The organism is Rhodanobacter lindaniclasticus (assembly GCF_004799035.1).
GTDB lineage: Bacteria > Pseudomonadota > Gammaproteobacteria > Xanthomonadales > Rhodanobacteraceae > Rhodanobacter > Rhodanobacter lindaniclasticus.
The window spans coordinates 1-55,537 of record NZ_MWIO01000003.1 but is presented as its reverse complement, the minus strand read 5'-3'; the positions used below and the strand labels follow the sequence as shown (position 1 = coordinate 55,537).

Sequence of the window (55,537 nt, the reverse complement as noted above, 5' to 3'; positions counted from 1 at the left end):
TGGTCACCTCGGTCTCGAACCAGCGCAACACCTTGTCGCCGCCGGCTGCGGCGGCGCGTAGTTCATCGACCACGACGGGGTCGAGCTTGAAGTGCGCATACACGTCCTCGTAGCCGGGAGCCACGAAGTCGATCGTGCCGGCCTTGTCCCACACGAAGTAGTCGCTGCCGAGCTGGTGCATCGCCAGCAGCATCCAGAACGGGTCGACCATGGCGAACAGGTTGCCGCCGAACTGGCTCTTGACGTAGTTGCGGTTCCACGGCCGCAACCGCAGCACCACGGTCGCCTCGGTGTAGTCCTCGCTGAGCGACTGCACGCGGATGGCGTTGACCAGGAATGGCGGCCACAGGTTGAGCAGGCGGCGGAAAGTGGAGGCGCGCATGAGGGCGATGGAATGAGAAAAGAAACATCCTACCCGAACATACGTAACGGTATGGATCGCGCGCGCGCCGAATGAACACGTAGGAGCCCGCTCGCGGGCGATGCTCTTGCGCCGGGATTCGGGATTCGGGACTCGCAAAAGCTCAAAGGCATCGCCCGCGAGCGGGCTCCTACGAGGGATGGTCGGCCTCAGAACAGCATCGAGGCCATTCGTCGCCGGTAACGCCCGACCAGCTCGGCGTCGTCCAGCGTGGCGAAGGCGGCGAGCAGGCGCTTCTTCGCCTGGCCGTCGTTCCAGTCGCGCGCTTTCTGCAGGATGGCGAGGAACTGTTCGAGGCCGCCTTCGGCGTCACCTTCCTGCAGCAGGCGCAGGCCGAGCAGGTCGCGCGCCTCCCAATCTTGCGGGTCGGCGTCGATGCGCTGTTGCAATGCGTCTGCCGCCGGGGCGGCTGCGGCGGCGCGGGCCAGTTCCAGTTCGCTGCGCAGACGCTGGGCGCGCGCATCGGTGGCGAGGTTGGCGGGGAGGGCATCGAGTTCGGCACTGGCGGCATCCGCCTGGCCGCCGCGCATCAGCGCCAGCGCCAGGTCGAGCTTGAGTTCGGCCTTGGCCGGCTCGGCGGCGATCGCCTGCTGGATGCGGTTGATCGCCGCCTCGGGCGTTTCGGCGGGAGCGTCATCATCCGCCACGTCGTTCTCGTCGCCTTCCAGCGCCTGCACGTGGCGGCCGAGGAACTCGCGCAGCTGGCGTTCGGGCAGCGCGCCGGCGAAGCCGTCGACGACCTGGCCCTGGCTGACCAGCATCACCGTGGGGATGCTCTTGATGCCGAACATCCCCGCCAGTTCCTGCTGCGCATCGACATCGATCTTGCCGAGGCGGAACGCGCCGTTGAACTCGGCGGCCAGCTTTTCCAGGATCGGCCCCAGCGATTTGCACGGCTCGCACCACGCAGCCCAGAAGTCGACCAGGATCGGCGTGTCCATCGACGCCTGCAGCACCTCGGTCTCGAAGGTCTGCTGGTCGATGTCGAAGACGTGGCTGGGGCGGGTGGTATCGGTCACGGAAAGCTCCGGCGGTGGGTCCTGGATGTCCAGATCAGGGCGACGCCCAGCATATCAAGCACCGGATGCACGGCCCGCGTCCGCGCGCGCATTCACCAAAGATTTGCGAGAATCGCCCGATGGCCACCGCCGCACGAAACACCGATTGCCTGCATGCGCATTCGTCCGATGCGCTGCTGATCTGCGAGCACTGCGACACCGTCTACCGGCGGCGTCCGCTCGCCCGGGGCGAGGTGGCCCGCTGCGTGCGTTGCGGCGCGGAGCTGGATCGCCATCGCGCGCTGTCGGCCAATGCGCTGCTGGCGCTGATCCTCACTGCCATGATCGTGTTCGTGCAGGCCAACATCTGGCCGATCTTCACCCTGGGCCTGAACGGTCAGTTCAGCGCTACCACGCTGTGGGGCATGATCGTCACGATGTGGGAGCAGGGTGCCCAGGTGGTCGCGGTACTGGCGGCGGCCACGCTGTTCTTTTTTCCGATGACGAAGATGCTGGTGATGGGCTGGCTGCTGTGGTTTGCCCGCCTCGGCCGGCGTGCGCCCGGTTTCGCGCCGCTGATGGTGGCCCTGCACCGGGTCGGGCCGTGGACGATGAGCGAGGTGTTCGTGCTGGGCGCGCTGGTGGCGATCGTCAAGGCGCACACGTACTTCGAGGTGGTGGCCGACCCGGGTATCTACGCCTATGGCGCGCTGACGTTGCTGATCACCATTTTCGCCGGCGTGGACATGCGCCAGTTGTGGGAGCAGACACCGGAGCCGAAAGCATGAACGCGCTGCCCCGTGCGGTCGACCTGGACCTGATCGGCTGCCGCATGTGCGGCCTGGTCTGCCGCAACGTGCCCGGCAACGTGAAGCTCGACGGCGACGGCGTGGACGACGCGATGGCCTGCCCGCGTTGCGGTTCCACGCTGCGCCGGCGCAAGACCAACAGCTACGCGCGCACCTGGGCGCTGCTGATCGCCGGTTTCCTCCTGTACATTCCGGCGAACGTGCTGCCGATCATGCGCACGGCCAGCCTCAACGACATCGACGACAACACCATCATCAGCGGCGTGGTCGAGTTGTGGAACAACGGCTCGGCGGACCTGGCCGTCATCGTCTTCACCGCCAGCATCGTGGTGCCGATGCTGAAGTTCCTCTCGCTGGGCATGCTGCTGGTGAGCAGCCAGCGCGGCAGCGACTGGGCGCGGCCGCAACGGGCCAGGTTGTATCGGCTGGTCGAGTTCATCGGCTACTGGTCGATGCTGGACGTGTTCGTGGTGGCCTTGCTGACGGCGCTGGTGCGCTTCAGCGTGTTGAGCCGGGTCGAACCGTTGCCCGGCGTCATTTTCTTCGGGCTGACCGTGGTGCTGACCATGCTCGCCTCGATGAGTTTCGATCCGCGCTTGATATGGGATGGCAGGAGCAACGATGACTGAAGAGCAACGCGCCGAACCCGGCCCACCCGTGCCCGACGCGCTGCCGCGGCCGGTAGTGGAGAAGCGCCGGTTCAAGGAGTCGCTGATCTGGCTGGTGCCGGCGCTGGCGGCGCTGGTGGGGCTTTCGCTGGTGATCCACAGCTGGTTGCAGACCGGTCCGCAAGTCGTGATCAGCCTGCAGAGCGCCGAGGGCCTGGAAGCCGGCAAGACGCCGGTGAAATACAAGAACGTGGTGATTGGCCGGGTCAAGAAGATCCGGCTCAGCCCCGATCGCAGCCACGTGCTGGTGTCGGTGGCGCTGGAGAAGAGCGCCGAGGGCTTTGCCACCAAGGGCACGCGCTACTGGGTGGTGCGCCCGCGCATCGGGCTCGGCGGGGTATCCGGCATCGACACGCTGTTCTCCGGCGCGTTCATCGGTGCCGACGTGGGCGAATCGGATGACCGGCAGGAGAACTTCGAAGGGCTGGAGGCGCCACCCGCCGTGCGCCACGGCGAACTCGGCCGCAGCTTCCTGCTGCACAGCGATGACCTCGGCTCGCTGGACGTCGGCTCGCCGGTCTACTACCGGCGCATCCAGGTTGGCCGGGTGGCGTCGTATACGCTGGACAAGGATGGCGAGGGCGTGTCGCTGCACATTTTCATCGACGGCCCGAACGACCGCTTCGTCAGCCGCTCCAGCCGGTTCTGGAACGCCAGCGGGGTGGATCTCTCGCTCGGTGCCAACGGCCTGAAGCTCAATACCCAGTCGCTGGCTGCGGTGCTGGCCGGTGGCGTGGCCTTTCAGGACCCGCCCGGTCCGCACGACAGCACGCCGGCCCCGGAGGACACCAGCTTCAAGTTGTTCGGCGACCGCACCACGGCGATGGCGCCGCCCGACGGCGAGCCGCACTACATGCGCATGCGCTTCGAGCAGTCGGTGCGCGGGCTGGCGGTGGATGCGCCGGTGGAGTTCCTCGGCATCAACATCGGCAAGGTCGTCTCGGTGCGTCTGGATTACGACGAGAAGACGCAGAAATTCCCGGTGCTGGTGGGCGCGGTGGTCTACCCGGAGCGCCTTGGCGCCGCCTATGACAAGCTGGAGGCGATAACCAGGGCCAACGGCCACAGCCCGGACCTGGCCCGCATGATGGGCGGGCTGATCGCGCACGGCCTGCGCGCGCAGGCGCGCACCGGCAACCTGCTCACCGGGCAGTTGTACGTGGCGCTGGATTTCGTGCCGCACGCTGCCAAGGTCGATTTCGACCCGACCGTCAAGCCGCTCACCATCCCCACCGCGCCCGGCAGTTTCGACAAGTTGCAGGAGCAACTGGCGGAGATCGTCGACAAGCTCGACAAGGTGCCGTTCGACAGCATCGGCAAGCACGTCGACCAGGTGCTGGCCGGGCTCGACACCACCTTGAAGCAGGTCAACGGGAAGACCTTGCCGGCCTTCACCGAGACCTTGCAGGGCGTGCAGAAGACCATGGGCACCGCCGACGCGGCGCTGTCGGACGATTCGCCGCTGCAACGCAACCTCGGCGCCACGCTGGAACAGGTGCAGCGCATGTCGCGCTCGTTGCGCGTGCTGTCGGATTACCTCAGCGGACATCCCGAAGCGCTGCTGCGCGGGCGTCGCCCCGACAGTCGACCCGTCACGCCGCCCGCACCGGAACCAGCGCCGGCCCCGGCACAGGAGCACAAGCCATGATGCGTCACGCCCCCGCGTTGCTGGCGGTCACCGCCGCGGCCTTGCTCGCGGCCTGCGCCTCGGCGCCGCTGCACTACTACACCTTGCTGCCCGGATCGGCGGCACCGGTAGCCGAGTCGGCGACCGCGATCCCGTTCGAGGTGCTCACCGTCAACGTGCCGGCCCAGGTCGACCGGCCGCAGCTGGTGGTGCGTCAGGGCGGCCAGAGCGTGGCCCTGCTGGAGGGCGAGCGCTGGATCGCGCCGCTGGCCGACGAGGTGCGCGGCGCGCTGGCCGCCGACCTTGCCCGCGTCTTGCCGGGCCGCGACGTCGGCGGCATGGCCGCCAGCGGCAAGCCGCTGCTGCAGGTGAGCCTGGACGTGCGCCGCTTCGATTCGCAGCCGGGCGATCACGCGCTGATCGAGGGCGCCTGGCAGCTGCGCTGGCGCCACGACGGCAAGCTCGCCACGCAGGCGTGCACCAGCCGCATCAGCGAAACCGTGGGGCCGGGCTACGACGCCCTGGTACAGGGCCACCAGCAGGCGCTGGACCAACTGGCCGAACAGATGGCGGGAGTGGCGCGCGCGTTGGCGTCCGGCCAGTCCGCAAGCTGCCCCGGGGGTTGAGCCATGCCGCTGGCGGGTGAATGGCGAGGCGCGCGCGGCCTTGGCGGAAACCCCGCGCTGGGCTAGTCTGACCCGTTCACCGCCGCCGGTTCGATCCGGTGCGCACCCACCGCACCATGGCCTCCCGAAATCATGCAGGACAATCAAGCCCCGACCGCTGCCGACCCCGACGAAACCGCCTACCGCCCGCAAGCGGTGGAGGCCGCCGCGCAGCAGTACTGGAACGCGCAGCGCGCCTATGAAGTGAAGGAACAGCCCGGCCGGGCCAAGTTCTACTGCCTGTCGATGCTGCCGTACCCGTCCGGTGCGCTGCACATGGGCCACGTGCGCAACTACACCATTGGTGACGTGATCAGCCGCTTCCAGCGCATGCAGGGCAAGAACGTGCTGCAGCCGATGGGCTGGGATGCGTTCGGCCTGCCGGCGGAGAACGCCGCGATCAAGCACAAGACCGCGCCGGCCAAGTGGACCTACGCCAACATCGAGCACATGCGCGCGCAGATGCAGGCGATGGGCTACGCCTTCGACTGGTCGCGCGAGTTTGCCACCTGCCGGCCGGATTACTACGTGCACGAGCAGCGCATGTTCACCCGGCTGATGAAGAAGGGCCTGGCCTATCGCAGGAACGCGGTGGTGAACTGGGACCCGGTGGACCAGACCGTGCTGGCCAACGAGCAGGTCATCGACGGCCGCGGCTGGCGCACCGGCGCACTGGTGGAGAAGCGCGAGATCCCGCAGTGGTTCCTGAAGATCACCGATTACGCGCAGGAGCTGCTGGACGGCCTGGACGCGCTGCCGGGCTGGCCCGACGCGGTCAAGACCATGCAGCGCAACTGGCTGGGCCGCAGCGAGGGGCTGGAGATCCGCTTCGCGCTGGAGGGCAAGGGCGAGCCGCTGAGCGTGTTCACCACGCGTCCCGATACCTTGATGGGCGTGAGCTTCCTGTCGATCGCCGCCGAGCACCCGCTGGCCCAGCGCGCGGCGCAGGACAATCCGAAGCTGGCCGCCTTCATCGCCGAGCTGAAACACGGCGGTGTCTCCGAGGCCGAGCTGGAGACCCAGGACAAGCGCGGCATGGACACCGGACTGTGCGCGATCCACCCGATCAGCGGCGAGCGCGTGCCGATCTGGGTGGCCAACTTCGTGCTGATGGGTTACGGCACCGGCGCGGTGATGGCGGTGCCGGGGCACGACCAGCGCGACTGGGAATTCGCGCGGAAGTACAGCCTGCCGATCAGGATGGTGATCGTCGACGACTCGGTGCTCGATGCGCTCAAGCAGATCCGCCACGAGCTGGCGCTGGGCGTGGGCAGCGATGCGATGCTGGCTGCGCTGGAAGGTCGCGACATCACGGCGCAGGATGTCTCCGCGCCGCTGCGCGTGGTGCAGGAATTCGAGCGGCGCATCATGGAGGAGGCGGCCTGGACCGCGCGCGGCACGCTGGTCAACTCCGGCGAATACGACGGCATGGATTTCGCCCGCGCGTTCGACGCGCTGGCCACGCGTTTCGAACGCGATGGCAGCGGTGCGCGCCGGGTCAACTGGCGCCTGCGCGACTGGGGCGTGAGCCGGCAGCGCTATTGGGGCTGTCCGATCCCGGTGATCCGCTGCTCGGCCTGCGGCGACGTGCCGGTGCCGGAGGATCAACTGCCGGTGCTGTTGCCCGAGGACGTGGCGTTCTCCGGCGTGCAATCGCCGATCAAGGCCGACCCGGCCTGGCGCCAGACCACCTGCCCGAATTGCGGCGGCGCGGCCGAGCGCGAGACCGACACCTTCGACACCTTCATGGAGTCGAGCTGGTACTACGCGCGCTACACCTCGCCCGGCGCGGCCACCCAGGTCGACGACCGCGCCAACTACTGGCTGCCGGTGGACCAGTACATCGGCGGCATCGAGCACGCCATCCTGCACCTGCTGTACTTCCGCTTCTATCACAAGCTGCTGCGCGACGAAGGCCTGGTGGCGACGGATGAGCCGGCCACCAACCTGCTGTGCCAGGGCATGGTGATCGCCGAAACGTTCTACCGCGAGAACGCCGACGGCTCGCGCGAGTGGTTCAACCCGGCCGACGTGGAAGTGCAGCGCGACGACCACGGCCGCGTCACCGGCGCGCGACTCAAGACCGACGGGCAGCCGGTGCGGATCGGCGGCATCGAGAAGATGTCCAAGTCGAAGAACAACGGTGTCGATCCGCAGTCGATGGTGGCCAAGTACGGCGCCGACACGGTGCGCCTGTTCTCCATGTTCGCCGCGCCGCCGGAGCAGTCGCTGGAGTGGAACGAGGCCGGCGTCGAGGGCATGGCGCGTTTCCTCAAGCGCTTCTGGCGCGAGGTAACCGCCCACGCCGGCGGCCCCGATCATGCGGTGGTGGACCCGGCCGCGCTGGATGCCGCGCAGAAGGCCATGCGCCGCCAGCTGCACGAGACCATCCAGAAAGTCAGCGACGACATCGGCCGGCGCCATGCGTTCAACACCGCGATCGCCGCGCTGATGGAGCTGCTCAATGCACTGGGCAAGTTCAACGATGCCAGTGAGCAGGGCCGCGCCGTGCGCCACGAGGCGCTGGAGGCGATGGTGCTGCTGCTCAATCCGGTGGTGCCGCACATCAGCCACGCCTTGTGGCAGGTGCTCGGCCATCCGGTCACGGTGCTGGAGGATCAGCCGTGGCCGCAGGCCGATCCCGCCGCGCTGGTGCGCGACACGGCAACGCTGGCGGTGCAGGTCAACGGCAAGCTGCGCGGTACCATCGAGCTGGCGGTCAATGCCGGCAAGGACGAGGCCGAGGCATTGGCCCGGGCGCAGCCGCAGGTCAGGCAATTCCTCGAAGGCATGACGGTGCGCAAGGTCATCGTGGTGCCCGGCAAGATCGTCAACATCGTCGCAGGATGACAACCATGGGCTTCATCAACGCGCGTCGGATCCGCCTGCTGCCGCTGCTGCTCGCCGCGCTGGCGCTGACTGCCTGCGGCTTCCATCTGCGCCAGAGCGCGGCCCTGCCCGCGGCGATGCAGCGGGTGCACCTGGACGCGCACGGCAGCAGCAATTTCCAGCGCCAGCTGAGCCTTGCGCTGGAGCGCGCCGGCGTCACCGTCGAGGACGCCGGTGGTCCCGGCATCGCCGAATTCTCCGTGCCCACCGCCACTTTCAGCACCGACACGCTCACCTCCGGCGGCTACGCGAGGATCAGCGAATACGCGGTCCATTACACGGTGAAATTCCGCGTCACCGATGCATCCGGACAAATCCTGGTGTCGCCGCAGACGATCAACATGTCGCGGGAGTTCAGCTACGACGCCAGCAATACGATAGGCAGCGCCTCGCAGGTCGAGCAGATCCAGAAGAGCCTCGACGACGACATGGTGCAGGCGATCATGTTCCGCCTGCAGGCAGCCGGCCATGCTCCCGCCGCGGCGTCCAGCGTGCATTGATGCCACTCAATCCGAACCAGTGGTCGAAGGCGCTGGCGGCGGATCGACTCGACGCGGCCTATTTGCTGGCGGGTGAGGAATTGCTGGTGCTGGAAGCTGCCGACGCCTTGCGCGCGCAGGCACGACGGCTTGGCTACACCGAGCGCGAGGTACTCGAGGTCGGCCAGCATTTCGACTGGGACGACGTCGCCCGCGCCGGTGCCAGCATGTCGCTGTTCGCCAGTCGCCGCCTGATCGACCTGCGCTTGCCGACCGGACGCCCGGGAGTCGAGGGGGCCAAGGCAATCACGGCGTTCTGTGCCGACCCGCCGCCGGACGTCACCTTGCTGGTCACCGCGATGGAGTGGAGCAGCAAGCACGACGGTGCCTGGAGCAGGAAGTTCGATGCCGAGCACAGCATGGTGGTGTTCAACGCGCCGCGGCCACACGAGTGGAACGCCTGGGTCGGTGCCCGACTGGCTTCGCGCGGACTCGGTGCCAGCGCCGACGCGGTGGCGCTGCTGGCCGAGCGGGTCGAAGGCAACCTGCTGGCGGCGGCGCAGGAGATCGACAAGCTGGCGGTGCTGCACGGCGAAGGGCGCATCGACGCGGCCGAGATGGAGAGCCTGGTCGCCGACAGTGCCCGCTACGACGTATTCAAGCTCACCGACGCTGCCCTGGCCGGCGACGGCGCGCGCGCGCTGCGCGTGCTGGCCGGGCTGCGTTCCGAAGGCGACGAGCTGATCGCGCTGATGGGCTGGCTGGTCAACCAGTTGCAGCTGGCGCTGCGCCTGGCCAATGCGCAGAACTTCGCCGCGCAGGCCAAGGCCGAGCGCCTGTGGCAAGCGCGCGAGCAGATGTTCCGCCAGGCGCTGCGCCGTGCGCCGCGCGAACACTGGCTGCAATGCCTGGCGCGCGCGGCACGGATCGACCGCATGGCCAAGGGCCGCGAGCAGGGCGATCCGTGGCTGGAAGCCGAACGGCTGATCGCCGCCATCGCCGAGCCGCGGGCCGCGAAGGCGCTCGCGTGAAACCGCTGGCGATTTTTGGCGGCACCTTCGATCCGATCCACCTCGGTCACCTGTGCGTGGCATGGGAAGCCGCCGAACTGCTCGACGCCGACGTGCTGATGATGCCGGCAGGGCTGCCGCCGCATCGTCCGCCGCCGATCGCCAGCGCCGCGCAGCGGCTGGCGATGTTGCGGGTGGCGTTGCGCGGGCAGTCGCGGCTGATTCCGGATGCGCGCGAACTGGCACGCGATGGCGCGTCCTACACGGTCGACACGCTGGCCGGCTTGCGCGCCGAGCAGGGCGATCGTCCGCTGGTCCTGTTGCTCGGAGCCGACGCGTTCGCCGGCTTGCCGGACTGGCATGAATGGCGGCGGTTGTTCGAACTGGCGCACATCGGCGTGCTCAGCCGGCCGGGCGAACCGGCGCCGCTGCCGCAAGCGTTGGAGCAGGAGATCGCCGGCCGCCGTGTAGACGACGCGGCGGCATTGCAACTGGTGCCTGCCGGTCGCGTGATCGAGCTGGCGGTCACCCCGCTGGAGATCTCCTCCACGCGCATCCGCCAGTTGCTGGGTGCCGGCCGCGAGCCGCGCTACCTGCTACCGGCGGGGTTGTTCGACTCGACCGAATTGCTGTCGCCCTATCGCCGCTGAGGCGGTATCGGATGACGCGCGGCTCCGCTGTTCCTGGCGGCAGCCCAGTGCCGGCCCGAGGTCAAGGGACGCGGCGCTCAGGGCGCGTTTTTCAGCTGGCCCTGAACCTCGTTGATCGAGTCGCGGATGCGTTTGGAGAACACCGAGTCGTCGTGGTGGATCAGCAGCAGGTGTTCGGTGGCGCGGGTCATCGCCACGTAGAGCAGGCGCGCTTCGTCGGCTTCGGCCTGGCCTTCCTTGGGCAGGCCGCCGATGCCGGGGATGATCACGAAGGGAAACTCCAGGCCCTTGCTGGAGTGCATGGTCACCAGCTTGACGCTGTCCTCGACCACGAACAGGGTCTGCTTGCCGGCGTTGTCGGCAAGGCGGCTGGGGATGTCCAGGCGCTTGAGCACTTCCTGCAGCTTTTCGCCTTCCCACTGGTTGCGATAGATCACCGCCATCTCGGAGTACGGGCGGCCATGCGCATGCTCGTCACGCAGCCGCGCCACCAGCACGTCCATCTGCGCGCGGGCGGTGTCGGTGCGCACCAGCTCGGGCACGGCGCCGCGGCGGCCGGCGCTTTCCGGCGCGACCAGCGGCACGCCATCGTCGTCGTCGCTGCGCGATTCGAGCAGATCCTGCGCGAACGCGCGGGCGACGGAGAGGATTTCCAGCGTGTTGCGGTAGTTGAGCTTGAGGATGGTGGTGCGCCCCTGCGCCTGCACGCCGAGGCTCTTCCAGCTGATCTTGCGCCGGTGCGTGTTGCCGTAGATGTTCTGCGCGTCGTCGTACAGCACCAACAGCGAGTTGGTCGCCGGGTCGATCATCTGCACGATCAGCTTGTACCAGTCCGGCTCGAAGTCGTGGCCTTCGTCGACCAGCACGGCGCCGTACTGGAAGCGCGGGATCTGGCCGCGGTCGACGCCATCGATCACGCGCCCGACCATCTGCTCGAAGAAGTCCTTGCTGCCCTGGGGAGGCAGCTCCACGTGGTAGGCCACCAGCATCTTGCGGCACCACTTGTGGAAGTTGTAGACCTGCACCTTTTCGCCCAGGCCGCGTTCGCCGATCAGCTGTTCCAGCCGCGCGGCCAGCGTCTTGTTGTAGCAGAGCACCAGGATCGGCTTGCTCATCTCACGCGCCAGCTGCATGGCGCGGAAGCCGAGAATCATCGTCTTGCCGGAGCCGGCCACGCCGTGGATGATCCGGTGCTCGCCGCCGATCGAGCGCGCCAGCTGTTCCTGCTGCGCATCCATCACCTTGACCAGGTCGGGGATCTCCAGCGGCCGCACGGCGTCGGCCGTCGGCCCGAACAGGCCGAACTGGCCGCTGCCGGCTTCCACCCGCAATTCCGGGAACAGGTGCCAGCGCACGCGGTCGATCTGGGGCAGGGTCAGCGCCACCGGATACACCTGCGGGAACATCGCCCACAGCTGCTGCTGGAACACTTCGGCGTCGACCGTCTCGTACAACTCGTCGCGGCAGATCACCAGATGCTCGGGCAACACCTCGCCCAGTCCGCCCTCGTCGAACTGCTTGCGGGTGATGTTGGCCAGCACCACGCCCCAGCCCCACGGCATGATCAGCTTGCCGGCGTAGCGCGAGCCTTCCGGGTGGCGCAGCGCGGGGTCGCGCTCCAGCACCACGCCGATCTCCAGCGCGTACGCGCGCGCCTGCAGCAGCGGGTTGGCCTCCTTCACCAGGCCGCGCTCGGTGACCAGGGTGAACTGGGTGCTGTCGGCGTGGCGGATCGTGTCGGCCTTCCAGTCCTTCACCTCCAGCACCAGCAGGCCGCGGCGCGGATGGAACACCACGAAATCCGGGTGGCGCTGCTTCAGCCCGACCGGCACGTCGTACCACAGCAGGTAGTCGTCCTCGAGCTTCTGTTCCAGCCGTTCGGAAACGCGCTTCTCGCCACCGGTCATGCGCGGCAGGCAGCTGTTGCGGGTTGGGATGAGTGTTGCCACAGGCGCCCCTGGCTGACGTCACCGGGTGACGTTAGCCGATAGGGTGACGCTGTCAATGCTGATTGACGGCGTGGAGCTACCCCCAGCGCGACAACTGCTCGGGCGTCACGTCCACGCGCCGGCACGCGCGGCTGGCAATGCCGTCCTGCAGGGCGGCACGGAACACCGGCGCGATCGACCACAGCGCACGCGCGGCCAGTCGCGCCTGGCGCCGTTGCCGTGGCGTGTGGCCGAGCGCCGCCAGCGCCCAGTCCGGCAGCAGGGCATGGCCGGCACGCAGGAACAGGTCGCGTGACAGCCCCGCTGCCGGCACCGGCAGGCGCACCCGCCCGAGCAGGCCGAGCACGACGCGGGAGCGTTCGGTAAAGGCCAGTTCGGGCTGGATGCGGCGAAAGTAATCCCCGACCTCTCGTTCCGACGCCGGCACGCCGCGCGCGCCGAGCGCCTCGGCGATCCGCCGCACCTCGTCGTAGTAGCGGTCGGCCGCGCCGGGCGGCATCGCGATGTGGCTGTAGCGGCGGTAGCCCTGCAAAAAGCAGTACGCCTCGCTGACGTGCACCCAGGTCAGCAGGTCGGGATCGTCGGCGCTGTAGGGACGTCCGTCTTCGCCGTGTCCGCTGACGTGGCCGTGGATCATCCGCACGTGCGCGATCATGGCTTCGGCCTGCGCGCGCGGCGCGTAGGTGGTGCCGCCGACGAAGGCGGTGGTGCGGCGCAGCCGACCGACCAGGTCGCCCCGGAAATTGGAGTGGTCCCACACCCCGGCCAGCGCCAGCGGGTGCAGCGTCTGCAAGGTCAGCGCGGCAAGGCCGCCGGCCAGCATGCCGGGGAAATCCGAGTGCACGCGCCAGGTGGCGCTTTCCGGCCCGAACAGGCCCGGATCGCCATGCGGGTGGTCGTAGTCGGGGCCGTCGGAACCGGCACGCGGGAAGGCGCGCAGCACCCAGTGGCGGATCGGTTGGCGCAGCACATCGATGGGCGAGGGCATGCCTGCAGTCTATCGCCTGGACGCGGAGGTTTGATTTGGACGTCCATTGTGTTATCAATGGCGGCATGTCCTCCCTCACCGCCCGCCTGTATTTCTGGTTTTACGGCTACCCGAAGCCAACGGCGGCGGCGCGGACGCGATCGTTTTGAACTGATCGACACAACCACACCGAACCGCCATTCCAGGGCGGTTTTTTTATGGCCGCCACCGGGAAAACCTCCAGGAGAGCCGCCATGAATCCCACCGACGACCTGCGCATCCGCGCCATCACCCGCCTCAGCACGCCGGCGGAGGTGATGCGCGATTGCGCCGTCACCGACGCGGCAGCGGCCACCGTCGACGTCTCGCGGCAAGCACTGCACGCCATCCTCGCCGGCGGCGACGACCGCCTCGCGGTGGTGATCGGGCCGTGCTCGATCCACGATCCGCGCGCCGCGCTGGAGTATGCCGCGCGGCTGGCGCCGCTGCGCCGCGAACTGAGCGATGCGCTGGAGATCGTGATGCGCGTGTACTTCGAGAAGCCGCGCACCACGGTGGGCTGGAAGGGGCTGATCAACGATCCCGACCTCGACGGCAGCTTCCGGATCGACAAGGGGCTGCGCATCGCCCGCAACCTGCTGCGCGACATCAACGCGCTGGGCGTGCCGGCCGGCTGCGAGTTCCTCGACATGATCACGCCGCAATACATCGCCGACCTGGTGGCGTGGGGCGCGATCGGCGCGCGCACCACCGAGAGCCAGGTGCATCGCGAGCTGGCCTCGGGGCTGTCCTGCCCGGTCGGTTTCAAGAACGGCACCGACGGCAACGTGAAGATCGCGGTGGACGCGGTGCAGGCGGCGTCGCAACCGCATCATTTCATGGCAGTGACCAAGGACGGCCAGGCCGCGGTGGCCACCACCAGCGGCAACGGCGACTGCCACGTGATCCTGCGCGGCGGCAAGCTGCCTAACTACGATGCAGCCAGTGTCGAGGCCGCCTGCACGGCGATCGGCAAGGCCGGCATGCGCCCGCAGGTGATGGTCGATGCCAGCCACGCCAACAGCGGCAAGAACCCCGAGAACCAGCCGCGGGTGATCGAGGATATCGCCGAGCGCATCGCCGCCGGCGAACGGCGCGTCCTCGGCGTGATGGTGGAAAGCCATCTGCTCGGCGGCCGCCAGGAGCTGCAGCCCGGCCAGCCGCTGCGCTACGGCCAGAGCATCACCGATGGCTGCATCGACTGGAGCACCTCGGTCGCCGTGCTGCAGACGCTGGCCCGGGCGGTGCGCCAGCGTCGTGGTGCCGTTGCCGCCGTGCTCCCGGCGGAGGCTGCCGCCTGAATCAGGAGAGCAGGCGCGCGTCCAGTGTGATCTCGGCCTTCAGCACCTTGGAGACCGGGCAACCCTGCTTGGTCGCCTGCGCGATCCGGTCGAACGTGGCCGCGTCGGCGCCGGGCACCCTGGCCTCGCAGCTGAGGTGCACCGCCGTGATGGTGAAGCCGGCGCCATCCTTCTCCAGCGTCACCACGGCCTTGGTGTCGATGCTGGTGGCGGTGAGCCCGGCGTTGCCCAGTTCCAGCGACATTGCCATCGAATAGCAGCCGGCGTGCGCCGCGCCGATGAGTTCTTCCGGATTGGTGCCGGGGCCGTCCTCGAAACGCGACTTGAAGCCGTAAGGCGCTTCGCTCAGCACGCCGGTCTCGGTCGAGATCGTGCCCTGGCCGTCCTTGATGCCGCCGGACCAGTGGGCGGATGCGGATTTCTTCATCGGGATTCTCCTGCGCAACGGTGACGGACAAGCGGGCATCCTGCGCCACGCTCCATGCAGTCGGTGCGAACGAAACGACGATGCGGGTTCACATGCAGTTGCCCCACGCCGGCCTTATGCTCGCGGTTTGTCCGACTGCCAGGAACGCCCATGCCGTTTGCCATCCGGCACGATCGCCCCGCCCGCCGTTTCCACACCGAAGTGGATGGCGTGCCGTGCGTGCTCGAGTACAGTCTGGCCTCAGCCGTGATGACGATCACGCATACCGAGGTGCCTGCCGAGGTGGGCGGCCGCGGCATCGCCTCGGCACTGGTGCGGGCAGCCATGGACGCGGCGCGTGCGGAAGGCTGGAAGGTGGTGCCGGCGTGCTCCTACGCCGCCGCCTGGGTGCAGAAGCATCCGGAATACCTCGGCCTGCTTGGCTGAGCGATTGCAGTTTCTTCATCTCCCGGGCTGACCGGGCGCGATTCCCGCTGCGATCAGCTGCCGAAACGCTCGCGCAAGGCGGCGCGGTGGCGTCGGCTGCAGGGGATCGTGGTGCCATCGCGCAAGGTCAGGCGGGCGTCGCCGGTGTCCAGTGGCTCGATCTGGGCGAGGTAGTCGAGGTTGACGAAATAGCCGCGGTGCACGCGCACGAAACGCGCCGGGTCCAGCCGCTCCTCGATCGCCGCCATGGTGCTGCGCAGCGGGTAGTCGCGGCCGTGCACATGCAGGTTCACGTAATTGCCCGAGGCCTGCAGCCACTCGACTTCGCTGGCATTGAGCAGGAATTCCCGGCCCAGCTTGCGCACCAGGAAGCGCTCGGGCCGCTCGACCGGTTCGGCCGGCTGCCCTTCGTCGGGGGCGGCCAGCAGGCGCGCCTCGCCCTGCCAGCGGATCAGCCACAGGCGCGACAGGCACAGCAGCGCGATGATGACGAAATAGGTGCGGATGTCCTTCAGATACTCGTAGCCATAGTGCGCGCCGAACTGGTCGTGGGAACCGACCAGCGCATAACAGAGCCGGCGCAGCGCCACCATGCCGGTGACGTGGATGAAACTGAACGGAAGCGTGGCCAGCAGATGTCGCGGCAGGCTGTGCCGCCAAGTGTCGACGCGGAACGGCCAACGGCGCTCCAGCGCGATCACGAAGGGGATCAGCGCAAGGATTAGGAGGGCGCTGCTGAACTCCCACACCCAGGGCTTCCACGCGTCCACGTCGGGGTGGTCGGTCTGCGCAACCAGCGCATTGAATCCGGCGTTGAGGATGACCAGGGCCACCCAGAAGCCGACTTCGATGGGTCGCCGCCAGCGCTGGAAATCGTCGAAGCTGAGGCCGGGGCGTTCATTCATCCGGCGATTCTACGCAAAGCCCCGCGACCCGTCCCGCAACCCCGCCATTCGTCCCCGTGACGGGTCGATATGTCACCTGGCGGGCGACAGTGCGCCCCGCGGCGCCGCAAGATGGCCCCTCGACCCCATCCTCGGAACGCCCATGAATCGCCGTGATCTGCTCAAGGCCGCTGTCGCCGCATCGCTCCTGCCGCTGGCGCTGTCACCGGTCGGGCGGGCAATGGCCGGTACCCGCAACCGCCTTTCCCGACTGTTGCGCCGGGTGCGGCCGGGCGATCCGGCGTGGCCCGATGCCGGCGCATGGGAAACGCTGAGGCAGCAAGTCGGCGGCCGCCTGCTGAAACTGCAGTCGCCGTTCGCGCCGGGAGCGACTGCCGCCGCCCGGGCCGAGGCGCTGGCGCAGATCAAGAATCCGTTCTACCTCAGCGACAACCCTGCGCTGACCCAGACCAGCGGCTGGCTGGATGCCTGGGCCTCGCAGCCCAGCACCTATGGCGTGGCCGCCGAGAGCACGGCCGACGTGGTCGCTGCGGTCAACTTCGCCCGTCAGCATCATCTGCGGCTCGTCGTGAAAGGCGGCGGCCACAGCTACCAGGGCACCTCGAATGCGCCCGACTCCTTGCTGGTGTGGACGCGGCACATGCATGACATCACCCTGCACGATGCCTTCATCGGCCACGGTTGCGCGGGCAAGCAGGCCGCGCAGCCGGCGGTGAGCATCGGCGCAGGCGCGATGTGGATCGACGCCTACGACGCGGTGACCACCAGGGGCGGCCGCTACGTGCAGGGCGGCGGCTGCACCACGGTGGGCGTGGCCGGGCTGGTGCAGAGCGGCGGCTTCGGCAGCTTCTCCAAGCATTACGGCACCGCGGCGGCGGGTCTGCTCGAAGCCGAAGTCGTCACCGCCGACGGCCAGGTGCGCATCGCCAATGCCTGCACCAATCCGGACTTGTACTGGGGCCTCAAGGGCGGTGGCGGCGGCAGCCTCGGCGTGGTCACGCGCCTGACCCTGCGCACGCGCGAGTTGCCGACGTATTTCGGCGGCGTGTTCGGCACGATCGAGGCCACCACCGATGCTGCGTATCGTGCGCTGATCGCGCAGGCGATCGCGTTCTACCACGGCAGCCTGTTCAATCCGCACTGGGGCGAGCAGATGGGCTTCAGTGACCGCAAGCTGGAGCTGAGCATGCTGTGCCACGGGCTGGACCAGGCGCAGATGGAGCAGGTCTGGGCTCCGTTCCTTGAGTGGGTGAAGGCGCGCGCGGAATATCGCTTCGCCGATCCGATGAAGATCTTCGCGATGCCGGCGCAGCACATGTGGGACGTGGATTTCATGCGCCAGAATGCGCCCGGCGTGATGGTGACGGACAACCGGCCCGGCGCGCCGAAGCACCATGCCTACTGGGCGACGAACGTGGGGGAGGCCGCCTGGTTCCTGCACGCCTACCAGTCGGCATGGTTGCCGGCCACGCTGCTGCACAAGGACCGGCAGGACGCGCTGGTCGATGCGCTGTTCGAAGCCGCGCGCGAATGGAGCGTGGGCCTGCACTTCAACAAGGGGCTGGCCGGCGCGCCGGCGGCGGAAATCGCCGCGGCCAAAGACACCGCGACCAACCCGCAAGTGCTCGACGCGTTTGCGCTGGCGATCATCGCCGGTGCGGGCGCGCCGGCCTTTCCCGGCATGCCGAAACCGGACCTGGCGAAAGCGCGGCGTGCCGCCGCCAGCATCGGCAAGTCGATGGCCGCCCTGCGCAAGGTCGCCCCGAACGCGGGCGCCTACGTCTCCGAGAGCGATTATTTCCGGCGCGATTGGCAGGCGGCGTTCTGGGGCACCAACTACCCGAAGCTGCTCGCCGTGAAGCGCCGCTACGATCCCGATGGCCTGTTCTTCGTCCACCACGGCGTGGGCAGCGAGGGATGGAGCGGGGAGGGCTTCGTGCCGCCGACCTGAATGCGCTGGGCTCCCCGGCAGGTGGGCGAGCCAGCCGGGCGCTTGACTCTTGACTTTGATCAAGGGTCTAGACTATGCCCATGAACACGCAAACTTCCTCCCTGACCATCGGTGCCGTCGCCAGGCGCGCTGGCGTGGCGATCGACACGATCCGTTACTACGAGCGCGAAGGGCTGCTGCCCGAGCCCCAGCGGCGCGCCTCGGGCTATCGCAGTTACGGCGAGGGCGCGGTGACGCAGCTGCGCTTCATCCGCCGTGCCAAGGATCTGGGCTTCACGCTGGAGGAGATCCGCGAATTGCTGGCGCTCTCGGCGGATCGCCAGCGCGGGGTGAAGGCGGTGAAGCGGCGCGCGGAAAAGCGACTGGCGGCGATCGAGCAGCGTATCGCCGAGCTGCAGCGCGTGCGCGATGGCCTGGCGGAACTGGTCGCCTCGTGCCCCGGGCATGGCAAGCCGGAGGAATGTCCGATCCTGCGCGCGCTGGGCGGCGACGAGGTGTCGGCATGAACGCGCATGCCTGCGGCCACGGTGGCGACAGCACGCCTTCGTCGGCGACCGATCCGGTGTGCGGCATGTCGGTCGATCCGGCGACGTCGAAACATCAGTCGGTGCACGACGGGCAGGCCTTCCATTTCTGCTGCGGCGGCTGCAAGGCGAAGTTCGAGGCGGAGCCGGCGCGCTATCTGGCCGCACCTGCCGCCCATGAGCATGACCACGCCGCGCACGGTGATGCGCATGGCGCACACCTGGTGAAGGACCCGGTCTGCGGCATGAGCGTCGATCCGCATAACGCGCAGCATCGCGCCGAACACGACGGCCGCCCGTACCACTTCTGCTCCGCGCGCTGCCGCGAGAAGTTCGTGGCCGATCCGGCCGCGTACCTGGGCGAACGCAAACCCGCGCCGGCCGCGCCAGCCGGCACGGTCTACACCTGCCCGATGCATCCGGAAGTGCAGCAGGTCGGCCCCGGCCATTGCCCGAAATGCGGCATGGCGCTGGAGCCGATGATGCCCTCGCTGGACGAGGACGACGGCGGCGAACTGCGGGCGATGACGCGGCGTTTCTGGTGGCTGGTGGCGCTGACCTTGCCGGTGTTTGCGCTGGCGATGGGGCCGCATCTGCTCGGCTGGCATCTGCCCGCGCCGTGGGATGGCGTGGCCGTGTGGGGCGAGGCGGCGCTGGCCAGCGTGGTGGTGCTGTGGGGCGGCGCGCCGTTCTTCGTGCGCGGCTGGCGCTCGCTGAAGCCGTGGTCGCCGAACATGTACACGCTGATCGCGTTGGGAACTGGCGTGGCGTGGTTGTACAGCGCGGTGGCGTTCGTGCTGCCGGGCATCTTTCCCGACGGCTTCCGCGACATGCACGGCCGCGTCGCGGTGTATTTCGAGTCGGCGGCGGTGATCGTCACCCTGGTCACGCTGGGCGATTTCCTGGAGCTGCGCGCGCGGCGGCGCACCGGCGCGGCGCTCAAGGCGTTGCTGGGGCTGGCGCCGAAGACCGCGCGGCGGATTGCCGCCGATGGCAGCGAGGCCGACGTGCCGCTTGAGCAAGTGCAGGCCGGCGACGTGCTGCGCGTGCGTCCCGGCGAGAAGGTGCCGGTCGATGGCGTGGTGATCGAGGGCGAGAGCCACGTCGACGAGTCGATGCTCACCGGCGAACCGATGCCGGTGGTCAAGGCGAAGGATGATGCGGTCACCGGCGGCACCGTGAACCAGGATGGCGCACTGACCATGCGCGCGCAGAAAGTCGGCGGCGAAACCATGCTGGCGCAGATCGTGGCGCTGGTGGCGGCCGCCCAGCGCAGCCGCGCGCCGCTGCAACGCGTGGCCGACAAGGTCGCGGCGTGGTTCGTGCCTGCGGTGGTCGTCGCGGCCGTGCTGGCCTTCGCCGTGTGGGCGATGGTGGGGCCGGAACCGCGCCTGACGCATGCACTGATCGCCGCGGTGTCGGTGCTGATCATCGCCTGTCCCTGCGCGCTGGGCCTGGCCACGCCGATCTCGATCATGGTCGCCAGCGGGCGCGGCGCGCAGCACGGCGTGCTGTTCAAGGACGCCGGCGCGATCGAATCCCTGCGCGACATCGACACCCTGGTGGTGGACAAGACCGGAACGCTGACCGAGGGCAAGCCGGCACTGACCGAACTGGTGGTCCTCGGCAACCAGCCACGCGAACACTTGCTGGCGTTGGCCGCCGCACTGGAGCGGCCGAGCGAGCATCCGCTGGCCCGCGCGATCGTCACTGCCGCCGATGCCGAAGGCGTGGCGTTACTGGCGGCCACGGCGTTCCGCTCGCTGACCGGCAGGGGCGTCAGCGCGACGGTGGAGGGCAGCACGGTGGCGCTGGGCAATGCCAGGCTGATGGCCGAGTCGCGTGCCGCCATCAGCGACGCTGCCAACGCTCGCGCGGAACAACTGCGTCAACACGGCGCCACGGTAATGTTCCTCGCCGTCGACGGCGCCCTCGCCGCGCTGCTGGCGGTGGCCGACCGCATCAAGCCCGACACGCCCGCGGCCATCAAGGCGCTGCACGCGGCCGGCCTGCGCATCGTGATGCTCACCGGCGACAACGCCACCACCGCGCAGGCGGTGGCGCGAACGCTGGGCATCGACGAGGTGCATGCAGACGTCTCGCCGGCCGACAAGGCTGCGGCGGTGGACCGGCTCAAGGCCGAAGGCCGCCGCGTGGCGATGGCCGGCGACGGCATCAACGATGCGCCTGCGCTGGCCGCGTCCGATGTCGGCATGGCGATGGGCAGCGGCACCGACGTGGCCATGGAGAGCGCGCAGGTGACCCTCGTCAAGGGCGAGCTCGGCGCCATCGTGCGTGCGCGCAAGCTGTCGCAGGCCACCGTGCGCAACATCCACCAGAACCTGTTCTTCGCCTTCGTCTACAACACCGTCGGCGTGCCGTTGGCGGCCGGCGTGCTGTATCCGTGGTTCGGCATCACCTTGTCGCCGATGATCGCCGCGCTGGCGATGAGCCTGAGTTCGGTGTCGGTGGTGAGCAATGCGCTGCGGCTGCGAGGCGTGAGGTTGTGAGGGGGCCGCTGGCGGTCTGATCGGTGCGTTCCTGCGCCGGCTTCGGCGACAATGGGCGATCTCCCTCGCCTGTCCATCGAGCAACCCGTTCATGCCCCGCACCCTCGCCGAGTGGTTGAGTTATCAGGATCGCGTCAACGTGCACAGCATCGAGCTGGGCCTCGATCGCGTGCGCGAGGTATGGCAACGCATGGGCGCGCCGCGGCCGGCGCCACGGGTGATCACCGTGGCCGGCACCAATGGCAAGGGTTCGACCGTGGCGCTGCTGGGGGCGATGCTGAAGGCGGCCGGATGGCACGTCGGCGCCTTCACCTCGCCGCATCTGCTGGCCTACAACGAGCGCATCGGCATCGACGGCGTGCCGGTCACCGATGCCGCGCTGATTGGGTCGTTCGAACGCATCGAGGCGGCGCGCGCGGAGATTCCGCTGACCTATTTCGAGTTCGGCGCGCTGGCGGCGGTGGACTTGTTCGCCCGCGCCGGTGTCGACGTGGCGGTGCTCGAAGTGGGGCTGGGCGGCCGGCTCGACGCGGTCAACATCATCGATGCGGACGTGGCCGTGATCACCACCGTGGATCTGGACCACACGGAATGGCTGGGCCCCGACCGCGACAGCATCGGCCGCGAGAAGGCCGGCATCGCGCGCCGCGGTCGGCCGGCGATCGTGGGCCAGCTCGATCCGCCCGACGGCCTGCTTGCAGCGCTGGCCGAACGTGGCGCGCAGGTCGAGCGTGCCGGCATCGACTTCAGCGTGGAACGCCACGAAGACGGCTGGCGCTGGCGCCATCGCGACGGCAGTGCGATGGAGTTGCCCGATCCGTACCTCGCCGCGCCGGTACAGCATGCCAACGCCGCCGCCGCGATTGCCGCGTTGCATGCGCTGGGCGACGAGGCGTTCTCGCCCAGCACCCTGTTTGCCGCGGCCAGCGCCGGCCTGCACGACGTGCGGATCGCCGCGCGGTTGCAGGCGCTGGGCGGCGAGCCCCCGGTGTTCGTGGACGTGGGCCACAACCCGCAGGCCGCGCGGGTGCTGGCCGAGTGGCTGGACGCATCGACGCACGGCGCGGTGCATGCCGTTTACGGCGCGCTGGCGGACAAGGACGTGGCCGGGGTGATCGGCGCGCTCGGTGCGCGCATTGCGCACTGGCACCTGGCCGGGCTGGAACAGGCATCGCCGCGCGGGATGGACGTGGCGGCGCTGTCGGAAAAGCTGCAATCCACCTTGCCGCAGGCGTCGTTCGACGCCCATCCCGACGTGGCCGCCGCACTCGCTGCGGCACGCCGGGCCACGCAGCCGGGTGACTGCATCCTGGCGTTCGGCTCGTTTTTCGTCGCCAGCGCGGTGATGGCTGAACACGCGCCGTGAGCCGCCGCATGGCACCCGGCGTCGGCAGGTATAATCGCCGCATTGCGCATCGCGTTCGCCGCCTGGGAGCGAAAACTTGAAAACACGCCTGCTGGGAGCTGCCGTCCTGATAGCGTTGGCGGTCATTTTTGTGCCGATGTTCTTCACCGACAGCCCGCCCACCCCCGGCGGTGACCAGTCGGTGAGCCTGGCCATTCCGCCTGCGCCCGACCGCGACCTGCAGACCAGGACGATGAGCCTCGACCCGTCCGCCGCCGCCAGCGTGCCGGCCGGCGCGACGACCGCGGCGGGCGCCGCGGTGTCGGGCGACCGCATCGCCACGGTCACCATCGACTCGAACCGTCCACGCGACGTGGAACTCGACCCGGAGGCGGGCCGGACGCCCGCGCCGACCACGGTGACGACTGGCAGCGGCACCTCGCCGGCGCAACCGGTGATTCCGCAGCGCGACACCGGCACGGCGGCGACGCCGAAGGCCGTTGCCGCCGCGAAGCCCGCACCGGCCAGCGAACCGAGCAAGCCGGCAGCCAAACCGGCCGAACTGACGCCGGCGACCGTCGCGGCATCCGCAGCACATGGCAGCTACACGATCAACCTCAGCGCCTACGCCAGCGCCAGTGGCGCGGCCAAGTTGCAGAGCCGGGTGCGCGCATTGGGCTACCCGGTGTCGGGTCGCGTGATCACGCGGGCCGGGCAGTCGCGCACGCTGGTCACCGCCGGGCCCTTCGAGACGCGCACGGCGGCCGAGGCGGCACGTCTGAAGATCACCCAGGCAATTCCCGGCGTGCCGGCCAAGGTGGAGCAGGACGCCGATGTCTCGGGTACCTCGACGCCCACCACCTCCACGACCACACACACCGCCAGGGCTGGCGGCTGGGCGGTGCAACTGGCGGCGGTGAGCAGCCAGGCCGATGCGATCGCCTTGCGCGACAAGTTGCGCGCAGCCGGCTTCGACGGCTTCGTCGACTCCGTGCAGTCCGGCGGCCGCACCCTGTGGCGCGTGCGCGCCGGTCCGCAGACCCAGCGTGCCGACGCCCAGCGCGTGCACGATCAGATCAAGGCCAAGCTGGGCATGGATGGCAATGTCGTCTCGGTGCCCTGACGTGCGCCGTCACGCACCCGGCGTTTGCGGGCACGCGTGGCGTGATCATCGCGACGTCGGCGCACGCGTATCGCTGCCGTGTCATGCCAACCGCGCGAATCGGTCCAAAGGATGAACTGGCTCGACGGAATCATCCTGGGCATCCTCGCGCTGTCGGTGCTGATCGGCCTGATGCGCGGACTGGTGGCGGAGGTGCTGTCGCTGGTCACCTGGATCGCCGCGTTCTGGGTGGCGGCGGTGTTCGGGCCGGACGTGGCGGCCTTGTTCGAGAACTCGATCTCGCTGCCGATGGCGCGCATCGGCCTCGGCTATGCGATCTGCTTCTTCGGCGTCCTGCTGCTGGGCATGCTCGTGCGCTTCGCCGCCCGGCGGCTGATCTGGAGCACCGGCCTGACCGGCATGGATCGCCTGCTGGGCGTGTTGTTCGGTTTCGTGCGCGGCGCGCTGGTGGTCACCATCCTGGTGTTCCTGGTCGGGCTCACGGCGGTGACGCGCGAGCCGTGGTGGCAGCAATCCATGTTGCTGCCGCAGTTCCAGGTCGCCGCGGCGTGGCTGGGGCAGAACATCCCCGCCAGCGTGGGCGATCATCTGCATCCCGATGCGATGCTGGACAAGCTCAAGTCGGCGCCGGCGTTGCCGCACGGGCCCGCCGGCTCGTCGACGGCGCCGAGCCTGCTCGATCGGGTGGCGCCGGCCGAATTGCTCAAGCAGGTGGACGGCTTGAGCGGAAAGCTGCACGCCCCCATTTCCGGACGGCAAGGCGCTCCCGCTGCGCCGGCCAGCGCCGCCAGCACGTCGCCTCCCGCGCGGCAACCATAGAATCAGCATTCCCGAAACAGGCCATCCATCATGTGCGGAATCATCGGCATCGTCGGTACCACGGAAGTGGCATCGGCGCTTTATGACGGTTTGACGGTGTTGCAGCACCGCGGCCAGGACGCCGCCGGCATCGCCACGGTGGACGGCTCGCGCCTGCGCCTGCACAAGGGCAACGGCCTGGTGCGCGACGTGTTCGGCCAGCGTGCGATGGGCGAGTTGCGCGGGCGCATCGGCATCGGCCATTGCCGCTACCCCACCGCCGGTTCGGAAGGGTCGGCCGAGGCGCAACCGCTGTACGTCAACTCGCCGTACGGCATCGCCTTCGCGCACAACGGCAACCTGGTCAACACCGACACGCTGCGGCGCGAGATGTTCGAGGGCGATCGCCGCCACATCAACACCGATTCCGATTCGGAGGTGCTGCTGAACGTGCTCGCGCACGAGCTGCAGATCCAGGACCGCATGGAGCTGACCCCGGACCACATCTTCAAGGCCGTGGCCGGCGTGCACGCGCGCGCCCGCGGCGGCTACGCCTGCATCGCGCTGCTGCTGGGCTACGGCCTGGTGGCGTTCCGCGACCCGCACGGCATCCGCCCCCTGGTGCTGGGCGAGCGCGTCACCGCCGAAGGGCACGAGTACGCCGTGGCCTCCGAATCGGTGGCGCTGGACGTGCTGGGTTTCAAGCGGCTGCGCGACGTGATGCCGGGCGAGGCGGTGATCATCACCGACCAGGGCCAGCTGTACAGCCGTCGCTGCGCCGAGGGCGCGGTGCACTCGCCATGCATCTTCGAGTACGTCTACCTGGCGCGGCCTGACTCGATGATCGAGGACGTGTCGGTGTACAAGGCGCGCCTGCGCATGGGCGAGAAGCTGGCCGAGAAGATCCTGCGCGAGCGCCCCGACCACGGCATCGACGCGGTGATCCCGATCCCCGACACCGCGCGCACCGCCGCCAGCGCGCTGGCCGGCGCGCTCGGCGTGCCGTTCCGCGAGGGCTTCGTCAAGAACCGCTACATCGGCCGCACCTTCATCATGCCGGGGCAGGGCGAGCGCGTGAAATCGGTGCGCCGCAAGCTCAATGCGATCGGCCTGGAGTTCAACAAGAAGAACGTGCTGCTGGTGGATGATTCGATCGTGCGCGGCACCACCTCGAAGCAGATCATCCAGATGGCGCGCGAGGCCGGCGCAAGGAACGTCTACTTCGCCTCCGCCGCGCCGCCGGTGCGCTATCCCAACGTGTACGGCATCGACATGCCGTCGGCCAGCGAACTGGTCGCCGCCGGCCGCACCGAGCAGGAGGTGGAAAAGCTGCTCGGCGCCGACTGGCTGATCTACCAGGATCTCAAGGATCTCGAATGGTCGGTGCGCGACGGCAACGAGAACCTCAGGCATTTCGATTCCTCGTGCTTCTCCGGCGAATACGTCACCGGCCTGGACGACCAGTACCTGGAACAGATCCAGATGCTGCGTTCCGACGACGCCAAGGCCGCACGGCGCATCATGTAAACCGCAGGAGCGCACTGGTGCGCGATGCTTTCTGTCGGGATTCGGGATTCCAAAGAAGAGCATCGCGCGCGAGTGCGCTCCTGCAGGAAGCCCCATGTCCGATCTGCATGCCGCCGCCAAAGCCTGCCTCGACGCCACCGAGCCGACCGAAAAGCTGCGCCTGACGCACGAAACCTGGCAGGCCTTCCGGCGCGGCGAATTGCAGGCCGATCCGTCGTCGCCTCCGCCCGAACCGATCGGCCCGCCGGGGCGCCCGGCGCGGCCGCGGCTGGTCAACGCACGCCAGCTGCCGCAGCGCGGACTGGGCAGTGCCGAAGGCCGCGTCGCCCTGGTACATGCGGTGGCGCACATCGAGTTCAACGCGATCAACCTGGCCTGGGACGCGGTCTACCGCTTCCGCGGCAAACCGCACGACTACTACCGCGACTGGGCCAGCTGCGCCCACGACGAGGCGCGCCACTTCGCCATGCTGTCCGCGCGGCTGGCCGGGCTTGGCCACGCCTACGGCGATTTCGACGCCCACGACGGCCTGTGGCAGATGGCCGAGAAAACCGCCGGCAACGACACCGCACGCATGGCGCTGGTGCCGCGCGTGCTCGAAGCGCGCGGGCTGGACGTCACCCCGGGCATGATCGAGCGCCTGCGCCAACTGGGCGACGAAGCCACCGTCGCCATCCTGGAAGTGATCCTGCGCGAGGAGGTCGCCCACGTCGCCGCCGGCACGCGCTGGTATCTCCACTGCTGCGAACGCGACGGCATCGAGCCGGTGGAAACCTTCTTCGGCCTGATCCGCGACTACATGGGCGTCGACCTGCGTGGACCGTTCAATCGCCCGGCGCGGATGGAGGCGGGGTTTTCCCCGGAAGAACTGGATCGGCTCACTCGCTTGGCCGAAAGCTCACGTCCGTCGGGTGATGCAACTCCGCCGTCGCGATCGCGCAGCCCAGCCGGGATGAACTAGCGCCAGACTACCCGCGGTTCGGCCGGCCGCAGCGCCACAGGTCGCGCAGTCGACCAGTAACCTGCTGCCTGTTCGCGTGCTTGAGCTCGTGCGGCGCCGTTGTCCGCGATCAGGGTCTGCACGGCACCGGCGATCTGCACCTGCGCCATTCGGGCAGCGGCCCCGTATTCGAGCGCGAATGCACGCGTGCCATTTTCGCTGAGGACGATCTGGCTGATGTGATCCAAATCCATTCTTGCGAGTCGCCAAGACCGGTGCAGCGACGAGGTTCTCGCTCCGCATGACGGGATGCCGCAGGTCGAGATCCTCAAGAACTTCTCACGGGCGCGTGGCAGATGTGCCTCAGGGCACCGTTCCCCATTCGGCGATGATGGCGTTCAGGATGGCGGCGTTGGTGCCGGTGTTGGCGCCTGGGCAGGTCATCAGGTATCGCCGACGCAGTTGGGAGGTTGCGGGCGCGTCGAAGTACGGGTCGAAGACCACCAGACTGAAGAAGAACGTGGTCGCAGGCGCGCAGGCGGCACCGCCGGTGGCACCATCACCGGACATGCCGGCCATGCAGGTATAGACAGCGCACGGGTCGATGCTTTGTGCGCGTGCAGGCGCGATTGTGAGCAGGGTGGCGATGCCCATGGTCAGGGTCGCGAGCAGCATGGTTGGCTTCATGGCATGTCTCCGATGCATGAGGTGATTGCTGGTGCGGATTTTCAGAGGGCGTGCGCCGGGCCAGGAACGATTCCGGCGTTGCTCCTCGGATGGCAGCCACAGGTGAATCCGTTGTTGATCGGTGGCTGCAGGAAAACCGGTGTCGAGTTGACTTCGCAGTACGCGTCATGGCGTGGCAAACCCGTTGGGGCGACTGCAATCCTTGAACAGCACGTGACATTCCTGGTGCCCGGTTTTGGTGCAAGCCCTGACGGCGTAGACCTCAGCTCCGATTTCCGTGGCATCGGCCTGTACGCCCCATGCCGCGTCGCTTATGGCGAATGCGCCACAGCCGTTTTCATATGCAAGTACCAACCGACAGTCCACGCCGCCTTTGGACTGGCAGTCCTTCATTGCACCTTCTTTCGCCTCATTCTCGGTCGGAGCTTCGACAACTGAGCCGATGGTTCGGCGTTCGTCATCCCACGCGATGGCTCCCCAATCGGGCTTCCATTCAAGTGGTGGAACAGGGCGTGGCGGTGGTGGCGGGGGACTGCGTGGCGCTTGCTGTTGCTCGTAGCTCGCCATGGGTCTGCAGGCGCCTGGATCTTGCGCGCTGGGCGCGCCGCCGGTTGGCAGAAAGCCCGTCGGACAGCCATTTTCACCGTGAGCGATGGGGGCGGCCATGAGCAGCAAGCCGATCAGCAACCATCGCGATGCAATCGACGTCATGGTCAGTGCCTTCCGGTCGCTGAGGGCTTGATGGAATCGGTTGCGACGACGGTTGCAACGGTGGTGCGGTGGAGACCGTTACCCGTATTGAGGATGGCGGTACCGGTAGCGGGATTACCGAGACCATGCAGTAGCGGCGCATTCGCGTAACTTCCTGGCGGCTGCCCCTGGGGGCCGGGTGCACTGGCTGGACCCGCGAAAGCCGAGTAGTGCATGAAGTTGCCCAGCGTGCCCTGGAAGAACATGGCGGCCATGGGCGGGACGGAGACGATCAGCACGGTCATCAGCAGGCCCAGGCCACCTTGTTGCAGGGCCTGCCTGGACAGGCCCTCGGCGCCGTTGCCCGTGATGTTGTTGATGAGATTGGATGTCCACAGCGCCGCGGCCACGCGCAGGGTGAGCTGCAGCACCAGTGAGCTGACGAAAGCAAGAACGGCCATCGAGAACACGGTGCCGATGCCGTACAGCAGCCAGCGCTGAAACAGTGATTTGGTTTGTTCGAAGATCAGGCAGAGGATGAATAGCGGCCCGAGGCCGATGAAGAGGGCCAGGGCGAACTGGTACATCAGCAGCATGGCAGCCGCGGCCATCGGCGGGGCGGCGGTGCCGAAGCCGGCCATCAGCAGGGCGTTCTGCTTGGTCTGGGCCAGGTCGGTGTCGCCCGGGGAGATCTGCACGGCATCGATGGCCTGCAGTGCCAATTGTGTCCAGGCGAGGTTCTCGTCGATGGTTTGCGCTGCGGTGCTGTTGTCACCGGTGAAGAGTTGGTTGACCTCGGTGCTGAGATCGGTGGTCAGGAAGTGGTGCAGGTTCGCGCCAAGCATGCTCATCGTGGTGGCGGCGGTGACGATGATGGCGACCCGGGTCATGCTCATCACCAACGCCATCATGGAGTCGCGCGACTGACCGGTGATCATGCGGTAGCCCTGAATCATGATCCACAGGGTCACCAGCACCAGGGCAATTCCGCTGGCCCAGGTCATCAGGTTGGCCATCAGATCCATGCCGAAGGTATTGATCTGGTTGCTCAACCAGTTGTAGATCAATACGAAATAGACGAAGCCCATCGTGCCCGATCCCTGTTCAGTGTGATGAGGCAGTCGATTTCGATTGCCCGTCGCGCAAGTTCGCGTCAGTGGAACGCAGCGGCGAACATGCCCGCCTGGATCACCCTGCCGAGGGCGGTATGACTGCCGTCGAGGAGTTCCCGAGCCTGCACGCTCTTCTGGCCTTGCAGGTAGCTGATCATCTGGTCGTCGGCGTTGATCTGGCCTTTCCAGGTCTGCATTTCGTTGTCGAGTGCGAGGCTGTTCATCTGCATGTTCGACATGGTTCCGGCAAGGGCGCCTTCGCTGGACCCGCCGTCATCCTGCTGCTTTTGCAGTGACTTCAGCTTGTTCGAGTAATCCTGGAGCCGCTTCATCATCTTGACGGTGAGGTTGTATTTGTTGATCTCGCGGAACTTGATCTGTTCGCAGATGACCTGCTGGTTCCTGAGGATCGACGCATTCACGTCGGGGGTGAACACCTGCAGCAAACCGGAGACCGCCCCCGCCACGCCGTCCCCGTTGGCGCTGGGGCATGCGCGCTCAACTTGATCCCGCGCATCCGACTGGGAGATTTCTTCGTAGTTGTTCTGCATGGTGGGCAGGCTGAAATCCATGTGGGTCAGGCGAATCAGTTGCTGCTGGTAGTGCTGTACGACCGCCTGATAGTGCGCAATCTCCTTGGCATACTGCGCCATTGTCTTGGCGAAGTCGGCGACGTCCTGGGCGATATGGGCCGGGTCGATGGTGACGACCTGGGCATGACTGCTGGTGCCGGCCGTGCCGCAAACGGCGCCGATGCCAAGAATGAGCACCACCTTGCATGCGTTGCGCCGGCCAAAGTTGCTCCGGGTCCGATGGTTCATGGCAATTTCCTCCAGGGGGGCGTCGTGGGTGGGAACTACATGCTGGCCGAACGGGGCGGGATGGAAGGTTGCGGGGATCTGCCGGGCATCGGCTTGCCGCTGCCCTTGCGGTTCTCGTAGAACCGCGTGAGCCATTGCTCCGGCTGCAGCGCGTCGACGCTGATGCCTTCGGCGGCGGCACATTCACGCAGTACTTCGTGCATGATCTCGATGTTGTCGGTGGACGCGGAGATGACGGCGAGCGCGTCGTCCATGCCACGCAGGTTCAACTGGCAGACCGCACTGGCGTGCCCCTGCTTGACCAGGAAGCAGCGCGAACGCTCATCCAGGCTCACCACGACCTGGTATTCGGCGTCGGTCAGTTTCAGGCCGTCGACGTAATCCCCGCGGCTGGCATTCGGGTTGGGCAGCAGGATCATCGTTGCGGTCTGCTCGATCAGCGCCGCGGCGATGTCGCTGGCCAGCGCGTCCTCGGGGCTTTGCGTGGCGAAGATGCCCAGGCCGTTCTGCTTGCGGATCGTCTTCTGCTTGTTCTTGGCGAATTCCTTGAGTCCGCCCTTGCCGTCGAGGATCTTCCAGAACTCGTCCATCACGTAGATCAGCGGGCGTCCGTCGATCAGCGCCTCCAGCCTGTGCAGCAGGTAGTTGATGACCGGCACGCGTGCTTCGGGGTTGTCGATCAGCTCGGTGTAGTCGAAGCCGATGATGTTGGCCTTTTCCAGGTCGATGGTGTCGATCGGGTTGTCGAATACCCATCCCAGCGAATTTCCGGCCGTCCATTTGCGCATCCGGATGAACAGGCCGTCGTCACCCATGTTGGGCAGGCTCTTCTGGAAGTTGGTCAGCGTGCGCAGGGGCATGGGCGTGTCGAGCATGTTCTCCACGGCGCGGAAGATGTCTTCTTCCTCGCGCGAGCTGTAGGTGCTCTTGCCGGCCATCACCTTGACCAGCTCGGCCAGGAACTGCACGTTGGCTTCGTTGCGTTCGCAGTGGAAGGGGTTGAAGCCGGTGGGCTTGCCATTTTCCAGGGCCAGGTAGTTGCCGCCGCAGGCGCGCACGAAGATCTCGGCGCCGCGATCCTTGTCGAAGAAGAAGATCGTCGGCGATGGCTGCAGCTTCTGCACCTGGCTGAGCAGGAAGTTGATCAACGCAGTCTTGCCGGTGCCGGACTTGCCGATGACCATGGTGTTGGCGATGGCCTTCTCGCCCAGTGAATTCTCCGCCGGATGGGTGGCGTGGAAATTGAAGTGGTACGCCTGTCCGTTGGTGGTCTGCAGGGTGGTGACGCAGTCGCCCCAGGGGTTGTTCTCCTTCTTGCCGGTGGCAAAGTTGTGCAACGGCGACAGGCCGAGGAAGTTGAGCGAGCTGACGTTGGCCAGGCGCGTCCGGTACTTCCAGTTGCCCGGAAACTGCGCGTAGAACGCCGCGGTGACGGCCAGGTCCTCCTTGACAGAGACGAATCCCGCGTTCGACAACTCGGCGCGGGTGCTGGCGATCTGCTGCGCCAATGCCTTCTGGCTGGCGGCGTAGATGGCCATCGAGAAGTGGTACTCGCCCAGCACGAAGTTGCCGGAGGCCAGCTGGTCCATGGCGTGGTCGAGCTCGGCGATCTGGCTGAAGGCCTTGTCGCCGGAGGAGATCATCATGCCCTTGGTGCGATCCAGCGCCTTGAGCGCATCCTGCCGGCCCATGGGGCTGAAGGAATGGGTGATGACGTATTCGAAGTCGAGGTACTTCAGGCCGTTGAGAATGCCCGGATAGGTCCCGTCGGTGTATTCCTTGATGTTGAGGATGGCGCCGAAGTGATTGACGCCATCAGGCGTGGTGATCACGTAGTCGCCGGTCTTAGCCGAGAAACGCTGCTTGCTGACCGGCAGGTAGTCGCACACGGGCGCACTGAGCACCGGTACCGGTTCGTCGATGCGGTTGAGCAGGTAGCCGTACAACTCCAGCGCCTCGGAGAACACGACGCCGTTGGCCGCCTCGTACATGCCCAGTCGGCAGGGTGCGTAGTCCTTCAGCACGGCCTCCATGTTCCCCGCAAGCTCGAGTACGGCGCTCACCGCGTCGCGTTGTTCGGACTCCAGCCGCGACAGGTCGGCCGACTTCTCCACGAAGCGCTTGCCCGTCACGATGGGGCGATACATGAGTGTGAGGTACAGCTCGTTCTGCATCAGTTTTTGCGCAGACAGGCCTTTGTAGTAATCGTCGGACAAGTCCTGATTGAAGGGCTGCGTGAAACGACTGTGGTCATCCAGCCGTCGGCGCCGACGCACGTCGTGGATCCAGAACGCCACATTGACGAAATCGGGTGCGCGCAGGGTTTGCAGCAGGCGATTGAAGGTGTTGTGGCGGTGCTCGATCTCCCACTCTTCACGCCCCACGAAGGGCAGCCCGCCCAGGCGCCACGCCAGCAGGAAATCGCCACCGGTGGTCTTGAGCACGGTCGGCGACACGTGCGTCGACAGAGGCAGGAATTCGGCAATGGACGTGTCCGGGGCAAATTCGGGTTTTGGCTTGGGCATGGTTTCGAGTCCTGCAGATTCAGCGGCATCGCGGCTGCGGGGATCGCGTCACATCACGACTTGTCGTTGCGCTGGCCGCGATGGTGGTTGGGGGTGAACACCCACATGCCATCGTTGTCGCCGAGGTTCCTCATCCTGGTGCGGAACTGCAGGCGCAGCCCCAGCAGGCGAAAGATCATTTCGTCGCGTCGTGCCATCTGGCGCATCACGAAGATGACCAGCGGCAGCAACAGCAGGTAGAGGAAGTTGGTGTACACCGCCACGAGGAAGCACCCGCCCGCTGCCATGAAGAACGGCACGTAAGGCACGCCCATGAACATGGGCGGGCGGGTGCAACCGCGGAACAGCGCGTTTCTATGCATAGAAGTGGAGCGCGTGCACGAGCACGCTGGCGGTGCACTGCGTGGCGCCAGCGTCGGTCGTGCTGCCGGCAAGGAACATCTTGGCGATTTGCCCCGCCGCGCCGATCAATACCGCGCCGATCAGCACCGGGGCGACATCGCCGATGCGCTTGTGGGCGAAGGCGATCTGGTAGCCGGAGAACACGATGGCGATTGTCACCACCACGACCGAGATCGCGTTGAGGATCATGTTGATGTTGGTGGCGAACTTGCAGGTGGTGTCGATCGTGCCGGTGGCGTCCTGCGCGAGCGCGAGGTTCGGCAGCACCAATGCCAGCAGCATGGCTGCGCAGAGGAACGTGAACCAGCGCGTACGCGAGGAGGTGAGGATGCTTTCGTTGCCGAGGGAGGTGGTGGCCATCACGGGGTTCCTTGTCAGGAGTTGCAGTGGAGTGCGGTCATCGCTGGATGACTGCCGGGAGCTGGCCGCGGGAAGCGACCGAAAGGGTTGCGCGGTGGTGTCGGTGACGCGAAAGGCAGGCGATGCGCCGTCGTCTCGGGGGCACGGTTCTGTGCATTGGCGGCACGCCATGCCGCGGTACCGCTCCAGCGATTGGCGTCAAAAGACGAAGGCGGCATCACGCTGCTCCATGCGCAAGTCGGCACGGTCGTGCCGTGGGGTGGGTGTGTCCGCGGTTGGGGTGGCTGAAGCCACGGCCGGATCACCGGGGCTGCGCACCTGCGGCTCGAACACGCCGTCGGCCGTCGTGCCGACGAACTCGGGCGGAGCGGGCTGGCGGGTTGGCGCGTTCGATGATGGCGGCCGCGTATCGTCGTGCTGCAACTGGGCGGTGGCGCTTGTGCTGGCGTTGGGGAAGCCCGCCACGGGAGTTGCCGCCAGCGCGGATTCGTTGCTTACGTTGCCGGGCGTGGCTGGACTCAGCCGTGATGCGGGCGCCGTCGTGACGGCTGCCATCGACATGCTGCGCAGTGCGATCCGGTAGTGGGCGTTGTCACCGGGATGGACCACCAGTGGCGGCACGGCGCTTCTGCCGGCAGTGACTTCCGCGGTGGGTTGCGTGCGTGTCGGTACAACGGTCGGGACGTTGGAAGCGGGCGTGGTGACCGCCAGTCCGGCTTCGGCTGCGCGGTCCATTGAGGCGTATACCTTCTGTACGTAACCGTCGCGAAAGCCGGTGGTGAAGTTGCCGGAGTAGTAGCAGCTGAAGGCCTTGCCCCAGTCGCCGTGGGCGCTGTCGTGGCAGCGGGCGAGAATCTGCGCGCCCGCGGCCAGGTTGTCGCACGCGTTGAAGGCCTTGCGGTAGGAATCCAGTCCGTAGCGGCCCAGGTTGGCCCGGTTGACTTGGGCAATGCCGACGGAGAAGTTGTAGCCCCTGTTCTCCAGCATGCGCGCGGTGGCCAGCGCTTCTTCCATGTTGCGTGGCTGGCGTGCGAGCTTGCCGCCGACGACGCCGATCGCGTAGGGGTTGGCGCCGGATTCGACCTGTACGATGTGCTGCATCACCTGTGGCGATACGGCCAGGTTGGGACAGGCGAGCATTTCCATCTCGGGCAGCATCAGGATTCCGCCGCTTCACGTTGCGGGTTGAAGTCGATGCCGGTGATGTGGCGGCTGCCGGCATGCGCGCTGATGTGCACCACGATGTCGATGGTCATTTTCAGCAGGCGCTTGATGGTGTTGAACTCCAGGCCTGCGCCTTCGCTTGATGCCTTGACCATCAGCGCGAGCTGATCCCAGGTTTGCCGGGTACTGCCGGCATGGCAACTGGTGATCGAGCCGGGATGACCGGAGGCGCAATTGCGGATGAAGTAGAACGACTCGTCGCCACGCAGCTCGGCCAGGATGATGCGGTCGGGTTTCATGCGCAGGCATGCTTCCATGCAGCTTTTGGCGGTGACGTGGCTGGTGCTCTGGCCGCCTTTGGAATACAGCAGGTGCACCACGTTGGGCTGGTCGATGAAGAGTTCGCGCGCGTCTTCGATGGTGACCAGGCGCTCGTCGTCGGGGATGTGGTTGACCAGCGACTTCATGAACGTGGTCTTGCCGCTGCCGGTGGCGCCGGCGACGACGATGTTCTTCTTGTTCAGCACGGCCTTGCGGAAGAACTCCGCGTAGTTGCGCGCGCTGCGCAGTTCGAGCAGCTCGCTGTCCAGCTCGCTGAGCCCGTGGTCCACTTCCACGACCTTGTCGAAGAAGCCGTCGCTTTCGTACTGCGCCAGGGTCCGGCGCTGCCGCGAGGGGAGGCGGATGGTGATCGAGACGCGATCGGCCTCGCATGCGGGGGGTATCACGAGCTGTGCGCGTTGCCCGGTGGGAAAGGTCAGCGAAACGACCGGGTCGATGTCGGTGATGCGCTGGCCGGTGTTGCTCTCGTTGATCACCGCCGTGCAGAACTGCCGCGCACGCTCGAAAGTCAGCGAGGGCACCTCGATGCGTTGCCAGCCCTGGCGGTTCTCCACGTAGATCTCGCCAGGCCGGTTGATGCAGATCTCGGTGACCTCGGCATTGGCCATGTGCTCGCGCACGCCCAGCACCTCGTACTGGTAGTCGAGGAAATCACTGGAAACCTGTGCGTTCACGTCGTCCATGGCGTTGGCAGTCTTCAGGGCATTCAGAAGCGGGCAACCACGCCGCTGAAATCCACGTCCTTGGCGACGTAGACATAGATGACGGTGCCCTGGTTGATGGTGACCGTGGGGCGCCGGTTGGCCGCTTCGCGCACGGCCTGATCGGCCAGCTGCTGCACGGTCTGCGCGGTATTGCTTTCGAACGGCGTCTGGGTGACGAAGCCGTTGCCGACCGTGCTGTTGCGCGGACCGTGTTCGGCGGCTTCGTACTTGAACGCGTCGCTGAGCAGGCTGATCAGCAGCGCCGAGCTGACGCGCTGACCCCAGTGGGCGTCGTAATGGCCGGGCAGGCCGGCACCGCCCAGGTTGTCCATGCCGGGACTCGCCATATTCACGTCGATGCCGGTGGGCGTGATGATGCGGTCCCACACCACTTCCATGCGGTTGCCGGTCGGCTTGTGGTTGTAGGCGCCGAGCAGCTTCGATCCCTTGGGCAGCAGCAGCGTGTGACCATTGAACGAGTACACCGGCTCGGTGACCAGGCAGGTGGAGAAGCCGGGCACGTCGGAGACGATGCGCGTTTCGAGCACGCAGCGGATATAGGTGCCGCGCTGCATCAAGGTGTCGGCGTGAGGCAGGGCCTGGGCGCTGGTCGGGCCGGTCTGCTCGCCGGTAGGCAGCCGCGCATCGGTGCCGCTCGGGAGGCCGTGCGCATTGGCGGACGGGTCCTGTGTCTCCGCGCCGCTGGCGGCGATGCGCCGCTGCAGCAGGGTGGGGCCGCGCGCCATCGGTGGCTGTACCGTCGTGGCGGGAAGCGATGGGACCGCGCTGGCGGGCAATACCGGAATGGGCGGTGTCGGCGGCTGGCTGGGCACCGTCGGGGAAGGAGGCAACTGCGGCACTCGCAGGGTGTTCGGGGCCTCGGCGACGGTGACCTTCTCCTCGCGTGGTTTCGGTTGCTCGCGGCGGCTGCCCGCGCCGGTGAACATCCAGTAGGCAACGAACATCAGCAGCAACACCACCGCACCCAGCAGCAGCAAGGCCCGCCGGTTCATCCGGCGCAGCTCGACCGCACGCAGCTGCGGCGCGTTGGCATCCAGATCCGGCTCGTGGCCGCGCTGGATGTGGCTGGCGTAAGGATTGCCGGCGAGCGGCTCGCGGTTCCCGTGCGCGCCGCCCGCGTGCTCGTCGTCGGCGCGTTCGTCGCCGGGATGCTGATGGTTGTTCACTTGGGCGTGTTCCTGCGCAGGCCCACGACGTCGTTGCCGTGGCGGATGACCAGATAGTTGTAGGTGCCGTGGACGATGATGGTGTTGCCCTCGACGGTGGTGTTCACCAGCGAGTCCTCACCGTGCGCCTGCTCGCGCATGTACACGGCGGGGAAATCGCCGCTGGGGAACTGTTTGAGGTCGCTCATCTTGAGATAGGTGAAGCGGCCATCGTCGTAGGCGTTGACCGGTACCAGCCACGGCGCGGCTTTGCTCCTGGTGGCGTAGTCGTAGTCGAAGTTGTAGCTGCGGTCGGGCAGCAGATCGCTGTCCTGCGCGGGAACTTTCAGCTGCTTCTTTTCGTGGGAGAAACTGGTGTCGGCCGGGTAGGTGAAGGTGATCTTGTACTGCACGCCGTCGTGCCGCGCCTCGGCGAGAGTTTTCCAGTCGGTCGCCACCACCTTGAGTTCGAAGATGTACGAATGCGTGGCGGTGCGCACCATCATGTTGGTGTCCACGTCCACGTTCCGCGGCTTCAGGTAGAACACGTTTTCCCGACGCGTGAGGTCCCAGCCGCTGCTGAAGCCGGTGCTGTAGTCGAGGATCTTTTCGCTCGGGCTCAGCTCGATCTGGGTGGTGATGCCCAGGCCGGTGCGTACCGGGTAGATCACGTCGGCGGCGTATTCGTAATGGGTCAGCACCTGCTCCGCGCCTTGCGGGTGTGCGGCAGCAGCGGCGGTGCACAGGGCGGCGCCGAGCCACCAGATGCTTGTTCGGTTCATCGGGGACCTGCTCCAGGGAGAGTGTCGGTGGCAGCGGCGGCCGGTGGCGCCGCTGCGGGCGCAGACGCGGCAGCCATGGCCGGTGCCGGCTGCGTCGTTGCCGGCGATACGGACACTTCCGGCGGCGGCGCCATGGCGTAGTCGTCGTCCACCCGGTAGCTGGTGACCCAGAAGCCGAGCGGGTTCTCGACCCGGCTCTGGTCGTCCATTTCCAGGTTCTGCTTGTAGGTGAAGGCGATGGTGGCGATCTTGTTGTCCAGCGGACGGGTTGCGCCGTTCTGTTTGTTGTAGAGGCTGCGCTGGAATCGCACGGTCGCGCCGCGCGGCGTCTTGCCGGGACCGCCGCCGACCAGCTGGATGCTCAGCAGCTTGATGCGGATCGCCTGGTCCTTGCCGAACTGCTTGATGAGGCTGTCGGGATTGCTGTTGGCAAACAGTTGCACGTAGGGCGCCTTGACCCCGGCCGACGCCATCGTCTGCACCGTCTTCCAGTCGCGCAGATTGACCAGCTCCAGATCGTACGACTCGCGCGCCAGCACGAAATGCGCCACGTTGCTGCGGTTGACCGCTTCGCGCGTGGTGATCCCGCGCATGGCGAAGTCGCCGTCCAGCCGCGCCACCGTGGCGGTGCCGGTGTAGGCATCGGCCATCACCAGATAGGGCACTCTTTGCTTCAGCGGCAGCATGAAGTAGTAGCCACCGGAGAGGGCCAGCGCCAGCGCAACGGCTGTCCAGGCCACCCACCACGCTCGACGCTCGCTGCGTCGCGCCAGCTCGGCGATGGTCAGCTCGAACCGGGTTGACTGCGCGATGCTGCGCTCTATCGCGCTGCCGGATGTGGGTTTCCTCGCCATCAGGAGATTCCCCGTGGCGATACGCGGAAGAAGCCCCGGGCAATCATGGCGTGGCCGCCTCGGTCTTCGGACCATTGCCGCTCGCGGCCGGTGCGGACGAGGGTGCGTGGCGGTCTCTGGATGTCACCAGGATCTCGCCCGACTGCACCGCCACCCGTACGCCCTGTGCGGCGTAGACTGCATTGAGCTCGCCGACGGCCGCTTCGATGTCCGGGGTGCGTAGCGTGGCCACGGCTTGGTACAGCGTCACGTCGTAGCTGAGCTGGTAGTCGAGGCTACGTTCGGTGTCATGGGCCCAGCGCGCCAGCATCGACTTCAGTGTTCCGTCGACCGGCGCGGCAAAGTAGACGTAATGGCGGTGCAGCGGTATCTCGGTGGGCACGGTGCGGAAATGGTTGACCGGACGCCAGCTGCCCTTGAAGTCCTTTGCCGTGGGCGTGCCGCAGGCGGCGAGAAGAAGGCAGGCAAGGGTGAGCGCGCCGGAGGCGATCCGGCTGGGCGTTTTCTGTTTCACGTCGATCCAGGCATGGTGAAGGAGCGTGCCGCCGGTCGGGCCTGCCGCCGGCGTTGCAACGGGCTGTGGGTGCGCATCGGAGGGCAGTCCGCGCTGGTGCGCGGCTGTCCTTCCGGGCATGAAAGGGATGGGCTCCTGTGTTCCCCTGCAATCCATTCGAGTACACCAACAATCCGCTGTCGTGAATCACTTGCGTTGCGGAGAAATCCCGCGAAACGCAGCGCCTGTACTTCCCGGGCTCCCGGTGTCAATGCGCTGGAGTGATGCAGCGATTCACCGGAACATGCAGTTCGGTCCCCCTGACCGAACGCTTTTTCATGATCCGGTGCGACATGCGCACCGTCAACCGATCCGGTCTAAGAAAATTTCCGGTGTTGCGTGATCTGTTTCACGTTGAAACGAACGCATCGCGCATGACGAACCGGCGGTTTTTGTGTCGATCCTTGAAGATGGTTCGCCGCTGTTTCGTGGCGGCAAAACTCCTTGTGGCAAGGGTTTTCCATGCACACACGCGGAAATGCCCCGGTGTTTCCGGAGAGGTGCACGACGATAAGCATGGCAACCCGCACGCCCGTGTTCGCCTACGCCGTGCCGGGTTCGCGCCTGGCGTGATGGCGGGATGCACCTACACGACGCGGGACGAATGGACGGCCATTTTCGGAATGATGATGGCTTGGCAAGGCACGATGTCGCCTCGCAGGCGGCACCACCGTTCCAGTCCCGGGTTTTCCACAGCTTCTGTGCGTCGCCGTTGTACAAGCCTGTGGACAACCCCGGCAGCGTCCTTTGCCGACAGCCACTTGCCTCGCGTTGATGATTTCCTGCGCAGCGGTGCGGCAGTTCTCCACAGCCGGTGTGGAGCATGTCGCGCAAAGCCTGTGGACAAGATGCCTATCTGCTTGACCGCAAAGGGAGCGTCTACGGCGTGGGCAAAATTTGCGCGGGTTGGTGCCGGCTCCGCCGCCGCGGCACGCGGAGCGGCAGTTTGCGTACACTGGCCTTTTCGTTGCGCTGGAGGTTCCACGATGAAACGCACTTTGTTCGCGCTCGCCCTGGCCGGTCTGGTCACCACGGCGATGGCCGCGGCGCCTGCGCTGCCCACCACGGCTGCGCCGGCCGGCGCCGAGGTCTACATCATCTCGCCTGCCGATGGCGCCACCGTCGGTCCGGAGGTCACCGTGCGCTTCGGCCTGAAAGGCATGGGCGTGGCGCCGGCCGGCGTGGTGAAGGAGAACACCGGCCACCATCACCTGCTGGTCGACGTGAAGGATCTTCCCGCCGCCGGCCAGCCGATTCCGGCTGATGCGCAGCACATCCATTTCGGCGGTGGCCAGACCCAGGCCACGCTGAAGCTGACCCCGGGCACCCACACCCTGCAACTGGAACTGGGCGACGCCAACCACGTGCCGTTCGAGCCGGCGCTGGTATCGAAGAAGATCACCATCCACGTGAAATGAGCGCGGCCCGGAGCCGGGCGGGTGGTCGGCGGCAGATCGGCTAAAATGGGCAGCTTCGCCCTGACGCCGCCGACTACCGATGACCGTACGTACCCGCTTCGCTCCCAGCCCCACCGGCTTTTTGCATATCGGTGGGGCGCGCACCGCGCTGTATTGCTGGCTGGAGTCGCGTCGTCGCGGCGGGCAGTTCATCCTGCGCATCGAGGACACCGATCGCGAGCGCTCCACCGACGTGGCGGTGCAGGCGATCCTCGACGGGATGCACTGGCTCGGCCTCGATGCCGACGAGGGCCCGTTCTACCAGACGCAGCGGCTGGCCCGGTACAAGCAGGTGGCCGACGAACTGGTCGCCGCCGGCAAGGCCTACTACGCCTACGAGAGCAAGGAAGAGATCGAGGCGATGCGCGAGGCCGCCATGCAGGCGGGCGAGAAGCCGCGCTACAACGGCTACTACCGCGACCGCAACGAACCTTTCCGTGACGACCCGAATCGGGTGATCCGCTTCCGCAATCCCGCCGAGGGCTCGGTGGTGTTCGAGGACAAGGTCAAGGGCCGCATCGAGATCGCCAACAGCGAGCTGGACGACCTGGTGATCTTCCGCTCCGACGGCTGGCCGACCTACAACTTCGCCGTGGTGGTGGACGACATCGACATGGGCGTCACCGAGGTGATCCGCGGCGACGACCACGTCAACAACACGCCGCGGCAGATCAACATCTACCACGCACTCGGCGCGCCGGTGCCGGAGTTCGCGCACCTGCCGATGATCCTGGACCAGGAGGGCAAGAAGCTGTCCAAGCGCACCAACGCGGTCAGTGTGATGGATTATCGCGAGCAGGGTTTCCTGCCCCACGCGATCCTCAACTACCTGGTGCGGCTGGGCTGGTCGCACGGCGACCAGGAGATCTTCTCGCGCGAGGAGATGATCGCGCTGTTCGACATCGCCGACGTCAACAAGGCGGCCTCGCGCTTCGATACCGAGAAGCTGGCGTGGCTGAACCAGCACTACCTGAAGACGGACGAGCCGCAGTCGTTCGTCGCCGAGTTCGAGTGGCACCTGCAGCGTGTTGGCGTGGACATCACGAAGGGCCCCGCACCGGTCGAGGTGATCGCGGCGCTGCGCGAACGCGTGCACACGCTGAAGGAAATGGCCGAGCGCGCGAAGATCTGGTACGGCCCGATCACCGCATGGGACGACAAGGCCGTGGCGAAACATCTCGGCAATGCCAGTGCGCCGGGCGTGCTGGAGGCGGCCAGGGCGCTGCTGGCGGCGTGCGAGTGGAAGCCGGCGGCGATCCACCAGGTCATCGAACAGCTGGCGGTGCAGCTTGAGCTGGGCATGGGCAAGGTGGCGCAGCCGCTGCGGGTGGCGATGACCGGCACCCAGGTCTCGCCCTCGATCGAGGACACGATCTATCTTACCGGGCGCGAGGAAGCGATCCGCCGCATCGACGCCGCGATGGCCATGGCCCATGCCTGAGTCGGCGGCACGGCGCGGCCGGCGCCGGTCTCGCCGTGGGTGAGCTGCTGGCCCGCGCCACCCAGGGCGTCGATCTCGACGCCCCTGGCGCGTTCTGGCACGTTTTCCTCAACCTGTTGAATATGGTGCCGTGGGCGGCCATGTTCTGGTGGAACCTGCTGTTCGTTGCCGTGGGCCTGCTGCTCGGCTGGTGGCGCAGGCGCGTGCTGGAAGCGGTCCTGTGGTCCTGGGTGCTGGGGCCGATAGGCTGGGTCGTGATCCTGTGCAAGCCCCGCGGCAAGCCACCCGTGAAACCCCCTCCGATACCGCGCTGAGCCCGCGGGCGGCGGATGTATGATCGAGGCGAGGTGAATGCTTTGAACCACGATGTTGCCGACAACACGCACGCGCACCACCCGCATCACCATCATGACGCGAAGGGTTTCGTGCGCGCGGTGGAGCACGCCAGCGAGGAGCGTGGCCTGCGCCTGACGCCGCTGCGCAAGGAAGTGCTGGAACTGATCGCGGCTTCGCGCAAGCCGGTCAAGGCCTACGACCTGCTCGACCAGCTGCGCGAGCAGCATGGCAACGCGGCCCCGCCCACGGTTTATCGCGCACTGGATTTCCTGCTGGAGAACGGCTTCATCCACAAGCTGGAGTCGATCAACGCCTTCGTCTCCTGCCACCACCCGACTGAAGCGCATCAGGTGCCGTTCCTGATCTGCGACAAATGCTCGAGCGCGCAGGAGGTCTGCGACGAGCGGGTGGCCGAGTTGATCGAGGCGCAGGCCCGCGCGCTGGGCTTCCGGCCGCAGGCGCAGACGCTGGAAGTCCACGGCCTGTGCCGGGCCTGCCGCAAAGCCTGAACGGGAGCCACCATGCAGTGGCGTGACTGGTTGTTATAATGTAACATGCGACCAGGTTCCCCGGCCGCCCGGCGCGGCGACAGCAGGCAGGCAGATGCAATCCAGGCAGGCAGACACATCGCGTGGGTGGCAGAGCGCCGATCGCCTTGGTGCGATCGCCTCGTTCCTGTGCGCGATCCACTGTGCGCTGTTGCCGTTCGTGCTGGCTGCGTTGCCGCTGGTCGGGCTGGAGTTTCTGGCCGATCATCGTTTCGAGCGCGGTTTCGTGGCGTTTGCCTGCGTGCTGGCGGTGGTCGCCCTGGTGCGCGGTTTTCGGCGCCACCAGAAACCCTTGCCGTTGCTGCTGGCCGTACCGGGGTTGATCCTGTTGATTTCCGGCGTCACGTGGGCCGAGGGCGGGCTGGTCCTGGTGCACAGCGGGCTGGTCACTACGGGCGGCCTGCTGCTGGCCACCGCGCACTTCATCAACCTGCGTCGCGACCGTCCTGTCCAGCTCCACGTGCACGGCCCGCAATGTGCGCATTGAGGCTGCTGGACGCGGGGCGCGAATGGCCTATGGCGTTGCCTGTCGCGCTGCTATGATGGACGGCCGTACATCCATCGAATCAAGGAGTTCCCCATGGGCAAGGGCGATCGCAAGACCCGCCGCGGTAAGATCTACCGCAGCAGCTACGGCAATTCGCGTGCGCACGCGCTGGCCCCGGCCGTGGCCGGCGCCAAGCCGACGGTGACCAAGGCGCCGGCGGCCTGCAAGGCTGCCCCGCGCAAGAAGTCCGCCTGAGTCGACACGGCTTTCCCGTGTTGCCATGAACCCCCGCTCCGGCGGGGGTTTTTGTTTTTCCGGGCATCGGGGCGGGCGTGGAAAGGGGGGATTTGCGGCGGCGCGTCACGGGTGTATGATGCGCTCCATTGTGTTAATGCGTTAGTACATTATGAAGCGACGATCGCTTGATCCCGAAACCCCCGTCGAGTCCGCCGAGCAGAGTCTGTACGAGGCTCTGCTGTCACTGAAGAACGTCGAGGAAGTGGGCGCGTTTCTCAGCGACCTGTGCACCCCGGCGGAACTCGAGGTGCTGGTGGATCGCTGGCGAGTGGTGCCCTATCTGCTCGAGGGCGTCTCCTACCGGGAGATCCACGAGCGCACCGCGGTCAGCATCACCACGATCGGGCGGGTCGCGCGCTACCTCAACCAGGGTAGCGGCGGTTATCTTGCGGCCGCGGCTCGCGCGGCGCGGCGGCAGGCCCAGACAGCAAGGAAGAGGGCATGAAGCCGCGCGATCGCCTGCGCATCGCGATGCAGAAGTCCGGACGGCTGACCGAGCCGGCGCTGGACCTGCTCAAGCGTTGCGGTCTCACCTTCCGGCAGAGTCGCGACAAGCTGTTCTGCTTCGGCGAGGGTGAGCCGGTCGATCTGCTGCTGGTGCGTGATGACGACATCCCCGGCCTCATCGCGCAAGGCGTGTGCGACGTCGGCATCGTGGGGCGCAACGTGCTGGGCGAGTTCCAGCTCACCGCCGGGCGCGATGGCGAGCCATTGGCCGAATTGCGGCCGCTCGGCTTCGGTCGCTGCCGGCTGTCCATCGCCGTGCCGCAGGAGCTGGATTACGCCTCGTCGGGCGATCTGGCCGGCCGGCGCATCGCCACCTCGTATCCCGGCCTGCTCGGCGAATGGCTGCGCGCCCGGGACATCGATGCCGCCGTGGTGACCCTGGCCGGCTCGGTCGAGATTGCGCCGAAACTGGGCACGGCCGACGCGATCTGCGATCTGGTCCAGAGCGGCGGCACCCTGGTGGCCAACCAGTTGCGCGAAACCGAGGTGCTGCTGGAGAGCGAGGCGGTGCTGGCCGGGCCGACCACGCTGCCGGCGGACGAGCGCGGCGACATGCTGGAGCTGCTGCTGAAGCGACTGGATGGCGTGATCCAGGTGCGCGAATCGCGGCTGCTGCTGTTGCAGACCTCGCGCCACTCGCTGGAGGCCGTTACCCGTCTGCTGCCGGGCGGCCCGCAACCAACGCTGTTGGCGGTGGCCGGCCAGACCGACCAGCTGATGCTGCAGGCGTTGTGCGCCGGTGAGGTGAGCTGGCGACAGCTGGAAGAAATCAAGAAGGCCGGTGCGCGCGAGATGTTCGTGTTGCCGGTGGAGAAAATGTTGGCATGAACCAGGTTGGCATGAAGAGTCTCGACTGGAGCGCCCTGGACGAGGCCGGCCGGCGCCAGGCGCTGGCGCGGCCGGCGCAGTCGCGTGCGGACGAGGTGCGCCGTGGTGTCGAACGCATCATCGCGGCCGTGCGCCACGATGGCGACACCGCCTTGCGCGAGCTCAGCACGAAATACGATCGCTGCACGCTGGACGCGATCGAGGTCAGCGGGGCCGAGTTCGACGCTGCCGAGGCGGCGCTCGATCCCGAATTGAAAGCGGCGATTCGCGAGGCGGCCGCACGCATCGAGTTGTTCCATCGCGCGGCGGCGCCGCGGCCGGTGGTGGTCGATACGGCGCCCGGCGTGCGGGTCGAGCGCATGCTGCGACCGGTCAGCCGGGTGGGCCTGTACGTGCCGGCCGGCAGCGCGCCGCTGCCGTCGACCGCGCTGATGCTGGGCGTGCCGGCGCGCATCGCCGGTTGCCGCGAAGTGGTGCTGTGCTCGCCGGCGCGTGCCGACGGCCGCTGCGACGCGGCGGTGCTGTACGCTGCGCGCCTCGTCGGCGTGCACAGGGTGTTCAAGCTCGGTGGTGCGCAGGCGATCGCCGCGATGGCCTACGGCACGGAGTCGATACCGAAGTGTGACAAGCTGTTCGGCCCCGGCAATGCCTGGGTCACCGAGGCGAAACTGCAGGTGTCGTCCGACCCGGACGGCGCGGCGATCGACATGCCGGCCGGACCCTCGGAAATACTGGTGATCGCCGATGCCGGTGCGAATCCCGTGTTCGTCGCCGCCGATCTGCTGTCGCAGGCCGAGCACGGACCGGATTCGCAGGTGATCCTGCTCAGCAATTCGGCGCAGCTGATCGAGCGCGTGGAGCGCGAGGTCGAACGGCAGTGCGCCGCCCTGCCGCGCGCGGACATTGCGCGGCAGGCACTGGCGCAGAGCCGGTTGATTGCGGTCGACTCCCTGGCGCAGGCGGTCGAGGTGAGCAACCGCTACGCCCCCGAGCACCTGATCATGCAGGTGGCCGAACCGCGCGCGTTGCTCGAGGGCATCGACAGCGCCGGATCGATCTTCCTCGGCCCGTGGGCCCCCGAATCGGTGGGCGACTACTGCAGCGGCAGCAACCACGTGCTGCCGACCTACGGCTACGCGCGCAGCTACAGCGGCGTGTCGGTGGCCAGCTACCAGAAGCAGATCAGCGTGCAGGAAGTCAGCGCCGAGGGCTTGCGCCACATCGGCCCGTGCACCGCCACGCTGGCGGCGGCCGAGCAATTGGAGGCGCACCGCCGTGCCGTGACCTTGCGGCTGGAGGCGCTGGCATGAGCGTGCTCGACCTGGCGCGGCCGGAGCTTCGTGCGATGCAGCCGTACTCTTCGGCGCGCATGGAAGCCAGTGGTGGGCAGGTTTTCCTCAATGCCAACGAGTCGGCGTGGGTTCCCGTGGGCGATGACGGGCTCGGTTGCAACCGCTATCCGGAACCGCAGCCCGCCGCCCTGGTCGATGCGCTGACAACGCTGTATGGCGTGCGGGGCGAACAGCTGCTGGTCGGGCGCGGCAGCGACGAGGTGATCGACTTGCTGGTGCGTGCTTTCTGCAACGCCGGCCGCGACGCGATCCTGATTCAGCCGCCAACCTTCGGCATGTACGCGGTTTGCGCGCGGGTGCAGGGCGCGACCGTCGTCGAGGCACCGCTGGCAGCGGATTTCACGCTGGACGTGGACGCCGTGCTCGCGGCACTGACCCCGGCGGTGAAGCTCGTCTTTGTCTGCACGCCGAACAATCCTGCGGGCCTGGCGGCGCCGCGTGCGGCGATCGAACGGCTGGTGCGGGCGCTGTCCGGCCGCGCGCTGCTGGTGGTGGATGAGGCGTACGTGGAGTTCGCCGACGAGGGCAGCGTGGTCGACCTGATCGATCGTCATGACAACCTCGCCGTGCTGCGTACCTTGTCCAAGGCCTGGGCGCTCGCTGGGGCACGCATCGGCAGCCTGTTGGCGAATGCCGAGGTGATCGCCTTGCTGCGGCGGATCATGGCGCCGTATCCGTTGCCGTTGCCGTGCGTGGACGCGGCGCTGCGGGCCTTGTCCGGTCCGGGCCAGGCGAATGCTCGCGAGCGCATCGGCATCGTGCGCGCGCAACGCGTGCGCATGCAGCAGGCATTGCGCGAGTTGCCAGGCGTGCGCGAGGTGCTGCCGTCGCAGGCCAACTTTCTCGCCGTGCGCTTCGACGACGCCGGCGCGACATACCAGCGCCTGCTTGCCGCCGGCATCGTGGTGCGCGACGTCCGCCGCTATCCGGGTCTGGGCAATGCGCTGCGCATCACCATCGGCACGCCCGAGGAGAACGCACGGGTGTTGGCGGTGCTGGCTTCGGATCGAGTCCTCGCATGACTACCCGCAAGATCCTCTTCCTCGACCGCGACGGCTGCCTGATCGAGGAGCCGGCCGACCAGCAGATCGACAGCTACGAGAAGCTCGCGCTGCTGCCGGGTGTGATCGCTGCGTTGCAGCGGTTCGTGGCGACCGGCCATGAACTGGTGATGGTGAGCAACCAGGACGGCCTGGGCACCGACAGCTATCCCGAGTCCGATTTCCGTGGCCCGCACGAGCTGCTGCTGCGCATCCTTGCCTCGCAAGGCATCCATTTCCGCGAAGTGTTGATTGACCGCAGCTTTCCGCACGAAGGTCTGGACACGCGCAAACCGGGCATCGGCATGTTGCGCCATTACCTGGCCGACGACGGCTGGAGCCGCGCCGCCTCGGCGATGGTCGGCGACCGCGAGACCGACCTGCAATTTGCCGCGAACCTTGGCGTGCGCGGCTTCCGGGTGGGTCCGCAGGGCATGGACTGGGGTGAGATCGCGCACCAGCTGCTCGATGCACCACGCACCGCCACCGTGGTGCGCAACACCAGGGAGACCGGCATCACCGTCAGGGTCGATCTGGACCGCGTGGCCGAGCCGCGGGTACGCACCGGACTGGGTTTCTTCGATCACATGCTGGAACAGATCGGCAAGCACGGCGGTTTTGCGCTGGAACTCGACTGCGACGGCGACACGCATATCGACGAACACCACACCATCGAGGATTGCGCGTTGGCACTGGGCCAGGCTTTGAAGCAGGCGCTCGGCGACAAGCGTGGCATCGGTCGCTATGGCTTTGCGCTGCCGATGGACGAAAGCGCGGCGGACGCACGGCTGGACCTGTCCGGTCGCCCGTACTTCGTGTTCGAAGGCAATTTTCCGCGCGAGCGCGTGGGCGAGGTGCCGACCGAGCTGGTGCCGCACTTCTTTCGTTCGCTGTGCGAGACGCTCGGTGCGAACCTGCACCTGGCAGTGCGCGGCGACAATGCGCACCATATGGTCGAAGCCTGTTTCAAGGTGGTGGCGCGCACGCTGCGTCAGGCGATCCGCCGTGAGGGCAGCGAGCTGCCCAGCACCAAGGGTGCGCTGTGATGCCGTATTCCCCCGCCGCCGCGAGCGGACTTCTGGACAATTGGGGGGGCGCATGAGCGTGGTGCTGGTCGACGCCGGTGGCACCAACATCGGCTCGGTGCGTTATGCGTTGCAGCGGCTCGGCGTGGACGCTGCGCTGACTTCCGACGCGGCGACGATCCGCGCCGCCGACAAGGTGATCCTGCCCGGCGTGGGTGCGGCCGGCCCGGGCATGGCGCGGCTGCGCGAGCTCGGCCTGGTCGAGGTCCTGCGGTCCTTGCGCCAACCGGTGCTGGGCGTGTGCCTGGGCATGCAGCTGCTGTGTACGCACTCGGAGGAGGGCGATACCGAATGCCTTGGCCTGATTCCCGCGCTGGTGCGCCGCTTCACCGAAGCCCCCGGTCTGCGCGTGCCGCACATGGGCTGGAACGGCCTGTCGATCCTGCGGGAGCATCCGCTGCTGGCCGGCCTCGGCGAGGGCGAGCAGGCTTACTTCGTGCACAGCTACGCGGTGCCGACGGGCGACTGGACGCTGGCCGCCAGCGACCACGGCGAGACGTTCTCCGCAGCGATCGCCCGGAACAATTTCCACGGCCTGCAATTTCATCCCGAGCGCTCCGGGACCGTCGGCGCGAAGCTGCTCAGGAATTTTCTCGAGCTATGAACTCCGACGTCATACCCGCCATCGACCTGCGCGGCGGCCAGGTGGTGCGCCTGAGGCAGGGCGACTACGCGCAGCAGACGACTTATGCGGCCGACCCGCGCGAGCTGGCCAGGCGCTACGCGGATGCCGGCGCGCGCTGGTTGCATCTGGTCGACCTGGACGGCGCGCGTTCGGGACAACCGGGCAACCTCGCGGTGATCGCCGCGATCGCCGCCGACGGCATGGCGATCCAGGCTGGCGGTGGCGTGCGCGAAGAGGCCGACGTGCAGCGATTGTTCGATGCCGGCGTGCAACGCGTGGTGCTGGGCAGCGTGGCGATCCGCGATTCCGCGCGCGTGGCCGGTTGGCTGGCGAAGTACGGCGCGGAACGGCTGACCCTCGCGCTGGACACGCGCAACACGAACGGTCGCTGGGTCCTGCCGAGTGCGGGCTGGACCGAGGTCGAGGCGCGCACGCTGGATGAACTGGCGCCGTGGTACGCGACGCACGGCGCGCGCCATCTGTTGTGCACCGACATCGATCGTGACGGCATGCTCGCCGGTTTCAATCTCGATCTGTATCGCCACCTCGCCGCCAGCGTGCCGCAGCTGGCATTGCAGGCGTCCGGCGGCGTGCGCTCGCTGGACGACATCCGTGCCGCGCGCGACGCCGGCGCAAAGGCGGTGATCCTCGGCCGTGCCCTGCTGGAAGAGCGCTTCACCGTGGCGGAGGCGCTGGCATGCTGAGCCGCCGCATCATTCCCTGTCTCGACGTGCGCGATGGCCAAGTGGTCAAGGGCGTGCGTTTCCGTGATCACGTGGTGATGGGCGGGATCGTGGACCTCGCGCTGCGCTATCGCGACGAAGGCGCCGACGAGCTGGTGTTCTACGACATCACCGCCAGTCCCGAGGGGCGCAGCGTGGACCGCGCCTGGGTGGAGAAAGTCGCCCGCGTGATCGACATCCCGTTCTGCGTGGCCGGCGGCATCCGTTCTGTCGACGAAGCACGCGCGGTGCTGCATGCGGGTGCCGACAAGATCTCGGTGAACTCGCCTGCGTTGGCGCGGCCCGCCCTGATCGACGAACTGGCCGCCGCGTTCGGCGTGCAGTGCGTGGTGGTCGGCATCGACTCGTTGCGCGAGACCGACGGTGAATGGCGCGTGCGCCAGTACACCGGTGATCCCTCGAAAATGCAGGCGCTGCCGCGCCGCACGCTGGACTGGATGGAGGAGGTGCAGCAGCGCGGTGCCGGCGAGGTCGTGCTCAACTGCATGGACAGCGATGGCGTGCGCCGCGGTTACGACCTGGATCAGTTGTCGGTCGCCCGGGCGATCTGCCGCGTGCCGTTGATCGCCTCCGGCGGCGCGGGTGCTCCCGAACACTTCCGCGATGCCTTCGTCGAGGCCGACGTGGATGGCGCGCTGGCGGCCAGCGTGTTCCACTCCGGCGCGATCGCGATCCCCGCTCTCAAGCGCTATCTGCACGAACACGGCGTACCGGTACGCCGGTAAGCCACGAGGAATGACGATGAGCGACAACACCGATACCGGGCGTCTCGACTGGTCCAAGGGCGATGGCCTGTTGCCGGCGATCGTGCAGCACTGGTCCAGCGGTGAAGTGCTCATGCTCGGCTACATGAACGCCGATGCGCTGGCACAGACGCGAGCCAGCGGCCATGTCACGTTCTACAGCCGCAGCAAGCAGCGTCTCTGGACCAAGGGCGAGAGTTCGGGCCACGTGCTGGTGCTGAAGTCCATCCGCGTCGACTGCGATGGCGACACCTTGCTGGTACAAGCCGACCCGCAGGGGCCCACCTGCCATACCGGCAGCTTCAGCTGCTTCGGTGACCGCGCCGAGGTGCGTGCGCCGCTGGGTTTCCTGGCCGAACTCGACGCCCTGGTGGCCCGGCGCGATGCGGAACGCCCCGCAGGCAGCTACACCACGAAGTTGTTCGACAGCGGCATCCGCCGCATCGCGCAGAAAGTCGGGGAGGAGGGTGTGGAGACGGCGTTGGCGGCGGTGGTGCAGGACGACGACGCCTTGCTGGGCGAAGGGGCCGATCTGGTTTTCCATCTCGTCGTGGCGCTGCGGGCTCGCGGCTTGTCGCTGGCCGACGTGGTGGCGGTGCTTGCCGACCGGCACCGCCCCGCCAGCGCGGGGTAGCGCACAACCGCTGCGGATCAGGGAGCGCGGCAGGCCACGCCGGCTGCGGAGGCGATCTTTTCGCCGGGCTTGAGTTCGGCGAGCCAGGCGTCGTGCATGCCCTTGCTCCACCATTGCCAGTGCCCGCCCACGTAGCGCGCGCCATCCGCCGAGATGGCGGTGTGCAGTCGGTGGGTCTGCGCGTCGAAGTCCAGCACGGCGGTCTGCGTGTCCGGGTAGGTCACCCGCACCGTGCGGCCGTCGTCGCAGGTGTAGGTGAGGCGGATGGCGGCGCCCATCGCCGCCTCGCGGAACGGCGTGATCGAGTACGTGGATGGCTTGCCGCCGGCACCGCAAAGCTGGCCGTGGAATGGCGCCGTCACGGTTCCCGTGCCGAGGGCCAGCGTGATGAAGGCCGGCGACTCGCAATGACCGTCGTCGTAGACGTTGCCCGACACCCAGCGCATGTCGCTATCCACACTGGCCCCGGGCGCCAGCATGAGTCGCGCTGGCTGGCCTGCCGGTGAGGGCGGAACCTGCGCGGTGATGGCCAGGGTCTGGCGCCGGGCGTCCTGCAACCTCGGCGAGGGCATGACGGCGATCGAACAGGCGAGCGTGCCCGCGTTGCGCACGACCAGCATGGTGCCGGAATGTGACATTCCGTTGAAGCGGCCATTGCCGTCGTCCAGTTGCAGGCTCAGCTGCGCGGGCATGCAGGCCGCCGGACCGGAAGCCTGCGCCGGGCGCGTCGCCGACGGCTGCGGCGAGCAGGCCGACAGCGCCAGCAGTAGCGCCATGGCGAGCCACCATGGCTGCATGAATATCCTGCGCAAGCGACTCGGCGTGGCGAGTCCGACCCAGCGGCCGCAGCGGACGTTCATTCGGGTCTCCCGCGGGGAAGGAGTCGCTGACGCTAACAGGCGCGGTGCGTGAAATTCGTGAAGCCGCCTGGCGCCATGAGTGCCGCGTTACTTCCGGCACTCATGGCAGCTCGGCTCGGCAGGGACACTGCCCCTGCGCTCCGCGGGAGGAGCCGATGGGTCCGGGGTTATCCATGACGAATGAAAGCAGGCTCGCGCGCTGCGCGGGGTTGGTCTATCTGGTGGTGGTCGTGACCGGCTTCTTCAGCCTCGGCTATGTTCCGGGGCAGCTCGCCGCGGCGGGCAATCACGAAGCCGTGCTCACCAACATCGTGTCGCAGCAGGGCTTGTTCCGCGCGGGCGTTGCCGCGTTCCTGGTCGAGCAGGTGGCGTTCCTGGCCTTGCCGTTGCTGCTGTTCCGGTTGCTCGGCGGAGTTCATCGCCACGCGGCAGTGGCGATGGTGGCGCTGGCGTTTGCGGGCGTGCCGATTGCCGTGCTCGGCGTCGCGCATCGGCTGGACGCGCTGCAACTGCTGACGGACGCGGGTAGTCTGCCGGTCGACATCGCCCATGCGATGGCATGGCTGTCGTTGAAGTCGTACGGCCATGCCATCTTCGTGGCCAGCTTGTTCTGGGGCCTGTGGTTGTTTCCGTTCGGCTGGCTGGTGGTGCGCTGCGGGAAGCTTCCGCGCGCGCTCGGCGTGTTGCTGATGCTGGGCGGCGCCGGCTATCTGGTCGACGTTTTCGGCATGCTGCTGCTGGAAGGCTACGCACGGGCGGCATTCTCCGACGTCGTGCACCTGCCGGCGGCAGTGGGCGAAGTGGGCACCTGCCTGTGGCTGCTGGTGATGGGCGTGCGCACTGCCGGCGGGCAGGCGAGGATGATCGAAGGAGGCCAGGCATGACGACGTCCAGGTTGAGCGACATCCGGATCCACGTCCGCTTCAAGCTGTCGGCGCTGTGGGCGGCCCTGATGTTCTGCTACGTCTACGGCGACTATTTCGGCCTGTACGTGCCGGGCAAGCTCAAGGGCATGCTGGACGGCGAAGGCCCGGTCGGCCCGGTGAGCGAAGCGTCGCTGGTGATGACGGCGCTGCTGCTGGCGATGCCGGGACTGATGGTCTTCCTGTCGCTGGCCCTGTCGCCGCGGCTGTGCCGCTGGGCGAACATCGTGCTCGGCCTGTTCTATGCCGCCGTCATGTTGTTGACAATGCCGGGCGCATGGTGGTTCTACATCACGTTGGGCGTGATCGAAGTAGCGCTCTCGCTGCTGATCGTGGTTTGCGCGTGGCGCTGGCCGAGGGACTGAGCCGCGATCAGGGTGTCGTCGGCGCGCGGGCCGCGTCCGACACCGCCGGCTTGAACGATACCGCCGGGCCGGGCACGACATGGTTGCGCCATGCCGCCAGCTGCGCGGCGATGCCGCTGCCGATGTCGATCTGCGGTTCGGACGGAGTGAGCTCGTCCTGCTTTTCCCACGTGGCGATGTCACTGCGTGCCTGCTTGAACGCGTCGACGAAGTTGTCGGTGTGGTTCAGTGCGTCGACCAGCCAGGCCTTGCCGAAGTAGGTGACGTCCGAATCGCTGCCGCAGCCGAACGAGCTGCGGTCGCTGCGCGCGGCGGTGAGCACCATGGTGCCGGGGCCACGCAGCGGCGGCACGAAGCCACCGGAGTAGCAGGCGTTGACCACCACCACCTTCCATTTGAAGTGGCGTGCGGCCAGGATGTCGGCGAGGTCCTGCGCGCCGATCTGGTCCAGCGGCAGCGGGTCCATGTCGACCAGCAAGGTGTGGTCCTCGCCACCGTGGCTGGTGATGTAGAGCACCAGGATGTCCTGGTCCGGTCGCATCACCTGCTGGATACCGTCGAGCGCCGCTTCGAGGTTGCTCCAGCTGGCCAGCGGGCGGGTGGTCAGCGTGGCGGGGTTGTTCTCCAGTACCAGGCTGTGGACGGAGGGGCCGAAGCGCGAACCGAACAGCCTCGCGGCATACTCGGCCTCGTTGCGGAACACGTCCTCGCCGCCGTCGCCGGCAAACGTCAGCAGGTAGAGGTTGGGCTTGCCTGCCACCCGCGGCGTCAACCGGGCCAGGGCGTCGCGCAGCATCTGCGGCTGGGCGTAGAGCACCTGCTCCGGGCTGGGTGCGGAGGCCGGCCAGGCGTCGGACACCGCTGCCGGCTCGACTGGTGTTTCGACCTGAGGCAAGGTTGCCGACGGCGTGTCGGCTGCATCGGGGAGACGGTCGACAGGAAGCCACGCGGCCAGTGCCACGCCGGCGCTGAGTGCCGCCGCGATGGTGAGCAGGGTACGCAGGCCCCGACGCATCTCAGCTGGCCGGCTCGATCGCATCGAAGTCGCGGTAGACCCGATGGCTTGCGGGCTCCGGCAGCGGCTGCGGCTCGCGTACCAGCCAGCCGGTGTGGAAACCGGCGGCGCGCGCCGCATCCAGCTCCTCGACGATGTCGGAAAGGAACAGCAGGTGGCGCGGTTCCTCGCCGACGGCTTCGGCGATACGGTGATAGGACTCCACCTCGCGCTTGGGGCCGGTTTCCGTATCGAAATAGCCGGCAAACAAGGGCGTCAGGTCGCCGGCCTCCGAGTAACGGAAGAACAGCTGCTGCGCCGGCACCGAACCGGAGGAATACACGTACAGACGCAGGCCGTCGGCGCGCCAGGCCCGCAGGCGCGCGGCCACTTCGGGGTAGACGTGGGCGCGGTAGGCGCCGCTTTCGTAGCCTTCCTTCCAGATCATTCCCTGCAACGCCTTGAGCGCGGTGGACTTGCGGTCCTGCCGGATCCATTGCAGCAGCAGTTCGACCACTTCCTGGCGCCCGGCCTCGATCATCCCCGCTTCGCGGGCGGCCTCGTGCAGCCAGTGCTGCACGTCGGGATGGTCGCCATGGGTCTCCACGAACGCGGGCAGCCGCTTGCGCGCGAACGGAAACAGCACGTCGCGGACGAAGTCGATCGAGCTGGTGGTGCCCTCGATGTCGGTGACGATGGCGCGGATTTCGATCATGGGGACGGGACTCGGGCCTTCGACAGATTCGGGACGCTGGATGCGGGGGTTGGAAAAGGCATCGCCCGCGAGCGGGCTCCTACGGGTTCGGCTGCATGCGGGGGAAGCGGGTGGCGATGTCGTCGCCGGTGAAGTTGGCGACCCAGCCTTCCTTGTTGGTGAACAGGCGGATCGCCACGAAGCAGGGTGATTCGCTCATGTCGAACCAGTGGCGCGTGCCGTCGGGCACGCCGATCAGGTCGCCCTTCTCGCACAGCACGTCGTAGACCTTGTCACCCAGGTGGAGGGTGAACTGGCCGGAGCCGGCGACGAAGAAACGCACCTCGTCTTCGCTGTGGGTGTGTTCGCTGAGGAACTTCTGGCGCAGGGCGGCGCGGTCGGGATGATCGGGTGCGAGGCTGATCACGTCGACCGCCTGGTAGCCGGCTTCGCCCATCAGGCGGTCGA

The 55,537-nt window shown here is 67.4% G+C and carries 59 protein-coding genes (1 of these 59 cut by a window edge); 35 read left to right on the top strand and 24 right to left on the bottom strand.

Annotated elements, in window-relative coordinates; all coding sequences use genetic code 11:
- Positions 1-382, bottom strand: the 5' portion of a protein-coding gene (locus tag B1991_RS00875) for a DUF4442 domain-containing protein (protein ID WP_136256815.1). It extends 71 nt beyond the left edge of the window; 382 of the gene's 453 nt are visible here — the first part of the coding sequence; the start codon lies at positions 380-382; its stop codon lies off the left edge, out of view.
- A 188-nt stretch (positions 383-570) separates the two neighbouring features.
- Entirely contained in the window at positions 571-1,440 is an 870-nt protein-coding gene (gene trxA / locus B1991_RS00870; protein ID WP_136256814.1) for a thioredoxin, read from the bottom strand.
- Positions 1,441-1,559: 119 nt separating this feature from the next.
- On the opposite strand from trxA, the gene B1991_RS00865 reads away from it, so the two are divergent.
- From B1991_RS00865 to nadD, 8 genes are all read left to right on the top strand, one after another.
- Complete coding sequence (locus tag B1991_RS00865) at positions 1,560-2,207, top strand: paraquat-inducible protein A (protein ID WP_136256813.1); 648 nt, start codon at positions 1,560-1,562, stop codon at positions 2,205-2,207.
- Positions 2,204-2,857 carry a paraquat-inducible protein A gene (locus B1991_RS00860; RefSeq protein WP_136256812.1) on the top strand — a complete coding sequence of 218 codons (654 nt, stop codon included), beginning with the start codon at positions 2,204-2,206 and terminating at the stop codon, positions 2,855-2,857. The genes B1991_RS00865 and B1991_RS00860 overlap by 4 nt, the downstream gene beginning before the upstream one ends.
- A complete protein-coding gene (locus B1991_RS00855) occupies positions 2,850-4,544 on the top strand; it encodes a PqiB family protein (protein WP_136256811.1) in 1,695 nt (564 codons plus the stop codon). The genes B1991_RS00860 and B1991_RS00855 overlap by 8 nt, the downstream gene beginning before the upstream one ends.
- Complete coding sequence (locus B1991_RS00850) at positions 4,541-5,149, top strand: PqiC family protein (protein WP_136256810.1); 609 nt, start codon at positions 4,541-4,543, stop codon at positions 5,147-5,149. Before B1991_RS00855 ends, B1991_RS00850 begins: the two co-directional genes overlap by 4 nt.
- A 132-nt stretch (positions 5,150-5,281) precedes the next feature.
- The gene (leuS, locus tag B1991_RS00845) at positions 5,282-8,038 is read left to right on the top strand and encodes a leucine--tRNA ligase (RefSeq protein ID WP_136256809.1); all 2,757 of its coding nucleotides are present in this window, start codon (positions 5,282-5,284) and stop codon (positions 8,036-8,038) included.
- Positions 8,039-8,043: 5 nt separating this feature from the next.
- Positions 8,044-8,577: an LPS-assembly lipoprotein LptE gene (locus B1991_RS00840; RefSeq protein ID WP_136256808.1), complete on the top strand. Its 534-nt coding sequence runs from the start codon at positions 8,044-8,046 to the stop codon at positions 8,575-8,577.
- Positions 8,577-9,587 carry a DNA polymerase III subunit delta gene (gene holA, locus B1991_RS00835; protein WP_136256807.1) on the top strand — a complete coding sequence of 337 codons (1,011 nt, stop codon included), beginning with the start codon at positions 8,577-8,579 and terminating at the stop codon, positions 9,585-9,587. The genes B1991_RS00840 and holA overlap by 1 nt, the downstream gene beginning before the upstream one ends.
- A complete protein-coding gene (nadD, locus tag B1991_RS00830; protein ID WP_136256806.1) occupies positions 9,584-10,216 on the top strand; it encodes a nicotinate-nucleotide adenylyltransferase in 633 nt (210 codons plus the stop codon). Before holA ends, nadD begins: the two co-directional genes overlap by 4 nt.
- Positions 10,217-10,293: 77 nt before the next feature.
- Here the strand turns inward: nadD and B1991_RS00825 are convergent, their stop codons facing one another.
- The gene (locus B1991_RS00825; protein WP_210772066.1) at positions 10,294-12,165 is read right to left on the bottom strand and encodes a 3'-5' exonuclease; all 1,872 of its coding nucleotides are present in this window, start codon (positions 12,163-12,165) and stop codon (positions 10,294-10,296) included.
- Between the two features lie 76 nt (positions 12,166-12,241).
- Positions 12,242-13,153 carry an oxygenase MpaB family protein gene (locus B1991_RS00820; RefSeq protein WP_136256805.1) on the bottom strand — a complete coding sequence of 304 codons (912 nt, stop codon included), beginning with the start codon at positions 13,151-13,153 and terminating at the stop codon, positions 12,242-12,244.
- A gap of 233 nt (positions 13,154-13,386) precedes the next feature.
- Here B1991_RS00820 and B1991_RS00815 point away from each other — a divergent pair, with 233 nt between their 5' ends.
- The gene (locus B1991_RS00815; protein ID WP_136256804.1) at positions 13,387-14,472 is read left to right on the top strand and encodes a 3-deoxy-7-phosphoheptulonate synthase; all 1,086 of its coding nucleotides are present in this window, start codon (positions 13,387-13,389) and stop codon (positions 14,470-14,472) included.
- A gap of 1 nt (position 14,473) precedes the next feature.
- Here the strand turns inward: B1991_RS00815 and B1991_RS00810 are convergent, their stop codons facing one another.
- Positions 14,474-14,899, bottom strand: a complete 426-nt coding sequence (locus B1991_RS00810) for an OsmC family protein (protein ID WP_136256803.1) — start codon at positions 14,897-14,899, stop codon at positions 14,474-14,476.
- Positions 14,900-15,049: 150 nt separating this feature from the next.
- On the opposite strand from B1991_RS00810, the gene B1991_RS00805 reads away from it, so the two are divergent.
- A complete protein-coding gene (locus B1991_RS00805; protein ID WP_136256802.1) occupies positions 15,050-15,325 on the top strand; it encodes a GNAT family N-acetyltransferase in 276 nt (91 codons plus the stop codon).
- Between the two features lie 53 nt (positions 15,326-15,378).
- Here the strand turns inward: B1991_RS00805 and B1991_RS00800 are convergent, their stop codons facing one another.
- Positions 15,379-16,230 carry a LytTR family DNA-binding domain-containing protein gene (locus B1991_RS00800; protein ID WP_136256801.1) on the bottom strand — a complete coding sequence of 284 codons (852 nt, stop codon included), beginning with the start codon at positions 16,228-16,230 and terminating at the stop codon, positions 15,379-15,381.
- 142 nt (positions 16,231-16,372) lie between these two features.
- Here B1991_RS00800 and B1991_RS00795 point away from each other — a divergent pair, with 142 nt between their 5' ends.
- The 8 genes from B1991_RS00795 (at position 16,373) to B1991_RS00760 (ending at position 26,969) form a co-directional block, all read left to right on the top strand.
- Entirely contained in the window at positions 16,373-18,181 is a 1,809-nt protein-coding gene (locus B1991_RS00795) for an FAD-dependent oxidoreductase (protein WP_136256800.1), read from the top strand.
- Between the two features lie 80 nt (positions 18,182-18,261).
- Positions 18,262-18,687 (top strand): heavy metal-responsive transcriptional regulator, encoded by a 426-nt coding sequence (locus B1991_RS00790; protein WP_136256799.1) that lies wholly within the window; start codon positions 18,262-18,264, stop codon positions 18,685-18,687.
- Positions 18,684-21,215: a heavy metal translocating P-type ATPase gene (locus B1991_RS00785; protein WP_136256798.1), complete on the top strand. Its 2,532-nt coding sequence runs from the start codon at positions 18,684-18,686 to the stop codon at positions 21,213-21,215. The genes B1991_RS00790 and B1991_RS00785 overlap by 4 nt, the downstream gene beginning before the upstream one ends.
- 91 nt (positions 21,216-21,306) lie before the next feature.
- Positions 21,307-22,581 (top strand): bifunctional tetrahydrofolate synthase/dihydrofolate synthase, encoded by a 1,275-nt coding sequence (gene folC, locus B1991_RS00780; protein ID WP_136256797.1) that lies wholly within the window; start codon positions 21,307-21,309, stop codon positions 22,579-22,581.
- Between the two features lie 76 nt (positions 22,582-22,657).
- Positions 22,658-23,683, top strand: coding sequence for an SPOR domain-containing protein (locus B1991_RS00775; protein WP_136256796.1), 1,026 nt, complete (start codon positions 22,658-22,660; stop codon positions 23,681-23,683).
- Between the two features lie 111 nt (positions 23,684-23,794).
- On the top strand, positions 23,795-24,502 hold the full coding sequence (locus B1991_RS00770) for a CvpA family protein (RefSeq protein ID WP_136256795.1): 708 nt from the start codon (positions 23,795-23,797) through the stop codon (positions 24,500-24,502).
- 30 nt (positions 24,503-24,532) lie between these two features.
- On the top strand, positions 24,533-26,008 hold the full coding sequence (gene purF, locus B1991_RS00765; RefSeq protein WP_136256794.1) for an amidophosphoribosyltransferase: 1,476 nt from the start codon (positions 24,533-24,535) through the stop codon (positions 26,006-26,008).
- 94 nt (positions 26,009-26,102) lie between these two features.
- A complete protein-coding gene (locus B1991_RS00760; protein ID WP_136256793.1) occupies positions 26,103-26,969 on the top strand; it encodes a ferritin-like domain-containing protein in 867 nt (288 codons plus the stop codon).
- Here B1991_RS00760 and B1991_RS00755 read toward each other — a convergent pair.
- The 14 genes from B1991_RS00755 to B1991_RS00690 form a co-directional block, all read right to left on the bottom strand.
- Positions 26,966-27,202, bottom strand: coding sequence for a hypothetical protein (locus tag B1991_RS00755; protein ID WP_136256792.1), 237 nt, complete (start codon positions 27,200-27,202; stop codon positions 26,966-26,968). The two genes, B1991_RS00760 and B1991_RS00755, sit on opposite strands and share 4 nt — an antisense overlap.
- A gap of 109 nt (positions 27,203-27,311) precedes the next feature.
- Positions 27,312-27,635 carry a hypothetical protein gene (locus B1991_RS00750; protein WP_136256791.1) on the bottom strand — a complete coding sequence of 108 codons (324 nt, stop codon included), beginning with the start codon at positions 27,633-27,635 and terminating at the stop codon, positions 27,312-27,314.
- A 165-nt stretch (positions 27,636-27,800) separates the two neighbouring features.
- Positions 27,801-28,346 (bottom strand): DUF4189 domain-containing protein, encoded by a 546-nt coding sequence (locus tag B1991_RS00745; RefSeq protein WP_136256790.1) that lies wholly within the window; start codon positions 28,344-28,346, stop codon positions 27,801-27,803.
- Between the two features lie 2 nt (positions 28,347-28,348).
- On the bottom strand, positions 28,349-29,413 hold the full coding sequence (locus B1991_RS00740) for a TrbL/VirB6 family protein (RefSeq protein ID WP_246031013.1): 1,065 nt from the start codon (positions 29,411-29,413) through the stop codon (positions 28,349-28,351).
- A gap of 65 nt (positions 29,414-29,478) precedes the next feature.
- Complete coding sequence (locus B1991_RS00735) at positions 29,479-30,258, bottom strand: TrbJ/VirB5 family protein (protein WP_136256789.1); 780 nt, start codon at positions 30,256-30,258, stop codon at positions 29,479-29,481.
- A gap of 35 nt (positions 30,259-30,293) precedes the next feature.
- The gene (locus tag B1991_RS00730; protein ID WP_136256788.1) at positions 30,294-32,783 is read right to left on the bottom strand and encodes a VirB4 family type IV secretion/conjugal transfer ATPase; all 2,490 of its coding nucleotides are present in this window, start codon (positions 32,781-32,783) and stop codon (positions 30,294-30,296) included.
- Positions 32,784-32,836: 53 nt separating this feature from the next.
- On the bottom strand, positions 32,837-33,145 hold the full coding sequence (locus B1991_RS00725) for a VirB3 family type IV secretion system protein (protein WP_136256787.1): 309 nt from the start codon (positions 33,143-33,145) through the stop codon (positions 32,837-32,839).
- Positions 33,138-33,545, bottom strand: coding sequence for a TrbC/VirB2 family protein (locus B1991_RS00720; RefSeq protein ID WP_136256786.1), 408 nt, complete (start codon positions 33,543-33,545; stop codon positions 33,138-33,140). The genes B1991_RS00725 and B1991_RS00720 overlap by 8 nt, the downstream gene beginning before the upstream one ends.
- A gap of 198 nt (positions 33,546-33,743) precedes the next feature.
- Positions 33,744-34,703, bottom strand: a complete 960-nt coding sequence (locus B1991_RS19155; RefSeq protein WP_136256785.1) for a lytic transglycosylase domain-containing protein — start codon at positions 34,701-34,703, stop codon at positions 33,744-33,746.
- Positions 34,703-35,734, bottom strand: a complete 1,032-nt coding sequence (virB11, locus tag B1991_RS00710) for a P-type DNA transfer ATPase VirB11 (RefSeq protein ID WP_136256784.1) — start codon at positions 35,732-35,734, stop codon at positions 34,703-34,705. Before virB11 ends, B1991_RS19155 begins: the two co-directional genes overlap by 1 nt.
- Positions 35,735-35,757: 23 nt before the next feature.
- Positions 35,758-36,942 (bottom strand): TrbI/VirB10 family protein, encoded by a 1,185-nt coding sequence (locus B1991_RS00705; protein WP_136256783.1) that lies wholly within the window; start codon positions 36,940-36,942, stop codon positions 35,758-35,760.
- Positions 36,939-37,703, bottom strand: coding sequence for a TrbG/VirB9 family P-type conjugative transfer protein (locus tag B1991_RS00700; RefSeq protein ID WP_136256782.1), 765 nt, complete (start codon positions 37,701-37,703; stop codon positions 36,939-36,941). The genes B1991_RS00705 and B1991_RS00700 overlap by 4 nt, the downstream gene beginning before the upstream one ends.
- Positions 37,700-38,557: a VirB8 family type IV secretion system protein gene (locus B1991_RS00695; RefSeq protein WP_246031012.1), complete on the bottom strand. Its 858-nt coding sequence runs from the start codon at positions 38,555-38,557 to the stop codon at positions 37,700-37,702. The genes B1991_RS00700 and B1991_RS00695 overlap by 4 nt, the downstream gene beginning before the upstream one ends.
- 43 nt (positions 38,558-38,600) lie before the next feature.
- Complete coding sequence (locus tag B1991_RS00690; protein WP_210772065.1) at positions 38,601-39,071, bottom strand: hypothetical protein; 471 nt, start codon at positions 39,069-39,071, stop codon at positions 38,601-38,603.
- Positions 39,072-40,096: 1,025 nt separating this feature from the next.
- Between B1991_RS00690 and B1991_RS00685 the strand changes: the two genes are divergently transcribed.
- The 15 genes from B1991_RS00685 to hisIE all read left to right on the top strand — a co-directional run bounded on the left by B1991_RS00685 (position 40,097) and on the right by hisIE (position 51,233).
- Positions 40,097-40,528 (top strand): DUF4399 domain-containing protein, encoded by a 432-nt coding sequence (locus B1991_RS00685; protein ID WP_136256781.1) that lies wholly within the window; start codon positions 40,097-40,099, stop codon positions 40,526-40,528.
- Positions 40,529-40,607: 79 nt separating this feature from the next.
- Positions 40,608-42,008: a glutamate--tRNA ligase gene (gene gltX / locus B1991_RS00680; protein ID WP_136256780.1), complete on the top strand. Its 1,401-nt coding sequence runs from the start codon at positions 40,608-40,610 to the stop codon at positions 42,006-42,008.
- A 35-nt stretch (positions 42,009-42,043) separates the two neighbouring features.
- The gene (locus B1991_RS00675; protein ID WP_136256779.1) at positions 42,044-42,322 is read left to right on the top strand and encodes a hypothetical protein; all 279 of its coding nucleotides are present in this window, start codon (positions 42,044-42,046) and stop codon (positions 42,320-42,322) included.
- Positions 42,323-42,337: 15 nt separating this feature from the next.
- Positions 42,338-42,853, top strand: a complete 516-nt coding sequence (locus B1991_RS00670) for a transcriptional repressor (RefSeq protein ID WP_136256778.1) — start codon at positions 42,338-42,340, stop codon at positions 42,851-42,853.
- 94 nt (positions 42,854-42,947) lie between these two features.
- Positions 42,948-43,379, top strand: a complete 432-nt coding sequence (locus B1991_RS00665) for a MerC domain-containing protein (protein ID WP_136256777.1) — start codon at positions 42,948-42,950, stop codon at positions 43,377-43,379.
- 93 nt (positions 43,380-43,472) lie between these two features.
- On the top strand, positions 43,473-43,634 hold the full coding sequence (locus B1991_RS00660; protein WP_136256776.1) for a 30S ribosomal protein THX: 162 nt from the start codon (positions 43,473-43,475) through the stop codon (positions 43,632-43,634).
- A gap of 151 nt (positions 43,635-43,785) precedes the next feature.
- A complete protein-coding gene (locus tag B1991_RS00655) occupies positions 43,786-44,121 on the top strand; it encodes a YerC/YecD family TrpR-related protein (RefSeq protein ID WP_136256775.1) in 336 nt (111 codons plus the stop codon).
- The gene (hisG, locus tag B1991_RS00650; RefSeq protein WP_136256774.1) at positions 44,118-45,011 is read left to right on the top strand and encodes an ATP phosphoribosyltransferase; all 894 of its coding nucleotides are present in this window, start codon (positions 44,118-44,120) and stop codon (positions 45,009-45,011) included. The genes B1991_RS00655 and hisG overlap by 4 nt, the downstream gene beginning before the upstream one ends.
- An 11-nt stretch (positions 45,012-45,022) precedes the next feature.
- Positions 45,023-46,321: a histidinol dehydrogenase gene (hisD, locus tag B1991_RS00645; RefSeq protein WP_136256866.1), complete on the top strand. Its 1,299-nt coding sequence runs from the start codon at positions 45,023-45,025 to the stop codon at positions 46,319-46,321.
- Entirely contained in the window at positions 46,318-47,385 is a 1,068-nt protein-coding gene (gene hisC, locus B1991_RS00640) for a histidinol-phosphate transaminase (protein ID WP_136256773.1), read from the top strand. The genes hisD and hisC overlap by 4 nt, the downstream gene beginning before the upstream one ends.
- Positions 47,382-48,449 carry a bifunctional histidinol-phosphatase/imidazoleglycerol-phosphate dehydratase HisB gene (gene hisB / locus B1991_RS00635; protein WP_136256772.1) on the top strand — a complete coding sequence of 356 codons (1,068 nt, stop codon included), beginning with the start codon at positions 47,382-47,384 and terminating at the stop codon, positions 48,447-48,449. Before hisC ends, hisB begins: the two co-directional genes overlap by 4 nt.
- 52 nt (positions 48,450-48,501) lie before the next feature.
- Positions 48,502-49,092: an imidazole glycerol phosphate synthase subunit HisH gene (gene hisH / locus B1991_RS00630; RefSeq protein ID WP_136256771.1), complete on the top strand. Its 591-nt coding sequence runs from the start codon at positions 48,502-48,504 to the stop codon at positions 49,090-49,092.
- Positions 49,089-49,817 (top strand): 1-(5-phosphoribosyl)-5-[(5-phosphoribosylamino)methylideneamino]imidazole-4-carboxamide isomerase, encoded by a 729-nt coding sequence (gene hisA, locus B1991_RS00625; RefSeq protein WP_136256770.1) that lies wholly within the window; start codon positions 49,089-49,091, stop codon positions 49,815-49,817. The genes hisH and hisA overlap by 4 nt, the downstream gene beginning before the upstream one ends.
- Positions 49,811-50,581 carry an imidazole glycerol phosphate synthase subunit HisF gene (gene hisF / locus B1991_RS00620; RefSeq protein WP_136256769.1) on the top strand — a complete coding sequence of 257 codons (771 nt, stop codon included), beginning with the start codon at positions 49,811-49,813 and terminating at the stop codon, positions 50,579-50,581. Before hisA ends, hisF begins: the two co-directional genes overlap by 7 nt.
- Before the next feature lie 16 nt (positions 50,582-50,597).
- Positions 50,598-51,233 (top strand): bifunctional phosphoribosyl-AMP cyclohydrolase/phosphoribosyl-ATP diphosphatase HisIE, encoded by a 636-nt coding sequence (hisIE, locus tag B1991_RS00615; RefSeq protein ID WP_136256768.1) that lies wholly within the window; start codon positions 50,598-50,600, stop codon positions 51,231-51,233.
- Positions 51,234-51,250: 17 nt separating this feature from the next.
- Here hisIE and B1991_RS00610 read toward each other — a convergent pair whose 3' ends face one another.
- Entirely contained in the window at positions 51,251-52,093 is an 843-nt protein-coding gene (locus B1991_RS00610) for an MliC family protein (RefSeq protein WP_136256767.1), read from the bottom strand.
- Between the two features lie 173 nt (positions 52,094-52,266).
- On the opposite strand from B1991_RS00610, the gene B1991_RS00605 reads away from it, so the two are divergent.
- Both B1991_RS00605 and B1991_RS00600 read left to right on the top strand, forming a co-directional pair.
- Positions 52,267-52,977 carry a DUF4386 domain-containing protein gene (locus B1991_RS00605; protein ID WP_136256766.1) on the top strand — a complete coding sequence of 237 codons (711 nt, stop codon included), beginning with the start codon at positions 52,267-52,269 and terminating at the stop codon, positions 52,975-52,977.
- On the top strand, positions 52,974-53,381 hold the full coding sequence (locus B1991_RS00600; RefSeq protein WP_136256765.1) for a DUF6326 family protein: 408 nt from the start codon (positions 52,974-52,976) through the stop codon (positions 53,379-53,381). Before B1991_RS00605 ends, B1991_RS00600 begins: the two co-directional genes overlap by 4 nt.
- Positions 53,382-53,388: 7 nt before the next feature.
- Here the strand turns inward: B1991_RS00600 and B1991_RS00595 are convergent, their stop codons facing one another.
- The 3 genes from B1991_RS00595 to B1991_RS00585 form a co-directional block, all read right to left on the bottom strand.
- Entirely contained in the window at positions 53,389-54,396 is a 1,008-nt protein-coding gene (locus tag B1991_RS00595; RefSeq protein ID WP_136256764.1) for a C13 family peptidase, read from the bottom strand.
- Between the two features lies 1 nt (position 54,397).
- Entirely contained in the window at positions 54,398-55,090 is a 693-nt protein-coding gene (gene mtnC, locus B1991_RS00590) for an acireductone synthase (protein WP_136256763.1), read from the bottom strand.
- A 79-nt stretch (positions 55,091-55,169) separates the two neighbouring features.
- Positions 55,170-55,537: 1,2-dihydroxy-3-keto-5-methylthiopentene dioxygenase (locus tag B1991_RS00585; protein WP_136256762.1), on the bottom strand; the 368-nt coding region annotated here is incomplete at its 5' end.

Coding starts and splice junctions, on each gene's coding strand:
- B1991_RS00865 (WP_136256813.1), top strand. CDS start 1,560: ATGGCCACCGCCGCACGAAACACCGATTGCCTGCATGCGCATTCGTCC.
- B1991_RS00860 (WP_136256812.1), top strand. CDS start 2,204: ATGAACGCGCTGCCCCGTGCGGTCGACCTGGACCTGATCGGCTGCCGC.
- B1991_RS00855 (WP_136256811.1), top strand. CDS start 2,850: ATGACTGAAGAGCAACGCGCCGAACCCGGCCCACCCGTGCCCGACGCG.
- B1991_RS00850 (WP_136256810.1), top strand. CDS start 4,541: ATGATGCGTCACGCCCCCGCGTTGCTGGCGGTCACCGCCGCGGCCTTG.
- leuS (WP_136256809.1), top strand. CDS start 5,282: ATGCAGGACAATCAAGCCCCGACCGCTGCCGACCCCGACGAAACCGCC.
- B1991_RS00840 (WP_136256808.1), top strand. CDS start 8,044: ATGGGCTTCATCAACGCGCGTCGGATCCGCCTGCTGCCGCTGCTGCTC.
- holA (WP_136256807.1), top strand. CDS start 8,577: ATGCCACTCAATCCGAACCAGTGGTCGAAGGCGCTGGCGGCGGATCGA.
- B1991_RS00820 (WP_136256805.1), bottom strand. CDS start 13,153: ATGCCCTCGCCCATCGATGTGCTGCGCCAACCGATCCGCCACTGGGTG.
- B1991_RS00815 (WP_136256804.1), top strand. CDS start 13,387: ATGAATCCCACCGACGACCTGCGCATCCGCGCCATCACCCGCCTCAGC.
- B1991_RS00810 (WP_136256803.1), bottom strand. CDS start 14,899: ATGAAGAAATCCGCATCCGCCCACTGGTCCGGCGGCATCAAGGACGGC.
- B1991_RS00805 (WP_136256802.1), top strand. CDS start 15,050: ATGCCGTTTGCCATCCGGCACGATCGCCCCGCCCGCCGTTTCCACACC.
- B1991_RS00800 (WP_136256801.1), bottom strand. CDS start 16,230: ATGAATGAACGCCCCGGCCTCAGCTTCGACGATTTCCAGCGCTGGCGG.
- B1991_RS00795 (WP_136256800.1), top strand. CDS start 16,373: ATGAATCGCCGTGATCTGCTCAAGGCCGCTGTCGCCGCATCGCTCCTG.
- B1991_RS00790 (WP_136256799.1), top strand. CDS start 18,262: ATGAACACGCAAACTTCCTCCCTGACCATCGGTGCCGTCGCCAGGCGC.
- B1991_RS00785 (WP_136256798.1), top strand. CDS start 18,684: ATGAACGCGCATGCCTGCGGCCACGGTGGCGACAGCACGCCTTCGTCG.
- folC (WP_136256797.1), top strand. CDS start 21,307: ATGCCCCGCACCCTCGCCGAGTGGTTGAGTTATCAGGATCGCGTCAAC.
- B1991_RS00770 (WP_136256795.1), top strand. CDS start 23,795: ATGAACTGGCTCGACGGAATCATCCTGGGCATCCTCGCGCTGTCGGTG.
- purF (WP_136256794.1), top strand. CDS start 24,533: ATGTGCGGAATCATCGGCATCGTCGGTACCACGGAAGTGGCATCGGCG.
- B1991_RS00760 (WP_136256793.1), top strand. CDS start 26,103: ATGTCCGATCTGCATGCCGCCGCCAAAGCCTGCCTCGACGCCACCGAG.
- B1991_RS00755 (WP_136256792.1), bottom strand. CDS start 27,202: ATGGATTTGGATCACATCAGCCAGATCGTCCTCAGCGAAAATGGCACG.
- B1991_RS00750 (WP_136256791.1), bottom strand. CDS start 27,635: ATGAAGCCAACCATGCTGCTCGCGACCCTGACCATGGGCATCGCCACC.
- B1991_RS00745 (WP_136256790.1), bottom strand. CDS start 28,346: ATGACGTCGATTGCATCGCGATGGTTGCTGATCGGCTTGCTGCTCATG.
- B1991_RS00740 (WP_246031013.1), bottom strand. CDS start 29,413: ATGGGCTTCGTCTATTTCGTATTGATCTACAACTGGTTGAGCAACCAG.
- B1991_RS00735 (WP_136256789.1), bottom strand. CDS start 30,258: ATGAACCATCGGACCCGGAGCAACTTTGGCCGGCGCAACGCATGCAAG.
- B1991_RS00730 (WP_136256788.1), bottom strand. CDS start 32,783: ATGCCCAAGCCAAAACCCGAATTTGCCCCGGACACGTCCATTGCCGAA.
- B1991_RS00725 (WP_136256787.1), bottom strand. CDS start 33,145: ATGCATAGAAACGCGCTGTTCCGCGGTTGCACCCGCCCGCCCATGTTC.
- B1991_RS00720 (WP_136256786.1), bottom strand. CDS start 33,545: ATGGCCACCACCTCCCTCGGCAACGAAAGCATCCTCACCTCCTCGCGT.
- B1991_RS19155 (WP_136256785.1), bottom strand. CDS start 34,703: ATGCTGCCCGAGATGGAAATGCTCGCCTGTCCCAACCTGGCCGTATCG.
- virB11 (WP_136256784.1), bottom strand. CDS start 35,734: ATGGACGACGTGAACGCACAGGTTTCCAGTGATTTCCTCGACTACCAG.
- B1991_RS00700 (WP_136256782.1), bottom strand. CDS start 37,703: ATGAACCGAACAAGCATCTGGTGGCTCGGCGCCGCCCTGTGCACCGCC.
- B1991_RS00695 (WP_246031012.1), bottom strand. CDS start 38,557: ATGGCGAGGAAACCCACATCCGGCAGCGCGATAGAGCGCAGCATCGCG.
- B1991_RS00685 (WP_136256781.1), top strand. CDS start 40,097: ATGAAACGCACTTTGTTCGCGCTCGCCCTGGCCGGTCTGGTCACCACG.
- gltX (WP_136256780.1), top strand. CDS start 40,608: ATGACCGTACGTACCCGCTTCGCTCCCAGCCCCACCGGCTTTTTGCAT.
- B1991_RS00670 (WP_136256778.1), top strand. CDS start 42,338: ATGTATGATCGAGGCGAGGTGAATGCTTTGAACCACGATGTTGCCGAC.
- B1991_RS00665 (WP_136256777.1), top strand. CDS start 42,948: ATGCAATCCAGGCAGGCAGACACATCGCGTGGGTGGCAGAGCGCCGAT.
- B1991_RS00660 (WP_136256776.1), top strand. CDS start 43,473: ATGGGCAAGGGCGATCGCAAGACCCGCCGCGGTAAGATCTACCGCAGC.
- B1991_RS00655 (WP_136256775.1), top strand. CDS start 43,786: ATGAAGCGACGATCGCTTGATCCCGAAACCCCCGTCGAGTCCGCCGAG.
- hisG (WP_136256774.1), top strand. CDS start 44,118: ATGAAGCCGCGCGATCGCCTGCGCATCGCGATGCAGAAGTCCGGACGG.
- hisD (WP_136256866.1), top strand. CDS start 45,023: ATGAAGAGTCTCGACTGGAGCGCCCTGGACGAGGCCGGCCGGCGCCAG.
- hisC (WP_136256773.1), top strand. CDS start 46,318: ATGAGCGTGCTCGACCTGGCGCGGCCGGAGCTTCGTGCGATGCAGCCG.
- hisB (WP_136256772.1), top strand. CDS start 47,382: ATGACTACCCGCAAGATCCTCTTCCTCGACCGCGACGGCTGCCTGATC.
- hisH (WP_136256771.1), top strand. CDS start 48,502: ATGAGCGTGGTGCTGGTCGACGCCGGTGGCACCAACATCGGCTCGGTG.
- hisA (WP_136256770.1), top strand. CDS start 49,089: ATGAACTCCGACGTCATACCCGCCATCGACCTGCGCGGCGGCCAGGTG.
- hisF (WP_136256769.1), top strand. CDS start 49,811: ATGCTGAGCCGCCGCATCATTCCCTGTCTCGACGTGCGCGATGGCCAA.
- hisIE (WP_136256768.1), top strand. CDS start 50,598: ATGAGCGACAACACCGATACCGGGCGTCTCGACTGGTCCAAGGGCGAT.
- B1991_RS00610 (WP_136256767.1), bottom strand. CDS start 52,093: ATGAACGTCCGCTGCGGCCGCTGGGTCGGACTCGCCACGCCGAGTCGC.
- B1991_RS00605 (WP_136256766.1), top strand. CDS start 52,267: ATGACGAATGAAAGCAGGCTCGCGCGCTGCGCGGGGTTGGTCTATCTG.
- B1991_RS00600 (WP_136256765.1), top strand. CDS start 52,974: ATGACGACGTCCAGGTTGAGCGACATCCGGATCCACGTCCGCTTCAAG.
- B1991_RS00595 (WP_136256764.1), bottom strand. CDS start 54,396: ATGCGTCGGGGCCTGCGTACCCTGCTCACCATCGCGGCGGCACTCAGC.
- mtnC (WP_136256763.1), bottom strand. CDS start 55,090: ATGATCGAAATCCGCGCCATCGTCACCGACATCGAGGGCACCACCAGC.